We start from the raw sequence: 44,407 nt of genomic DNA, 5'->3' as shown, positions 1-44,407 counted from the left end.
ATCCGCCCGCTAAATATATATCCTTCATTTCTTTCTCCCAAATTTTGTAAAATCAGTCCTTCTATGGTTTCTTTCCTTAAAGGTCTTTAGCGAAGAAGAAAATGATGATGCAAGTAATACTCCAAAGGCTATGGCTGCTGCAATCCCAAGCGCCTTGTATAGGAAACCAATGGCAATATAGGTATTATTGGCAATAAAATTTGTCATTGACTTATAAATCGCTTCACCCGGGCAAAGATTTATGATGCCCGGAAGGATAAAAACACTAGCTGGATGGTGGTAGATTCTCGCCAAAATTTCTGCAGTTGCTGTCATAACTAAGGCAGAAATCAAAGAGCCCAAGTAAACTGAATTAGTATTGGCAAATACAACCTTGTAAATTACCCAACCAAAACCAGCAGCAAGACTTGAAATATATAAAGCTTTTTTTGGCAAATCAAATATCAAACCAAAACCAACTGCTGCAATGGTTGATATAATAAATTCCTTAATATAAAACATCCTACCCCCAAATTTTCATAATTGTAATAGGCGTACCAACTCCCATAGCGAGGGCTGTGGAAATTAAAATACCAATAACAGCTCCAGTTAAGCCTGATGTAGCATCTCCACTCATTAAATCCCTCATGGCATTTGTTATAGTAATACCCGGCAAAAGTGCCATCATGGATGAAACAATGATAACACCTGACTTAATATCTGGATAAAAACGGGCAAAAATCATTGTGAGGATAGAAACTATTACCCCATAAAGATAATTTACCACAAAATATCCCAAGCCATTTTGCTCCATAACATATGAAGCATAGTAGGAAAGCATACCAACAATTATGGAAATTGCCATCTCATTCTGGCCCCCACTTAAAAGAAGGGAAAAGGCTCCAGCCGCGATTGCTCCACCAAAAAATCTTTCAAAAAGTGGCCTGCCCTTACTTTGCTTGATTTCTTCAAGCTCGATTAAGGCCTCTTCAAGACTGAGCTTGCCTGCACAAAAATCTCTCGAAAACTGGTTAACCTTATCAACATAAAAAAGTTTATTAGACCTGCTTTTTACCCTCCTAACATTTGAATGAACCTCATTTTCATAAGTAAAAGAGAGGATAATCACATTAAAGGTAGAATAAACATCGACATCCTTAGCGTTTGTTTTACTCCTAATAATTCTTTCTATTGTATCTTCAACCCTATATATCTCTGCCCCATTCTCAAGCATGAGTGCACCTGCATTTGAGGCGACTTCCGATAATAAAACAGCTGATTTTTCATCTAAAATTACATCATGCATGGTCTATCCTATAAATAAGTATTTTTGTATTTTTTAATATTTTCTTCAGACAAAAACTCATAGGCATCGTTGATTTCTTGGAATTTTTCCTTGGCACCAGGCTCTTTATTCAAGTCTGGGTGATATTTTTTCGCAAGCTTCCTATAGGCAAGCTTAACCTCATAAATATCTGTATTTACTGGCACTCCGAGCTTGCCTGTAGCTCTTTCATACCTTTCCTTAAAACCAAGATCATTTACACCAGAAAAGCCCCCAAAATTTCCGTTGTTATAAGTGCCATCAAATCCACCGAAATTGCCCTGGTTAAAATCCCTTGCATCATAATAAGTGAAATTGCCAAAAAGGTCTTCAAAGTAATTATACATCTGCTCTTGGCGAGCTCTGGCCTCTTCTTCTGCCTGTCTTTGCCTTTCTCTTTCTTGATCAACCTTGTATTTTTCAGAATAATCTGAAATATTTTCAAAACCAACCCTCTGGCCTGTAATCAAATAATTTGCCCTATCATACATCCATTCTGTAAGAACGTAGTTTCCATACCTTAAGATAGAGATAAACTTAGGCCCAAGAACTGGAATAACAAGGATAATAAAAATCGCATACCAGACCTTGCTAGGTAAAAACAATAAAAGAGTTGGAAGGAAAATAAAAGTCGAACATCCAACCATGAAAACAAGCGCCAAAAGACTTCTAATCCCTTCAAAGGTCATTACTAATATATTCATAAAATTAATTAGAACTGTAAAAATAGTTCCTATTAAGCTTGCAAGTCCATGCAAGGCCTTGCCAAGTAGTTTTTTCATAAGCTATCCTTTCTGTCCTCATATATTATACATCTTTAACCTATTTTACCAACAAAAAACAGACCCCGGGGTCTGTTCTTTTTAGCCGAATAGGTCTGTGTTATTTGAATTGTATAGGTTATAGTAGACGCCTTTTTTGGCTAGGAGGTCCTTATGATTACCTCTTTCTACTATGCCATCGTAGGTTAGGACTATGATTTCATCGGCGTTTATGATGGTTGATAGCCTGTGGGCGATTGTTAGGGTGGTCCTGCCTATGGATAGTTTTTCTAAGGAAGCTTGGACTATGGCTTCGCTCTTGTTGTCTAGGGCGCTGGTTGCCTCGTCTAAAATCAGGATTGGTGGGTTTTTGAGGAAGACTCTGGCAATTGAGATTCTTTGCTTTTGTCCTCCTGATAATTTCACTCCTCGCTCTCCAATGTAGGTGTCAAGCCCATCTGGCAGGTCTTTTATAAATTCATCTGCCCCTGCAAGTCTAGCTGCTTCTTTGATTTCTTCTTCTGTCGCATCTTCCTTGCCGTAGGCTATATTTGCCCTTACTGTGCCTGAAAATAGATAAACATCTTGCTGGACAATCCCAATATTATTTCTTAAAGATTCAATGGATAGGTCCTTGATATTGGTATTGTCTATCCTGATTTCACCTTCATTTACATCGTAAAATCTTGGGATTAGTTTAGAAATAGTGGTCTTGCCGGCTCCTGATGGGCCAACAAGGGCTATGTTTTCGCCAACATTTATCTTAAATGACATATCTTTTAGGACGTAGGCTTCGCCGACTGGTGTATTTGGATATTTGAATGAAACCTTGTCAAATTCTATCTTGCCTTTCACATTGGTAAGAGTTTCAGGATTTTCCTTATCAAATATATCCCTATCAAGACTCATAATTTCAATAAATCTCTCGATGCCTGTGGTGCCTCTTTCGTAAGTGTCGGTGAAATTTATTAGTCTTTCAATGGTTGCAACTAACATATTTAGGTACATGGTAAAGGCGATTAAATCACCCGGTGTGATTTCTTTTTGGATTACCAAAAATCCACCAATTACGATTAAAGCCAAGTACATTATGCCAGAAAATGTGTCTTTAACCATGAAGTATTTTGCCATGTTGTAGTATTGGTCTGCCTTGATGTCGGCGAACTTGTCATTTTCCTTGGCAAATTTTGATTTTTCTATTGCCTCGTTCGCAAAGGATTTGACAACGCTGATGCCAAGTAGGGTGTCTTCCACGCCTGCATTAATTTCTCCAATTTGCTTCTTAGAATTTTTGGTCGCCCTCCTAAATTTCGCCCTAGACTGTCTAGATACTACATACATAAGTGGGATTAGGATATAGATAACTAGGGATAATTTCCAGTTGATTGTCAAAAGTACCACGAAAGATACAAATAGTTTGATAACTCCGACTAAAAATTCTTCTGGAACATGGTGAGCAAATTCTGTAATTTCAAATAGGTCCGATGTTAGCCTAGTCATAAGTTGGCCGACTTTAGATTCATTAAAAAATTCTGTATCCATCTCCATGAGGTGGTTAAATACGTCCTTTCTCATGTCTCTTTCGATCATGGCTCCCATGATATGGCCCATAGACTGCATGAAATATCTGGCAACAACTGATACTGCCTTTGTTATAACGTAAATTACTGCAACTTTCAATATCCTAGGAGCATCTAAGATTCCAATTTGAGCCCAATCTGTCAGGTAGGATAACAAAAGTGGCAAGATTAATTCAGAAATTGTTGTAAAGGCTGCTGCCAATAAATCTATGGTCAAAACCTTCTTGTAAGGTCCATAATAAGGTAAGAACCTTCTAAATAGGTAATTGTTTGTATATTTTCTCTTGTTTTTTTCCATAAGTCTCCCTTCTATAAATCTCTTAGTATGTCTATAATACTATTTATAATTAATATTTCACCTAGGGCTTAGTTCTAATTTTTATTTGTACCTATCTGAAGTATATTATAAGTATAGATAACTTTGTCAAAAGGAGGACTTATGGCAAGAATAATAGAAAAAACAAACTTAAATGATAGTACAATTAAGTTTGTTGTAGAAGCCAAGGATATTGCAAAAAAAGCTCTGCCTGGCCAATTTATTATCCTAAGGCTTGATGAAAAGGGCGAAAGAGTGCCTTTCACCATTTCAGGGACCGACGGAGAAAATGTAACAATTATCGTCCAAATAGTGGGTGGTACAACTATGAGAATGAACGGCCTTAAGGCTGGAGATGGATTTTTAGATTTTGTTGGCCCTCTTGGAAAGCCTACCGAATTAGATGATTTAAAAGGCAAAAATGTATGTGTAATCGGTGGTGGACTTGGAACTGCCATTGCCTACCCACAGGCCAAATACCTTCACCAAATAGGCGCCAATGTCGATGTCATCATGGGTTTTAAAAATAAAGACATAATTATTCTAGAAGATGAGCTTAAAGCTTGTTCAGATAACTTATACATAACAACCGATGACGGATCCTATGGTAGGCAGGGGTTTGTAACCCAAGTATTAGAAGACCTAATAAATGAAGGAAAATCTTACGACCACGTTCTTACAATTGGCCCTGCCATTATGATGAAAAATGTAGTTAACATTACCAAACCAAAAAATATTCCAACAACAGTTTCTATGAATTCAATTATGGTTGATGGCACAGGTATGTGTGGATGTTGCAGGCTTACAGTTGGTGGCGAGATGAAATTTGCCTGTGTTGATGGCCCAGATTTCGACGGATTTTTAATCGACTTTGATGAGGCCATGAACAGGTCGAGAAACTACGCTACAGAAGAAAGAGAACACATTTGTAACCTAACTGGGGAGGTAAGAAATGGCAAAATTTAATATGAGTCAAGAAAAAGTTAAGATGCCTGAACAAGACCCTAAGGTAAGAAATAAAAATTTCGAGGAAGTTGCGACAGGCTACACCCTAGAGATGGCTATGGAAGAAGCTAAAAGATGCGTCCATTGCAAGAACCAACCTTGCGTTTCTGGTTGTCCTGTTTCTGTTAAAATCCCTGAATTTATCCAATTTATTGTCGACGGCGACCTTGATGCTGCCTATGAAAAAATTGCTGAAACCAACAACCTTCCAGCCATTTGTGGCAGAGTTTGCCCGCAAGAAAACCAATGCGAGGGCGTTTGTACAAGAGGAAGAAAAGGCGAACCTGTTGGTATAGGCAGGCTTGAAAGATTTGTAGCAGACTATCATAACAACAAAAAATACAAAAAGCCAGTCGAAGTTTATGCCAATAGAGAAAAGGTAGCTGTTGTTGGAGCTGGACCATCAGGCCTAACTTGTGCAGCAGATTTAGCAAAACTTGGCTATAAGGTAACACTTTTCGATGCCTTTCACACTGCAGGTGGGGTTTTGATGTATGGAATTCCTGAATTTAGACTTCCAAAAAAACTTGTAAATACAGAACTTAAAAACGTAATCGGCCTTGGAGTCAAACTTAAAACCAACACCATAGTTGGCAGGACTCTTTCTATAGAAGATCTTTATGATCAAGGCTATGAGGCAATTTACATCGCATCTGGTGCTGGCCTTCCAAAATTTTTGGGCATTGCTGGTGAAAACCTAAACGGAGTTTATTCTGCCAATGAGTTTTTAACAAGGATGAACCTAATGAAAGCCTACAAGTTTCCTGAATATGACACACCAGTCCACGTTGGCAAAAAAGTCTGCGTAGTTGGGGGTGGAAATGTGGCCATGGATGCAGCAAGATCTGCTAAAAGACTTGGCGCAGATGTGACCGTTGTTTATCGTAGAAGTTTTGAAGAAATGCCTGCAAGGGCAGAAGAAAGCCACCACGCCATAGAAGAAGGCGTTAATTTTATGAACCTTCACAACCCAGTGGAAATTATCGGCGAAAATGGTTGGGTTAAGGCTGTGAAAGTTGAAAAAATGGAACTTGGTGAACCAGACGCCTCAGGTAGAAGACGTCCTGTTGCTACTGGCACATACGAAGAAGTCGAGTTTGACTCTGTTATAGTTTCAATCGGCCAATCACCAAACCCTCTTATCAAGCACACCAACCCAGATATAAAAACCGAATCTTGGGGTGGAATTATAATAGATGATACAACCATGACTAGCAAGGACGGAGTTTTTGCAGGAGGTGACGCTGTAAGTGGCGCTGCCACAGTAATCCTCGCCATGGGAGCCGGCAAAAAAGCCGCAGCCAATATTGATAAGTATATAAGAAATAAAAACGATAAGTAAAATAGTTGCCAAGATTTTGAACTGACTTAAGACTTAAACTCTGATTTATCTTAAGGAAGCAGTTCATTTTCCTGGCACTTTTGCTTTAATAGAAGTTTTTTGGGTATAAGTTATAAAAATAAGGGAGGAATATATGAAAATTGGAATCTTAGTAGGATCTCTTAGGAAAAATTCATGGAACAAAAAATTAGCAAAGGAAGTAGCTTCTCTAATTAAGGAAGAAACTTATTTTATAGACCTTGCTGATATGCCTTTTTATAACCAAGACCTAGACCTTGGGGAAGTTCACCCAGCCTACACCAGACTCAGAGAAGATGTCAAGGCTTGTGACGCTTTTATTTTTGTAACACCAGAATATAACAGGTCCCTTGCCCCAGTCCTTAAAAATGCCATAGATATTGCCTCTAGAGGCCCTGAAGGCAATCTTTGGAAGGGAAAGCCAGCAGCAGTTTTTAGCTCAACTATAGGCTCTATGGGTGGTGTTTCATCCAACCTTGCCCTAAAACAATCCTTCACCTGTGTTGGACTTATAGCTATGGCCCAGCCAGAAGTTTACTTATCAAAAATTAACGAGCTAATAGATAAGGATGGCAGGTTAGTCACTGATACCAGAGACTTTGTTCAAACTGCCTGCGATAGCTTTGTAGACTTTGCAGGAAAAATTATAGGCTAGATACAAACAGAGACTAAGAAAAATCTTAGTCTCTATTTTAATCTTCACTTATAAGTCTTAAATTTATATTTTGCAAACCGCATCCATGGCAAGTTCTAATGCGTAGGCAAAAGTGTCTCTGGCCCAGTTTCTTTGGTCATAATTTTCTATATCAGCTAAAGTATCCGCTGTAAATAAAATTTCACCCCAAATAACTTTTCTCATCTCCGCCACAGCTGCCAGGGCAGAACATTCCATTTCAACCACAGAACACCCTTCTTCCACCCTATATTTTACCAAATCCTTAGTTTCCCTATAAAATCCATCTGTAGTCCAGGTCATAACTTCCCTATATTTGAGTCTTCTTTCTTTAAATAAATCTTCTATTGCAGATATAGCTATCGGATTTATTCCTATATACCTGGAAGGTTTTACATAATGAAAGCTTGTCCCTTCCTGTCTTACGGCTCTTGTTGGGAGAAGGAAAGTTGACTCTGGCATATCTATCAAGCACCCACATGTACCAGTGGAAATTATTTCCCTTACCCCATAACCAATAAGCCAATCCATTAACTGGGCAGCAGGTGCTGAGCCTACCGGAGCTTGGACAAGACAAATTTCCTGACCCCTATGCTTTGTGAGGTAAACTGGGTAGGTCTTTGTTGCAGATTCAAATTCCGCGATTTTTTTAGCCTTGTTTTCCCTTGCATACTGGTCAATATGGTCTTCCAAAAATCCAAAAACACATTTTTTAGGTAATTTTATATCTAGCCATTCATGGGTTGGCATTATTACCGATTCATACGAATCATCAAATTCTAATATTGCAAGATCGTTTTTGTGGATCATTAACGATTTTCCCCTATCTTTTAAAATTAAAAAAATTATTGCAAAAGCACCCGGGCTGGGGTGCTTTTAAGTCAAAAATTTATTTTGCTGTTGGTACGATTTTATCTTTTCCACCCATATACATTTGTAGTGGTGCTGGGATTTTTACACTGCCGTCAGCTTGAAGTAGGTTTTCAAGGAAGGCTATTAGCATTCTTGGTGGAGCTACTACAGTGTTATTTAAGGTATGGGCAAAGTAGTTTCCATCTTCTCCTCTAAGTCTGATTCCAAGTCTTCTTGCTTGGGCATCGCCAAGGTTTGAACAAGATCCAACTTCGAAATATTTTTCTTGACGTGGGCTCCATGCCTCTACGTCACAAGATTTCACCTTAAGGTCTGCTAAGTCTCCTGAACAACATTCTAGGGTTCTTACTGGGATTTCAAGACTTCTAAAGAATTCTACAGTATTTTGCCATAGTTCGTTGTATAATTTTTTGCTATCTTCTGGTTTACAAATAATTACCATTTCTTGTTTTTCGAATTGGTGGATACGGTAAACTCCACGTTCCTCAATGCCATGAGCCCCAACTTCTTTTCTAAAACATGGAGAATATGATGTCATCTTAAGCGGCATTTTTTCTTCTTCGTTGATGGTGTTGATAAATTTACCAATCATAGAATGTTCAGAAGTACCGATTAGGTAGAGGTCTTCGCCCTCGATTTTATACATCATATCTTGCATTTCAGCAAAAGACATAACACCTGTTACTACTTCGGACCTAATCATAAATGGTGGAACAAAATATGTGTAACCCCTATCAATCATAAAGTCTCTCGCGTAGGAAAGAATAGCTGAGTGAAGTCTTGCTATGTCACCCTTTAGGTAATAGAATCCTGCACCTGAAGTATTTCTTGATGAATCAAGGTCGATACCATCAAAGCTTTCCATGATGTCGATGTGGTAAGGAACTTCGAAGTCTGGTACTACTGGTTCACCAAATCTTTCGATTTCTACATTTTCTGTATCATCCTTACCTAAAGGCACTGTTTCGTCTATGATTTGTGGGATGACTTGCATTCTTTTCTTAACTTCTTCGTTAAGTCTAGCAGTTTCCTCTTCGATGTGGACTAATTCGTCATTAATTTCTACTACATGGGCCTTAACCTTTTCAGCTTCTTCTTTTTTTCCTTGACCCATAAGAGCACCAATTTCTTTAGATGTCTTGTTTCTTTCACTTCTTAATCTATCGCCTTCAGTCTTGTAACTGCGAAGTTTTTCATCAAGTTCTAGGACTTCATCAACTAAAACTAATTTTTCATCTTGAAATTTTTTCTTAATATTTTCCTTAACAAAATCTGGATTTTCTCTTAATAATTTAATATCAATCATGTCTTCTCCTTAAAAATATGCATAAAAAAAGCCCTCCCCAATTGGGACGAAGGTCTCGTGGTGCCACCCAAATTATACAAGCTTAGCTTGCCTTAATTTCTTATTTGCTCAAAGACGGATTCACTGGCTCCAACAGAGAATTTCCACCAACCATTCCCTCTCTAAGTGTCTTTAACAGCTACTACTTCTTGTCATAGCAATATTTCATTTCTTATAATATACAACATATCGCAAAAAATGCAAATTTCTTTAGTTGCATTTGATAATCTTTATCCTAATTTAACACTGTGAACATTTTTATTTCATAATCTTTGGATAAAATAATTTTAAATCAGCTCTAGTAGAGTATAATGATTTTGTTATGGAGAGAAATGTGAAAAAATTAACTAAAAGAAAAGTGAGTTTCCGCTACTTAAATATCCTAAGAGGTCTTTGTCTCTTAGCAGTTTCAACCTACCACCTTTTTGGTCACGCCCTGCCAGGTGGATTTTTAGCTGTAATTGGATTTTTAGTAATGTCTGGCTTCCTGATGGAAAAAGCAAATTTCAACAGGGACCTAACCCCTATAGATATATTTGAAAGTCTTAAGAGAAAGGTTAAAAAAATCCTTCCTCCGATTGTCTTTATTATGTTTGTAAGTCTTGTGATTGCCCTGATTTTTGCAAGGGAAATCTTTGATGACTCTGCCAAATCAAGTTTGGCTGTAGTTTTTGGTTTTGAAAATATAAGACAAATCATTGCTGGGGCTTCATATTTTGATAGGAATGGTAATTTTAATATTTTTGTCCACCTCTGGTACATAGCTCTCTACCTTCAATTTATAGGAATTTTTTATATAGTTAAGTACTTAGGTGGGATGGTTAAATCTATCTCCTTAAAGATTTGGATGATTTTCATCTTGGCTATAGCTAGTGTAGCTATATCTTTTTACCTTGCCCTTACTGATAGTCCAATCATACGCATTTATTACGGAACAGATACAAGAATATATGCCTTTTTCTTCGGAATGGCCTTCTACCTCTTGTATTTAAAATACAGGGATAGGATAGAATTAAATCAAAATCACCTAAGGATTGCTATAGGCATCTTGGGCTTATGTATTTTCTTGCCAATGTTTTTTATAAACGGTGAAAATATTTGGATTTATAGGTCCTTCTTCCTTGTCTACACCCTAAGCTTTGCCTTATTGGTTGCAGTCCTTTATAAGTATGAAATAGAATATGGAGCTGGATTTTCTCGCACTATATTTGGTGGGATATTAGAATACTTAGGCAGGAGGAGCTTCTACCTATACATCCTCCAATATGTAGTCCAAGTATTCTTTGCATATTTCTTGATCAACCTCTTAGAAAATAAATTCTTATTCTATGGATTACAAGTAATATGGATAATATTCATGGGTGAAGTATGCCACATACTTTTTGACAGAAAGAGAATTAATAAATACTTAATTATAGTTCCACTTGTTGGTCTTGCTATCTTAAATGCTATTTCCCTTGCCATTGGCAACCAGAAAGAAAAGGATATGGCTGAGCTTAAGGCTAGGTTTGCACAGAGCGAAGAAGAAATCAAGAAAAATAACGAGTCTTTCAAAACTCATAATAAAGATGAAGAAGAAAAAGAAAAGCTAGATAAGGATAAAAAAGATTCTCCTAGCGATGACGACGAAGAAAAAGATAAAGAAGAAAAAGACAAAGATGAAGATAAAAAAGATGAGGTGAAAAAATCATCAAAGAACTTTAAGGAAAAAGCCTATGATGATTTTGATTTCACAGAAAATGAACTTTTCTATGTCAGAGACCTCCACATCACTGCTGTAGGCGATTCAGTCCTTATAAACATTGATAAGTACCTAAGAGCCTACGTACCAAACCTCTACCTTGACGGCAAGGTAGGCAGGGATATGCCAGCAGGGCCAGAAATTTTGCAAAATATTAAAAATAATGTTGGTCTCGGCGATATAATCCTTATATCACTTGGATCAAATGGATCTGCCAACCACAAAGACATGCAGGCTATAATGGATATTGCTGATGGAAGAGATGTATATTTTGTAAACACCTCCCACCTTCAATCCTACATGGACAAGGTTAATAAGGATATGAAAGACTTTGTCGATGATAATCCTAAAGCCCACCTAATTAACTGGCGTGAATATGTTAAGGATAGACCAGAGCTCTTAGCTGTTGACAGGACCCACCCAAATGTGGAAGGTAGTCAAGCTTACGCTGACTTGGTTATAAGAAAGATTTTGAATGTAAATAAAGTTGGAGAATAGAAAACCCCCTTGGACTTTGAAAGTAATAGCATTTTTACTTTTGCTAGGTCCGGGGGTTTTATTTTTAAAAATTTTTCCATGTAAAGATTTAAGGCAAATAAAAAAAGCAGGTTTATTCCTGCAAGTGGTGGGAAGTACTGGACTTGAACCAGCGACCTCCACGATGTCAACGTGATGCTCTTCCAGCTGAGCTAACTCCCCATTTGTTTAATCATATCAAGAAAATTATGACTTGTCAAATAAAAGAAAGTTAGAATAAAGGACTCCCACCTCGAGGAACGCAGCGACAAGAGGTCTCTATAGTTCTTTATGAATTGGGTTTGCACCTGCATCGGTATTTTTTGTTAATTATAAAGGCTTAAGATAATAACGATGCACATACGGAACCCTTGATATCCTGAATGATGGAGATCTCTCACTGCGTTCGAGATGGGTTTGTGGGTTTATATTGGTTCCTGGGAATTTATATTGCTGTTCATATAAAAATCACTCTCATATTTTGAAAAATAGTTCAAATAAAAGGCCCCCACCTCGAGGAGCACAGAGACTAGAGGTCTCTATAGTTTTTTCTGAATTGGTTTCGCACCTGCATCGGAATTTTTTATGGTGAATTATGAAGGATTAGTATAATAACGATGCACATACGGAACCCTTGATATCCTTAACGATGGAGGTCTCTCACTGCGTTCGAGATGGGTTTGTGGGTTTATATTGGTTCCTGTGAATTTATATTGCTTTTCATATATAAATCACTTTCATATTTTGAAAAATAGTTCAAATAAAAAGGCCCCCACCTCGAGGAGCACGGCGACGAGATGTCTATATAGTTTTTTCTGAATGGGAGTTCGCACTTGCATTGGGGTTTTTTATGGTGAATTATGAAGGATTAGTATAATAACGATGCACATACGGAACCTTTGATATCCTGAATGATGGAGGTCTCTCACTGCGTTCGAGATGGGTGTGTGGGTTTATATTGGTTCCTGGGAATTTATATTGCTTTTCATATAAAAATTACTCTCATATTTTAAAAAATAGTTCAAATAAAAGACTCCCACCTCGAGGAGCGCAGCGACAAGAGGTCTCTATAGTTCTTTATGAATTGGTTTCGCACCTGCATCGGGTTTTTTTTATTAATTATATGGGATTTAAATAATAAGGATACATATGAGGAAACTAATATTGTCCCAAGTATTTTTGTCTTAAAGCAAACTTAAGAGTAAAAATTATTTTACAAAAAAGGGACTGATTAATCAGTCCCTTGGTTTCTTGATTTTTTTCTTTTGCCCATAAATGATGAAAACAACCAGTAAAATTATGATGATAAATGGTAGGTAGAGGAAAAATCCTACTATTAATTGAGAGAAAAATCCTTTGAATATAGCTAAGGATTCTCCCATGGCTAGCTTAATCCTAGTTCCTAAGTCTGGGTTGTTTGCTCTTTGGTCAAAGGAAAAAACTTCCTTGAGGGTGATATTGTAGGTATCATAGGTCACCCTTGTTTTTAGGTCTGCCTTTGCCTTTTTTATAGCATCAATCTCACCCTGGGTTTCTATAATTTTTGCATTTATAACAAGGGTGTCATCAATATTAGTAGTTTTATCCAAGAGCTCATTGAATTTTTTTAGTTGTTTTTGCTTAATCTCTAGATCCTTATCCACATCCCTGAAAGCAGTTTGTAGGTTATTAGAATTTTTATTAATATCCATAGTCTTGCCTATACCTGCTAAGACTTGGTCAAATTTTTCCGACCTATCTCTTGGGATTTTTATGGTAAATTCGGTTGTTTTTAGATCATTTGACCTATCAGATGAGGAGAAAAAGGTCGCTTCATTTTCTATCAAACCTTTAAGAGTATTAACACTATTCTTTATAGTTTTTAAATCCTCATCATATTTCATGGTTTCAAGGTCTATATAGACAAACTTTTCTATATAATCGTCCGGATTTTCACTTAAATTCTCGCTTGCTTCACTAGGACCTGCTTCATCTTTTGTCATTTCCTCTCTTGCTTGGTCATGTTCGCTCGCATAGTCTAAGGCTTTATTTGCTTCTTCCTTTATAGAATAGGACCCAACCCCACAAGAAGTTAGGACAAATAGACTGAGTACTATGAGCAAAATTTTCTTTTTCATAAGAGCCTCCTCTTTTCTTTTATTATATCATCATGGTAAAGAATTGCAAAAAAATAAAAAAGACTCGTAGAAAGTCTTTCTTAATTTACTAACCCGTATAAAACAGAATCTATAGCCTTTTGTGGAATACCTATATCTTCTATTACGCACTTTTTCTTATAAGCTTCTCTTTCGTAGATACCTGCCTTCATTAGTTGGAGAGTGACAATTAAGTCTGCATCAACAACTTCACCAAGGTCCATGCCTGTTGAGGCATCAAGGCCAGAAGGAAGGTCGATTGAGACCTTATATTTCATCACATTATTTAATATTGAAATAACTGTTGCATAGATTCCTGTCACTGTTCTATTAAGTCCTGTACCAAAAAGAGCATCAACAATTAGGTTTACATTTGCCAACCTTTTTTCCATATTTTCCAAATCTTCAATGCTTTCAACATAAAAGATTTCCTCGCAGAGGGTCTCGCAAGAGGCAAGGTTTATCTTAAATTCTTCACTAGCCATTGCTACATCGCCCACAATATAAATTTCCACATCCTTGTATCTAGCAAGGAGGTTTCTGGCAAGGGCAAGACCATCGGCGCCGTTATTTCCGACTCCTGCCACTACTGCAAAGTAGCCAAACTTATTGAGGTTGATATGTTTAAGCACAGCAAGACTTGCTCTTTCAACCAAGCAAATGCTTGGAATTTTTAGAGTATTAATTGCATATCGGTCTATAGCACGCATCTGATCTCTATCAACTAAAATCATAATCTGTCCCCTTTAATCTTAGATCTTCACCAAATATTTCATAGGTCTTAGAATTATTACCCAAAATTCTAGAAAATACTCTAGATCCATAAATTTCTCCAATCATTGCCTCTTCTAAATTTGAAGATAAGATTATAGGTAGTCCCTTATTCATCCTCTCATTTACAACATCAAAAAGATTTGATTGGTCAGTTGACCTATGAGTCTCAGCTCCTAAATCATCTATTATTAATAAGTCACAATCAAAAATAATTTCGTACTGATTTTCTAAATTTTCACGCCTATCTTCAAAGGCCCAGTAATAATCGTTTAAAAATTTAAATAGCTTGGTAGATGTCATATAAACTACCGAATAATTTCTATCAAGTAGGTCTTTGGCAATAGAATTTATCAAAAAAGTCTTTCCCCTGCCAACATCTCCCCAAATATAAATATTTCCTGTTTGCTTATCAAAATTATCAATGAAGTGCTTGATATCATTTACTATATCAACAATATTTCTATATGGGCTTACTTGATAATTCATGTAGGGATTTTTTGAGAATAAATCATAGTTAAAAGTAGAGAAATTTTCCCTATTGATAGCAGCCCTAAGGCCTGATTTTTCATAATTGTCTTCTATGATCAACTTTAATCTACAGGAACAAGGCTTGGTGCCCACAAAACCTGTATCCTTGCAAAGGTCATGGTGGTATTTCAAATCCATGTAATCAGTCTTATATCCATTTAAAATAAGAAGTTTATTTTTTTCTTCCCTTAATTTTTTTATTTTTTCTTCGTAAGGCTCTGTATTAATTTTTGAGGCTGCAAGCTTTAAGCTATCAAAACCCGTTTGCTTTATAAGCTCGTCAATAGCCTTTACTTGTGGGATTTTTTTATAAATTTCCTCTTTGCGCTCTTCCTGCAAAACCTTATTCATTCTTCGTCTTTCTGCTAAGATTAGTGAGGCTTTTTCGTTAGCTTTCATACTAATTCTCCGTCTTATTCAATCTTTGAAGTCTCTTGCGTCTAGCTTTTTCTGTTATAGACATCCCATCGCTTGGCATTTGTGGGTCGGACTTTCTTCTATAGGTCCTCACTCCTGTCACCTTCTTAAGCTTATCTCTTTCTTCTTTCATCCTTAGGTCATTAAGACTTGTTATTCCCGTATCTCGCCAGCTTTTTAAATAGCCCATTACGTACTTAACATCGACATTACCGGCTTCCCTAGCCTGTCTAAAGGCTTCTGTAACTAGTTCAGGATCTTGGTCATATTCGCCAAGGGTTTCATGAATCCTTGTAATATCAGCTGGAGTTAAATTTCTAGCTATTATTCTTTCAATATTTTCAAACATCATCGACTTTCTTTGAGCCTTATCGAAATTAATTTCATTTGAAGGAGTTTGGTCACTTTCACCAAAATACATCTGTCTTAGGGATACAATTTCTATATAAGTTTTTCCATCAGCGTTCTTTTTTTCTCTAAAAATACCCATATTAATCCAAAAATTTACAGCATCTAAAAATCTTTGGTCATCAAAGTTAAGCTGACGTTTAATTTTGCCTTCATCTACTGTATTATTATTGTAAATTTCCTTATAGATTAATAGATAAACCTTGATAGCATCACCATCAGCCATTTGAAGATAGGTATTTAAAAACATATTTTCAAATGGAGTTGTACCCATATCTAATTTTAATTCTTGCATTTCAAAGTTCATTATAATCATCCTTTGTTAGTTTCATATTAATAATTTTCGAATAAATCATGCCATGGGAAATTTCAAAATCCTTATCATCTGCTTCTATATCTTGATTTTCAAATACTTCTCTGCTATAAGATGCAATTTTAAAACCACACTTTTTATATAGGTTAAGAGCCCTTTCATTAAAGGTATTTACATCCAAATTTAGAGTCCTGTAATTCATTTCCTTAAAAAACACCCTTAATATAGCAAGGACTGCCTCATAGCCATAGCCTTCCGATACAAAATTCGGATCGAAAACTATGCCTAACTTGGCTCTTTTAAAGAGAGGATTTATATTTTTTAGTCCAACAAAACCTATAAACCTGTCATCTAATACTCTTCTTACAGCAAAATATTTTTTATTTGGCATAGAAATAGTGCCTTGCCAGAGTTTGATTTCAAAGTCTGTAAGGTTGCCATAATTATAGCCAATAAGCCTTGGATCAGAGAAATTTGCCCACTTCTGAAGTTCAAAAGCCGCTTCGGTATCTATCTTTGCTAAATATATCCTAGACATTTTCTTCTCTTAGGGATAGGTCTGTGAAAGTTGTGCACTGCTTATTGAAGAACAAATCTACTGTTCCTGTTGCACCATTCCTATGCTTAGCAAAAATCACCTTGGCTTGGTTAGGTTCAACTTCCTCATCGTAATAGTCTTCCCTATATAAAAGCATTACCACGTCTGCATCCTGCTCGATTGCACCTGACTCTCTTAGGTCAGATAGGATTGGTCTATGATCTGCCCTCTTGTCAGCCTCTCTCGATAGCTGGGCAAGGGAAAGGATTGGACAATTTAATTCCTTGGATAGAGATTTAAGACCTCTAGAAATAGAGGCAATTTCATTTTGCCTATTTTCCTGTCTTCCATCTGCCTGCATCAATTGGAGGTAGTCGATTACAACTAAGTCTAGGCCCCTTTCTGCCTTTAACCTTTTTAGTTTGGACTTCATTTCTGATAATCTAATACCAGGTGTTTCGTCAACATATAGGTCAGTCTTAACTATCTTTTTTGTAGCATCAATTAGAAGGGTCCAATCGTCATCCCTTATAGACCCATTAATAATTGACTCAAGACTTACCAGGCTTACCATAGATAAAAGTCTTTGGTTTAGCTGGTAGGTAGACATCTCGAGGGAGAAAAATGCAACAGACTTTCCAACCTTGGCTGCATTCCATGCCATAGTCAAACCTAGGGCAGTCTTACCCATAGCAGGTCTGGCTGCAAGTAGGATAAGTTGAGAATTTTGTAGACCTGAAAGTTTATTATCAACTACATCAAGACCTGTTGCCACTCCAGTGATTTTCCCATCAGCAAGGGTGAGTTCATTTATTTGCTTAAGGGTCTCATCCATTGTTTCAGAAACTCTTACAAGACCTTGGCTATGACTGTCTTGTGATATTTCAAATATTCTATTTTCTGCGATCGCAAGGATATCGCTTACATCATCTGTTTGCTTATATGATGAATCGATTATGTCCTCACTTGCCCCAATAAGACTTCTTAGGAGCGACTTTTCCTTGACTGTTTTACAATAAGTTTCAATATTTGGAGTATAAAATGAGGAGAGGGTAATCTCAGTGATAAACTCCTCCCCTCCAACTTCTTGTAATATATTTTCACTCGATAATTGGCTTACAAGCGATACATAATCAACTTTAATGTCTTTTTCAAACATTGTGACTATGGACTTGTATATCCTCTGGGTTCTCGAGTCGTAAAAGTCTACAGGTTTTATAATTTGGTTTGCACTATCGAAGGTCGAATTTTTACTTAAAATACAACCTATGATAGCCTGTTCTGATAAGAAGTCATAAGGTAGTGGCCTTAAGCCATCTGTCATTATTCTACCTCAGCAACTACATTAACTTTAAGCTCTGCGTTAACTCCTTCGTATAGTCTAGCATTGATAACAAATTCACCAAGTCCGTCGATTTTTTCAACTTCTTCGATTCTCTTTCTATCAAGTTCAATTCCTTGGTTTGCTAGAGCTTCAGCTATATCTTTGTTTGTTACAGAACCAAATAGTTTTCCATCTTCGCCAACTCTTACCTTTTGTTCTACAGTTAGACCTTCAATTTTTTCCTTAAGAGCTTCAGCTGCTTTTCTATTTTCAGCTTCTTCTTTCTTAAGTTGGTCTCTCATTTTTTCAAGTTCTTCCATGTTTTCTTTTGTTGCTTTAACAGCAAGTCCTTGTGGATCTAGATAATTTCTAAAGTATCCTGACTTTACATCTACAAGGTCTCCCTTAACTCCAACTCTTACAATATTATCTGTTAGTATTACTTTCATTTTCTTCTTCCTCTCTTATATATTCAATAATAGCTTTTCTTAACATTTTTTCAGCATTTTCCATGCTCATATCTAATTGGGTGGCTGCGGCTGTTAAGTGTCCGCCACCTCCAATGCGCTCTAATATTAATTGTACCGATATATCGCCTAAGCTTCTACCTGAAATATGAATTTTATTATTAGCCCTTGTTAAGACAAAGCTTGCAAGAACTCCTTTTATATTTAAAAGGTCATCTGCAGCCTGACTTGCAATCAAGGTTGACCCATCTTTTCCCTATTAAAATGAGCTACAGCAATAAAATCATTCACTATGAACGAATCTGCTATTACCTCTGATTTGTATTTTACAATCTCAAAGTCATCCTTAAACATCCTTTTGATGTAAACTGAATCAGCACCCCATCTTTTAAGAACAGATGCTGCCTCAAAGGTCCTAACTCCAGTCTGGTAGACAAAATTTTTGGTATCAACTGTTATACCAGCCAATAGCGATTCTGCAACAGCAGTTCTTGCCTTAAAATCTTCTTCCAAATAGGATAAAATTTCTGTAACAAGCTCCGAAGCGGATGAAGCGTAAGGCTCGATATAGGAAATAGTCGCTTTTTTGATATAGTCCTTGCCCCTCCTATGGTGGTCAATGATAAAGATATTGTCAGTCTTATCTAATAGACCTGGCCCTTCGGTGGAATTTTTCCTATGATTGTCTGTTACTATTACCAAAGAAGCTTGACTTATCTTCTTAAGCGCCTCTTCTTCGGTAAGGATATGATTTTTTAATTCTTCTAATTCTTCAGTGGCCCTTGCATACATATTCTCAATTGGTTTTGTTACTTCATTTAGGATGATGTAAGCTTCTTTATCAAGTGTCCTTGCCCCTTCATAGACTCCTAGGGATGAGCCGAATGAATCCATATCAGGGTTATTGTGGCCCATGATATAAATATCAGAGCTTGTTTGCATCATTCTTTTTAGGGCTTGGGAAATTACTCTTGATCTTACCTTAGAAGTTTTTTCTATAGCCTTGGTTTTTCCACCAAAGTACTCATAATTATCTTCAAGTTTAACAACAGTTTGGTCCCCACCACGTGAAAGAGCAATGTTAATTGCATCTCTTGAATCAGAATAAATTTCTGAAGGCTTAGCTCCTGCTATACCAACGCCTATAGATAAGGTTGGTGGCAAAGCATTGCCCTCGTTAATATCCCTCACCTTATCGAGAATTGAAAATTTATCATCGTGAATTTCAACATAGTCCTGGTATTCACTTAGGATCATAAACCTGTCGTTTTCATATTTTCTGACAAGACAGCTGTATTTTTTGAAATACTCATTTATTACCCTATCAATCTCTCCTAAAATTTTAGGTCTGTTTTCGGAGCTAGCAGAGTTTCTTATATCCTCATAGTTATCTATAAATACAGAATAAAATACCAGCCTCTTATCCTTAAAAAGTTTTTTGATTGACTCATCGTAAGTATTGTCTATCCCATATAAGAAGGTAAGACCTTTGCTATTATCATCTTCAAAAATTGTAGAGTAATAAAACTGGATTACCTTATCGGAAATATTTACATTCTTAGATGTCCTAATCTCTTCATTGTCAAATTCAAGTGCACCTAAGTCTGGAATTAGCGTATCTATTTCTTCTCCTATTAGGGTTCTATCTGGAAATAAGTCCCTGAAAAATGAATTGTGCCACTTAATCTTCCTATCGTCTTCTACGATAGCGATTGGAAATGGCATTTCAAATACTACATTTTTAGTAATAGAATCAAAAGAATATGACACTTCATCAACATACCTTTGTAATTCCTTAGCCTTGGTTGTGTTTATACTTTTCAAAAACAAAAATAATAATAATGAAACAAACAGCCCTAAGGCTCCAAGTGTAGGATTATAATAAAATACTACTATCGAAGCAAGTAAGGGAAATGCCATTATTAAGACAATATTAGGTGTGCTAATAAATTTTTCATTGTTCTTCATTTTTCCTCCTTGCTCTAAAATCTAAAAATATATCTGCTATCCCAAAGATTATCAAAGGGATAATTAAAATCTGGATGAGTATCAGCATGAAAAACCACTGGAAAGCCCTCGTTAGAGGCAAGTTTGAGTTCTTTAACATAAAATCAAAAAGACTTAAACCATTAATTGCAAAAAACATCAGGCTTAGTAAAATTAAATTTCCTAAAATATATATTTTCCCGATAGAAAAAAATCTACCTACGAAATAGAAAGCTAGACCAATAATCAAAAGAATAAGTAAGTCTCTAGGTCTTAGCCTTAGTTCATCAAGCTGGGTTATATCTGTATAAGTCTCATCTACAACTGACAAATAATTTCTAATTATTTTTACCGACAAGATTGCATAAAACATTGATATCCAAGCTAGTATGGCCGGATAAAGACTTGTAGTAAGCCTATAAACATCAAAGTCCAGCCTATATGGATAAGAACTTTCAAAGCTTGTCTTTAAATTTATAGCTAACTTATCCATACTTATATTATTAACTAGCATCTTGTATTTGTATAAAAAAATAAAAGTTAAACTAGTTATGATAAAAGCTGTAAGAATCTGAACCCTAGCAGTAAATCTAAGGCTTATTAGAACGATTAGCCCAAGGCTAATAACCAATAAGGGAACAAAACTTGTAAAAATATCTTCCCTATCAGTAAAAATCATTCCTAAAATATATGTTCCACCAGCGCTAATTAAAAAGCTTAATATCCCCTCGTTAAAGTAAAATATTGTAAATAATATAGGAATTATTCCTATAAAAATCAGGCTAGTTTGAGCAAAATATAAGCAAAGTAGACTTAGGGCTATAACAAAAATAGGCTCCATAATCTTGTTTATATTTTTTGTTAAAATCATAAAATCTCCATGTAAAAATTCAATAATTTTTATCTATATTATTTTACTTTAAAAAGGAATTTAAACAATCTACCAAGGTCTAGTAAAATTTTTTAATCCTTAAAACTATGGGTCTTATTGTCCAATAATTTCCTTGACTCAAATAGTCTTATAGTAAGTTTTCCTATATAGTAGGCAACAAAATATAAGATAAGTGAAGTGATGAAAACAAAAAAAATATTACCCATAACAAAGGTAGAATTTTCGATAAAAAGACTTACCAAAAAATATGAAGTCCATATCGAATAAAAACTATGAAAGGCTAGGGTCTTATTAATTGACTTATAGTCTGTGTAAGATTTTATTAAAATCAAGCTAGTAAGGTCTGTTAAAATCCCTGTAAGGCCTACAGCTATGGCCCCAAAAAGCGTTAGCCTCAACAAAATCAGGGCCAAAAGGCCCATGACTATGGATATGGTTCCAATTTTTTTAGTTTTTAAAACTGCTGCTGTTAAAATAAAAGTAAAAAGTGGTGTGGTAAATATGACTCGGGAGCCTGGAATCGGAAAAAACCTACTCATCAAGTACAAAACCTTGCCAAAGACATACATCAAGGCTATGGATATAGCCATGAAAGTAAGGTCTTTTATCTTAAATTTTTTCATATTTTCCTCTTATGCATAGGAGTGAAGTGATGGTAATAAGGTATTTACGCCAATATAGGTGAAGACGACGCAAATAAAACCTAAGATTGCAAATATAGCCGCTCTTTTTCCTTCCCAACCCCTAGACCTTCTTAGGTGAAGGTAGATTGAATAGATTATCCAAGTGATAAAGGACCAAGTTTCCTTTGGATCCCATGCCCAATACCTGCCCCAGGCAGACTCTGCCCAGATAGCACCTGTTATCATTACTAGGGATAAGAAAATATATCCAAAGGCTATAATCCTATAGGCGATTAGGTCAAGCTGTTCTTTATCTGCCATAGACTTTGATAAAAATGAATCACTACTAAACTTATCTCTCATAAGGAACATGGCAGAAATGCCTGCTGCTACTGCAAAGGCCCCATAGGATAGGATAGCAAGGGAAACATGGACTGCTAGCCATTTACTATCAAGAGCTGGCATCAAAGGTCTTACTGTCCTATCACGCATAGCAGCGTAGCCTATTATTAAAAATAATATTGGGGTAACAAATGTGCCCATAGCTAGGAGCTTATATTTTCTTTCAAAAATCAAATAGCAAAGAGCTATGCCCCAAGCAAAGGCAGTGGCAAATTCATATTGGTTTGAAAGTGGAATCCTTCCTGCATTTACCCACCTAACACCCAAGGCTAGGGTGTGGGCTAGGAAGGCTGCTGTTAAAACATTTCTGCCCCTTATCCCCCACTTTTCTGTCTTATTTACAAAAAGTGCTATGAATAGCAACATAGATATTAAATAGCCAAAAAGACTTATATAAAATAATATATTTTCTACTTTTACTAAGTTCATTATAATTTAATCTCTCCAATTATTTTTTCATATTTTTTGCTGTGAAGCTTATCGTGTTTGGCTTGCCTAATGTGAAGGTAATCAAAACCATCGTCCCTAACTACAATGACCTCCCTAGGATTTATATAGAAGGCTAAAAATAGACCTATCATTAGGAGGATGGCTCCCAAAAGTGCTATAGGTGTTGCTGGGTCATTTGCCACCTGCAAGAGGGTAAACATCTGTGGATCCCTAATCACAAATGTGTAGCCTTCCCATTCTATGGGTTCTCCCGGATGGTTAAGTCCCATATCCACCCTAAATCCATCATAGAATATAGCATATAAAGTTACGGGATGTTTTAAAAATGGCGACTTGGTTCTTGGTTTCATCATAGACTTTTCATCAAAGTCTGGATAAAAATCTACAAATTGCAAGGCAATTTTTTTATTATCTGCCACAAAGACATCACCCTTATACATGAGCTTATCTTCTAATAACTTTTTATCCTTAAATAGTAAGGCGTGGTAGGCCCAACCTGTAGAATTTTGATATACATTAAAGTCCTTAAACCTAAAAGGCTTGTTTACCATAGCAAGGCCCTTGTCAACTTCCTTGTCATTTTTATCAAGGATACTCAGGCTTGTGATGTATTGGTCAACTGTGTAGTCTTTCCTGAACATTACATCATATTGGTCTACTTTAATCTTATAAGAAGAATTTTCAAGCTCCATTACAGTTCCTGGCACTCCATGAACAAACTCTTCAAATCCCCTGTACCTACCATAGGCAAAGGCTAGGATAATTATAATTAAGGATAGGTGGGTAAGCCAGGATCCCATGTATCCAATTTTGCCATCAAACTTATAAAAAACTTCCTTCCCGTCTACTTCTGTTTTCTTATAAGCTCTAATATTTAGCTTTTTAAAAATAGATAATTCATCATCTTTTACCCTGGTCCATGTTTGATATTCCTTCAGTTTGGGCGAAATTTCAGGATCCTTAAATGATTTTTCAAAAATTACCTTAAAGCGGTTTACACTACACAAAAATAAATTTATCAAAAGTAGGATTGTAATTAAGATGTACCACCATGCGGAAAACACCTTATCAAAATCACAAAGAAGGATAAGTTTTGCCCAAGTATTGCTGTAGGATTGAAGATAAAATTCTTCTTGGTTACCTTGGGGAATCACTGTTCCTATTACCGATAAAAGTGCAATTACCACTAGCAAAATTATCCCAGTTTTCATCGAATAAAAACTTTTAAATATTTTTTTTATTTGTTTTTTCATAATTTTCCTTAAAGCAAAAGGACTCCTTGGGAGTCCATTTTAGCTTTTTTTATTCATACTTCTTCAAGATTTCTAGGCCTTGTTTCACTAATTCTTCAGCTTCGTCTAGGTTTTGGTGGGCCTTCTTTGAATTGTGGAAGCCTTCACCATTTTCTACCCACACAAAGTCCCATTTGAATTGAGCATGTCTGTGAATTTTTTGAAGCTCTGCCTTATCCTTATCTGATAAGTCACCAGCTTTAACATGTTTAGCTAAAAGGTCTACAAATTTCTTAAGTTCATCACTTACTTCGTTTGTCCTATCATATACGCCTTTTTGGACTTCTTCAACCCAAGCAATCATTTCATCTTCGCTCTTACCAGCGTGGCAAGATAAGCAAGAATTTTTGATATTTTCCTTTGACTTAAGTGGGCTTGTCCAATGGTGAGACCTGAATTTCTCACCCTTCTCATTTTCAAAAACAGGCATGTGGCAATCTATACAAGAAAGTCCTGCTGAATCGTGAACAGAACCCATCATAGTTTCATACTCTGGGTGTTGGGCCTTAAGGAGCTTGGCACCTGTTTGTGGGTGTTCCCAATCCGCAAAATCAATTTCATCGTAATATTTTAGCATATCATCGGTTTCAAAACCATACTTATATGGTAAACCTACTTCTTTTGTTTCTGGGTCTAGGTAATATTCAACGTGGCATTGTGCACAAGTAAGGCTGTCAGCCTTTGTATTGTTGCCATTTACATTGCCTTGGTCGATTTGTTTCTTGAAGTGATCTCTAGTAACTTGAATCTTACCAGGAGTGTCCAAGTGGCAGTCAGCACATGAGATTGTCTGCATTTTTGGATGGTCTTTTACAAATTGATCAAAGTCCATACTATTTACATCAATTCCGTCTTTTTCGAGTGCTTTTACAAAGTCAATAGTCTTACAAGCAAGACATGATGCACCTGGTTTTGGTCTTTTTGTATTAATAGCATCTTCAAGGGCGTAAACGTGACCCCTAGCCCTATCATATTGTTTAGCGAAACAATAACCATCGTAGTAGGTTCTCAAATTTGGATGAGCTTCAAGATAATCTACTTGAACTGAGCCACCAAATTTTGTTTCGCTCATATCTTCATTAGCTTTATATGTCGCATAAACGTCTGGATATGTATCTTTGTAATCTTCTGCAGTTTTGATTTCTGAATCATTGCTACAAGAGCTAAGAGATACGGCTAAAACAAAGGCAGATAAGGTCGCTACAATCTTCTTATTCATCTTCTCCTCCTATATAATTTAAAATACAAATGAGCATACAGAAAACCCATATTATACTATATCTTATTATATATTATAAACTATTATAAGATTTTTGGCAAACATAGTAATACCTCTAAAGCTTCCCATATAAAATTTTTATAAAAAAGGTATAATATAGTTAACAAATTTACGAGGAAATTATGGATACTAATGTTAAGAAAACTTTCGATATGTCAATCATTTCAGACCCCCACGTCCTTTGCGAATCACTGATTGCCAACACAGAGAGTTTAAGAAAAGAGTTAAAAGTAGAAAGAAAACTAGTCGTAGAAAGTGAGAATCTTTTTAAAAAAGCCCTAAGTCTTGTTGATGAAGTTCAGAGTAAATTTTTAATAATTTCTGGTGATATAAGCAAGGAAGGTGAGCTGATAAGCCACAAAAAGGCTGCTTCTCTCCTTAAAGCTTGGCAAGATAAAGCTCCTGATAGAAAAATTTTTCTAATACCTGGCAACCACGATATAAATTCAAAAAAAGCCTACGATTATAAAAATGACAAAAAAACTCAACCAACAAGCCCTGAAGATTTTTATGCAATTTATGATTTTATCTACCAAGATTCTTCTATTTTAGAATTTTATAAGGATAGCGAAATCTTTAAAGCCTACATTGACGAAGTAAATAAAAAATATAAGAGGGAGCAAAAATATTCCTCCTATGCCAACGGCTATTTTTCTTATGTTGCAAGGATTAAAAAAGAAGATCATTATGACAACGGCCTAAGCATAATCATGATTGATTCTTCTATTTATGCAGCAGACATGGAACAAGGCCATAGGGACGGGATGAATAATGTAATTGGATCTGTATCAACAGAACAACTAAGGTGGATAGCTGATAAAATTGACGAAGCCAAGGCTCGTAACGACATGGTTATTGCTGTCTCTCACCACGCCTTCATCCCAAATTTTAGGAACCAAGAATTAGTCTTTTCACCATTTATAATCAAGGAATACAAGGACAAAATAAAAGACTCTGACCCTAGACTTAATAACAAAACCCCTATAGAAGTCTTAGCTGATAATGGAGTTAGGTTTATTTTCACTGGCCACCTTCATGAAAATGGGACAGCTAAATTTATCTCAGAAGATGGCAATGAAATCTACGATATCCAAACCGGGTCAACCATCACCTATCCTCTCCCTATCAGACACTTAAATATAAAAAATAAGTCAAGAACTATAAATGGTTTTGAAATAGAAATTAAAACAGAACTTATAAAAGAATTCACCTATATAGATGAAAACAAAAACTCAATCCACATTGAAAACGCATCGATGCACACGCTAGAAAACCAACTTTCTCTCAGGGAAGTTATATCCAATTATATCAGAATTCAAGCTAACAACCCTAGGTTGGAAAATATAAACATTAAAAAAGAAATTATTGATCAGGTGAATGCTAATCTTAAAATCAACGCGCCTTACCAGGGCTATATGGATAGGATTGTTTTTCCTCTGGTTAAAGATAAATTTCCAATCAACCGAACCATCATTGGTAGCATTAACCTTATTGAAGAAATGGAATCCTACCATATTCAAATAAAGACTATTGGCAATAGGTTAAGTATTTATTCTAATGATATTGAAGAGGCCTTAGATGTGATTTTCAAACAAATTGAAAAAGATATTCTCTACCCACCTCTTATGATTTACTTTTTCGAAAAAATCCTTAACAAGATTTTCAAAATGCCAATCGATAAGGAAGGTCACAATTTTTATGACTTTGCTAACTTCATCTACCAGTATAGGTCTAACGATATTGAAAAACCTGCCTACATTACATCAATGATAGATAGGCTAAATGATAAGTCTTATAATATAATAAATGACCTTATTGACTATGCTGGTGATGAAATAAATGAAGCTTTTGACTATGTTACGACCAACATTATCTTTATAAAATATGGTTCTAAAAATAGGTTTTATGACGACCTAATCAAAACCCATGGTTTAACAGCAAACCTAACCTACAAGTATATGAGGTCAAAGGTTAACAACCTAAGAGACTTATTAAATCTCCTATCTAAGTTTATTATAAAAAAATCTCAGATAAGTGGTGTAGACCTTGCTAAAGAAATAGCTCATTCAAAACTAGTTAGGAAGTTTAAGATGGATATGTCAGATAAGATGTTTGGTCAAAAATCGCTTAGAAAATTTATCACAGACATGATAGGCGAGATGAATAAGGACATGGCAGAGACCTACCAAAATGATACAGATAATGACGTAGACTATTATTTCAATTATATAGAATTTGATGATAGTGACAATTAAAAAAACAAGCCTTGTAAATATTTTACAAAAGGCTTGTTTTATTTTACCTATAATTATCTTGAGAAAATTCAGGATCTTGAGTGAAGTTTAAGCCAAGTTTTCTTAGCATTGACTTTTGTGAATCATTTAAGATAACTGTTGAATGTGCATCTAATCCCTTTAATTTTCCAAGTTGCTTAATCGCCATATGGGTTAGAGGATTGGTTGTAGCTGAAATTGAAAGAGCTATCAACATTTCGTTTACCGATAAGCTAGTTTCATTTCCACCAAGTCCCTTGGTCTTAAGGTCTGAAACAGGCTCTATTATATGAGGAGAAATTAGTAAAATCTCATCATCAAGCTTGCCAAGTTTTTTTAGAACATTTAGAATACAAGCTGAAGGTGCACTTAGGAGGTCGCTCTTCTTGCCTGTAATTATTTCCCCACTATCAAGTTCGATGGCGAATGCTTCTGTGCCTGAAGATTTTTCCCTATCTCTTGCAGCAAGAGCAACTAGCCTATCATCAGCAGATATTTCTAGCTGGCTCATAAGAATTTCGATTTTTTCTAGAGTGTGGAGATTTTCCTTAGCCATCCTATAATCAACTAAGGTATTGTAATATCTTCTGATAATCTCTGCCTTGGACGCATCTGCTGCTGCCTTATCATCTACTATACAAAAACCTGACATGTTTACACCCATGTCTGTAGGTGACATATAAGGAGATTTGCCCATAATTTTTTCAAACATCTTCTTTAAAATTGGGAAGGCCTCTACATCCCTATTATAGGATACAGCTGACTTACCATAGGCTTCAAGGTGGTAAGGGTCGATCATATTCACATCATCAAGGTCAGCTGTCGCTGCTTCATAAGCTATATTTACAGGATGTTTAAGTGGTATACTCCAAATTGGGAAGGTTTCAAACTTAGCATAGCCTGCATTAACTCCATTTTCGTGATCAAGGTACATTTGAGAAAGACAGGTTGCCATCTTTCCTGAACCAGGTCCTGGACCAGTTACAACGACTAGTGGTCTAGTAGTTTTTACGTGGTCATTCTTACCAAAACCCTCATCAGAAATAATTGTCGCTAAGTTATTTGGGTAGCCTACAATATCGTAAGTTTTGTAATTTTTTATACCAAGGTTATCCAAGTATTGGCAATACTTAAGAACTTTTTCCTGGTAATTAAATTGGGTAATTACGATAGCAGAAACCAAAAATCCAAAATCTTCTAGGGCTGACTTAAGTCTTATGGCTTCTGTATCGTAAGAAATTCCATTATCTCCCCTGATTTTTGTCTTTTCAATGTCTTTAGCATTTATAGTTATAATTATTTCGGTTTTATCCTTTATGTTTAGAAGCATCCTCAATTTAGAATCTGGTAAAAATCCTGGCAAGACTCTAGACGCGTGTGCATCATCAAAAAGTTTGCCACCAAATTCAAGGTACAATTTATCAAAGTGACTGATTCTTTCAACAATCTTTGCCGATTGTTCTTTTATATATTTGTCATTATCAAAAGCTATTTTCATAATTACCTCCTATTATACCTTTTAATTATACCAAGAATTTTCCAAAAAAAAATAGGACGTAAAAATTTACGCCTATTTTGTAATTATTGTCATTGCTGTCTTTAAAAGTATTGATATATCAGTCTTTATTGACAGATTTTCTATATATTTTAACTTAAGATCAATCTTTATTGGAAGAATTTTTTCAAGGTAAATTTTCTCACTATCTTCAATCGAATTATAATATTCTGATTCATTTCTGAATTCTATTGAAGCATAATCAGTAATACCTGGTCTTACGGCAAAGATTACATCATAGTAATTTGGATATAAATTTACCATCTTTGGTGTCTCTGGCCTTGGTCCTACTAAAGACATATCTCCCTTTAGTACATTTATAAATTGTGGGAGCTCGTCAATCTTCCATTTTCTTAAGAAGGCACCAGTTTTGGTTATCCTTGGATCGTTTTTGACTGTTAGGTTGTCAAGATTCTTATCGGCTCCTACCCTCATTGTCCTAAATTTAATAATATAAAATGGCCTTTTACCCTTGGCTAGTCTTTCTTGTTTATAAAAAACTGGCCCTTTAGAATCAAGCTTGATTGCTATTGCAACTATTATCATAGGAATAGCAATTATAATTAGGACGATAAGTGATACTAGTATATCAAAAAACCTCTTAAAAAATAAGCTGACTTTTTTATTATTTAATTTTTCATAAATTAAATCTTCATTTACCTTGTTCACTTCTAACCTCAGTTTTATCTAATCTTAAACTATTAAACTACATTTTTTTTAATAGTCTAGTAAAACTATTCTACTTCTGGCCAACCTTCTGTTTTATAGGACTTATAATTTTCATCAATCCACAAAACTTCAGCCCCAACCTTTTTCGCAAACTCACGACCTTCTTCTAGGTCAATGATGAATAGGTAGGTTGAAATGGTATCTGCCTTTGCTATATCATCTAAAATTACGGATACTGACCTCCACCTTGTTGATGGATACATAGTAGCTGGGTCAATGATGTGGTGGTACCTCTTGCCATTAACCATAAAATATCTCTGATAATCACCACTTGTTACTACAGAAGTATTTTTAAGACTTACTATTGATGAATATGGATTTTCCTTATCATCTAGGTTTGGATTTTGTATGCCTATCTTGTAATATGAATTTTCGCTGGCCGGGTTGTCTCCGATTAGAACATCGTCGCCACCAACAGATAAGATTCCATGCTTAAGTCCTTCTTTTTGTAAAATATTTGCAATTATCTTTGTAGCATAACCCTTACCAATAGCCCCAATATCAATTTGTACATCTGGGTCTTTTATGAAAACTGTGCCAGCTTTTTCGTCAACAACTATTGAGTCTATATCTTTGTGCTTACTTGCCTTAACTAGCATACTTTCTTCTGGTATAGCAGCCTTGTCCGGATTATCCAAAGACATCTCCCTGTACTCATGCCATAAACCAAGGAGAGAGCCCATAGCTATATTTATTTTACCATTTGTAAGCTTATACATTTTCTTAGAATATTCGACAAGTTCAATAACCTTTGGGTCCACCTTAACAGGCTCCTTGCCGGCGTTTTCGTTTATAGTCCTAAAGTTATTAACCCCATCAAAAGCATCATAGGAATTGTATAATTCGTGGTAAATTTTAAGTTCATCCTTTAAGACCTTTACATAATGATCAAATTCTTCCTGATCTTTTGTATAGGCTATAAAGTTTGTAATAGTATCAAAGTATTCATAGATATTTTCTGTGTGTTTTTCTAATTCGCCACTGTTATTGACTTCTTCGCCCGAATCAGTATTTTTTCCTTCTTCTTGGGAAGAATCTTCCTTAACTGCTTCTACTTTTGGTTTTTCAACACTTTCCTTGGTATTGGCACAAGCAGTTAGACTTGTTGCAAGCGCCAAAATCATAAGTAATTTTTTCATATTTTGTTTATATTTATAGTCTCCATATCCTTGTTGACAGGAAGACCCTCATCTTCTGCCCAACTTAGTAACATTCCCGCTGCGACCTTATCCCTAAAGTCATTCCACCTGCCTTCTAGACCCAATTCATAAACTGTATCTAAAAATTCTGCACTTGGTGATATAAATTCCGCATTTTCTATAAAGTAGTCCCTTTCGCGCCTATCAAGGCTAGAGATAAATGCATCTCTTATATCGCTATTATCTATCTCGCTTGTTCCAGGCATTAGGATATATTTTTCAACATCTTGATCTATATCTATATAGGATGCTTCTATATCTTCATTAGTTTGAATCTCTTTATTAATTCTAATAAAATCAAGAGATTCTGTATTTAACCACATATTTTTTAAATATGTATCCTCGTCTATCAAGGTCCATTTTTCTACTAACCATGATAGGTTGATTGGTTTTCTTTCTTTCATAACTTCTTTATCTTAAAGATTACAGCTTCGTATTGCCAAAGCTCTAACCCGAGATTATTTCCTTTCTTAACTTCTATTCTTCTCTTATTATTCCTATATTCGCCGTATTTTTCATCTAGTGAATTAAAAACTTCTTCAAAGACTAGGTCTTCATCATAATAAATTTCATAGTATGGTTGGTAGACGTTGGCCATATTTAAAATAACCAAATACCTGTCCTCATCTGCCTTTCTCTCATAGGCAAAGACAGAATTAGTATTGTCATCAACCACCCTCCACTGAAAACCAGCCATGTCATAATCATACTTGTAAAAGGCCTTTTCGTCCTTATAAAGTTTGTTTAAATCTTTTATAAAACAGTTGTAGGAGTCATGGATTGGATAAGCTAGATAATCCCACCTTATCCCAACATTTTCGTTCCACTCTTCAAAAGTTGCAATTTCATTGCCCATAAAATTCAAAATCTTACCAGGATGAGTCATTTGATAGGTCATAAGGACTTTCAATTGCTTGAACTTATCTTCATAAGACCCGTTCATCTTATCTAGCATAGATTTTTTAAGATGGACAACCTCATCATGACTTAATGGCAAGATAAATCTCTCATTGTAAAAATAAAACATGGAGAAATTAATCTTTGATTGGTAGTCCCTACGGTTAAAAGAATCGACCTTAAAGTATCTTAAAGTGTCATTCATCCAACCCATATCCCATTTATAATCAAAGCCAAGTCCACCTTCACATACAGGGTGGGTAACCTTTGGATAATCAGATGAATCTTCTGCTATCCTCATCACATCTGGGTGTAATTTTTCTAGGGTTTCATTAAGGTTTTTGATGAAGAATATATTATCTTCATGCACTCCCCTATTTTTATTGCCATTATAAAATACCATATATGATACTGCATCAATCCTGATTCCATCTAGGTGAAATTCTTCAATCAAATATGCCATAGAAGACTTCATAAAACTTCTCACATGGCCCTTTGAATAATCAAAATTGTTTGAGCCCCATTCAGAATATTTTAGGTCCATGTATTGAGATTCATACATGGCTGTCCCATCAAAATGATCAAGACCATAGTAATCAGAAGCATAGTGGACTGCCACCACATCAAGGATAACTCCGATACCATTTTGATGAAGAAGATCAACAAATTTTTTAAAGTCTCTTACAGTTCCATATCTGTGGCTAATGGCAAAAAATCCTGTAGATTGGTAACCCCAAGAAGGATAAAAAGGATATTCTGTAACTGGCATGATTTCAACATGGGTGTAGCCCATTTCTTTGATATGATTAATTAGATTATCAACTATATCCAAGAAATTTACATTGCCAGAAAATCTCATAAAAGATCCTATGTGTAGTTCATAAATATTTAGAGGCTTATCGTAATTCTTGCCCCTGGTTTTTATAAACTCATCATCATTAAAAACATAGTCATCTTCTGCTGTGATTTTGGCTGCAAAGTCACCCTCCCCGTCCATAGCATGAGCAAAGGGATCCGTTTTTTCCATCCAATTACCATTTTTAACAACAATATATTTATAGTAATCATTTACTTTAGCCTTATAAAAGCCATAAAAATATCCAAACTCATCATTTTTAATGAGCCTTTCGTTTTGCCAATTAGTAAAATCTCCCTTGATGTAAACTTCATCAGCATTTGGCGCATAAACCCTAAAAATATAACCATCTTCATAAGGGATTGCTCCCCATATCTTATGGCCAATAGTTGAGTTGCCTTCTATATAATCTTTTATTTCTTTATAGTTTGTAGGTATTATATTAACTTTCATTAGTATTTCCTATTATATTTTCTATATGTTTAGACAAAATCTCTATACCCTTTATATTTTTAGCTCCCCTTGGAATAATGATATCCGCGTATTTCTTGCTTGGTTCCACGTACTTTTCGTGCATAGGTTTTACCTGTTCAATATACTGGGTCAGACAAGATTCCAAAGACCTGCCTCTTTCTACTGTATCCCTAAGGATTCTTCTTTTTAATCGAATGTCACTATCTGCATCTACAAAAACCTTAGTATCAGTAAGCTCTCTGATTTTTTTATCATACAACACCAAGATTCCCTCAATAAGGATGATTTTTTTCGCCCTTACTTTTACTGTATCCTTGCTCCTAGTATGGATTTTATAATCATAAAGAGGCATGTCAATCTCAAGGCCAGCTAATAATTTTTTTAAATCCTCACAAAAAAGGTCAGTATCAAAGGCTTGAGGGTGGTCATAATTTAAAAGTTTTCTTTCTTCAAAGTCGATATCATCATGGGCCCTATAGTAATTATCATGGCCCACAACTACCAAATCATCCTTGAATTTTTCTGCAATTATTTTTACAATCGTAGACTTGCCAGAGGCTGAGCCTCCAGCAATAGCAACGATTTTTGGTTCTATCATAGGCTTATCTCGTTTTTTATTTCCCCTTTTAGATAGGAGTAAAGATTGTCAAATACAATGTCTGCTCTAATTTGCATTGCTTCTTCTGTGTAAAAAGCGACATGGTTAGTTAAAATAACATTTTTAGCATTTCTAAGTGGATAGTCTTCTGGAAGTGGTGGTTCCATATCAAAAACATCTATACCAGCCCTTAACTTATCCTCATTCAAAAGTTTTGCTAGATAGTCATTATCCACAACAGCACCTCTCGCACAGTTGATTAAAACTGCTCCTTCTTTCATAAGGTCAAGTTGGTCTTTTCCTAGGAAGTGCTTGGTTTCCTTATTGTTTGGGATGTGAAGAGATACGATGTCGGATTCCTTAAGTAAGGTGTTAAGGTCAACATATTCTACACCTAAGGCCTTAATATCGTCTTTTTCAGTCCTAGAGAAAGCTATAATCTTGCATCCAAAAACTTGGAGAAGTTCTATGAGTTTTTTTCCTATATGACCTGTGCCTATCACACCAAAAGTTTTGCCCTTAATTAGGGAGCCTAAAAGATAATTATTTTGTCTTTCAAAAATATTTTCCCTATTTTGGTTAAACTTTCTTAAAACTCCAATGGTAAGACCAATTACAAGTTCAGCAACAGAGTCATCTGAATATCCTGAAGCATTTAAAACTTTTATTCCCTTTTCCTTAGAAGCTTCAAGATCAACATGGTCAACTCCTGTGAAGGCAACATCTATTAGTTTAAGATTGGTATTTTCTATTACCTTTCTAGATATAGGTTTATTTGTAATCATAGCTATGTCAGCATCTTTTAGCCTAGCAATTTTTTCTTCACAGTCCTTGGCACTTTCCTTATAATAGGTGAACTCATGACCAAGTTTTTCCAATTTTTCTTTTTGTTCTAAAATATAAGATTCTTTAACTTCTAGAGGATCTATAAGACTAATTTTCATCTATCTACTCCTTTATCTAAAACTTCTTTTAAATATTATACTCTAAATGTCGGAATTGTAATCTTTCATAGTTTTTTCATGTAGAAAAATTTGAAATTAAAAAGCCAAGATAAACTTGAAACCTTCGAAGTTCATCCTAGCTTTTCTTTTTTTCTCTTAGGGCCCTAAAAAAACTTTGAAGTTCCTTTAGAGATTCTTCTTCCATAAGACCATAAGAAATCTCTGGCACATTTAGGTGGGGACTGTCCTTATCTATGAAGGATGTGGAAAAGCCACCTCTTTTTGGGTCTTTGCATGCTATCACAAGCCTTTTTACCCTAGAATGCATAATGGCACCTGCACACATCAGACAAGGCTCAAGTGTTACATACATAGTACATTCCTCTAGCCTAAAGTCTCCAATATTCTTTCCGGCCTCTTTTAGGGCATAGATTTCGGCATGATTCAGAGCAGACTTACCCTTATAAGTAAAATTGTGTCCCCTGCCAACTATTCTGTCCCCACAAACAACAACGGCCCCTATCGGGACCTCGTCAATTGATTTTGCAAGTTTGGCTTCATTTATAGCTTCTGTCATAAAAAACTTATCAGCTTTTGTAAATAAATCTTGCATAATATTTCCTTTTGGTGTACCGAAGAGGATTCGAACCTCCGACACCTGCCTTAGGAGGGCAGTGCTCTATCCAGCTGAGCTACCGATACATATAAGGCAAAAAATTTGCCTTTATCTTGCTATTATAGTCTTTAATAAAAAGTCACAAGTATCTTTTACAGTCCTTACAACTCTTGAGAAAAGACTCGCTCTATCAAGGGCCTTTTTTGAAAACAAGCCGACAGTGTGGCTTTCATCCTTATAGGATACCTCCACCTCACCCAAATCTTCATTTTCTTTTATAGGCGCTTTTATATCATCTTTTATATTATACTTTATTGTAGGATTTTCGCCTTCTTTTATTATCATTTTTATATCTTCTTTTGGATAAAGGTCTATATATCCCTGTTTAACAGTTATATCTTTTAAAGATTTTATAGGCACATTAGTGTCTAAGACCACCCTAGTAGAAAAATATTTTGAAACGTAATAAATAAGGTCACTCATAACTTTATTTCTGGTATCTTTTTGGTCTGCACCCATTACTACACCGATAGATCTAAAGTCATCATTGCTATCAAGCTTACTCATATCTACAGTTGTTACCAAGCAATATCCCGCCTCATCTGTAGTACCAGTCTTAAGTCCATCTACGCCCTTTATTTCATCCATGAGGGGAATAGTTGATTTTTTATCTATGTCGCGACCTGGGTCTTTAATTTCCCTAATAGCTGCATAGTCTAAGATTTCCGGATAAGTTTTTAGGATATATTGACTTAGCTTGAATAAATCTCTGGCAGAAGAAGTATTTTGGTAACCATCTTCTGTTTGTACTCCACTAGAATTATAATACACTTGGCTTTTTAGGTCAAGCTCTTTTGCTTTTTCATTCATCTCTCTTGCAAAAGCTGGTTCTGAAACTGAAACAGTATTGGCTAAAAGGTAGGCACAGTCATTGCCTGAAACAGCTATTAGTCCCTTTAGAAGCTCATCAACAGTATAGGTTTCCCCTTCCTTAACTCCCAAGGAAGAATATTCCCAGCTTGTTAATTTTTCTGCTTCCTTGTCAGCCTTGACCTTGGTGTCAAGTTTAAGAGCTCCACTATGGATAGCATCCATTGTTACGAGAAAAGTCATAAGTTTACTTAAGGATGCCATAGCCCTTGGCTCGTCAGCATTTTTTTCGTAATAAACTTCTCCATTTTCTTCGTTGGCTATTATGTAGGCTTTTACATTTTCATCTAGACCTACTATTTTATTTTGCCCAGCCGCAAGGCTTATTGGCATAAGAAAGATAAAAGCCGCCATAATTAGACTTGCTAGCTTGTATTTGTATTTCATATTTGCTCCTAGTTTAAAAAGGACTCAAGCTTTTTGTAATTATTTCTCAAAAGCTTTAGAGTGTTCACATCAGTTTGCTTATCATAATCAAAACCTAATTCTTCTGCTTCAGCCATACCGACCTTTCTAAAAAGTATTGTGGCCTTAAAGAGAGAATTATAAATGTTAAGTGGATTAATATCATGGAAGGTATCTTCAAGATCATCCTTGTATTCCTTGCTAAGAGTGTGGGCAAAGTTTCTTCCATCCCTACCAACATCCATTCCACCCTTGTATTTGTTAACAACATGGATTCTGAGCATTTTTATAAGCTCATCTCTCAGATTTTCCATCCTAATAGCTGCAGCCAGGGTATTATTTTGATTTAGGTAAAGTGAAATCTCTATTGCATAGGCAAAAAAGTTTTTCACCGTTTGGCTAAACTCGTATTCCTTTACAGGATTATAGGTAAATTCCTTATTTGGTAAGAGAGCCTCACTACCAGCCTTATTATACAAAAACTCAATGTCAGTTGGTAATGTTTTTATAAAATCTTTAGCAATATCACTACTTATGATTGATTCAGAAACTTTGATATTATCCATTTTATAAAGGTCGATTGTTGTAAAAGAGAACTTGTTTTTATCTAGTTCTGCTTTTTCTTTTACCCTATTTACAAAGATTACATCATCAAAAAGACCCTTAAATTCTTCCTCAAGCTTAGCTATGATTATTTCATTAGCTACTGTATATACGCTGTAAAATTCATCATTATTTAGCCTTTTTACATAAAAAATAGATTCAATTGCTGGATTTGTTTTTGCATATTCTTTTATTTTTTGCGAAATATCATTTCTCATTATTACTCCAACTTTCTATAAAGTTTTTTAGCATTTTTGCAGTCAAGCCCCAAATCACCGGCTTGGTATCATAGAAAAACATTTCATTATAACCGGTTTGAAACTTATAATCCTTGCCGTTAGGAATCTTATCAAAGGGAAAATCTTTAGGAAAGTCCATTCTATAAGGTGCCATGTATGAAATTGGTGGATTATTTTTAAAAAAGTCAATGTCAACCGTAAAAATTGACTCCACTTCATTATTATACTTTATTTCCTGCAAATTTTTATTAATTCTACCATAAAAACTTTTAATGTGCCTATAAGACGATGTAAGGATCATTGAAGAATATCCTAAATAGTCGATATCAGATTCTTTTAACCCGAGCTCTTCTATTGTCTCTCTTATAGCAGCCTCGCTAAAATCTTCGCCACCTTCAAGTCTCCCACCTGGGAAAGATACTTCTCCAGGTTGACTTACGCTTTCGCTTCTTACCTCAAATAAGATATGGTCCTTGCCATCTACTTCTATTAGGGGAATGAAAACCGCATATGATTTTAGTTTGTCCAAAAATTCTTGGTCGACTTGTAAATATTTCATAGAAACCTCTAATAGAATCATATATAAATAAGCTGATAAAGTCAAGCTTTATGGTATAATAATCGTGTATTAAGAATAAAAACTTATTACAGAAAGGATTTTTAATGCTTAAAGAATTTAAAGAATTTATTACCCGTGGCAATGTATTGGATATGGCTATAGGTATTATAATGGGATCAGCCTTTACAGCTATTGTAACTAGCGTAGTTGAAGACCTTTTGATGCCAATAATTGCAGGTCTCACTTCAGGAATTAATTACGAAGATTTGGTAATTAATATTGCCGGAGCCCAACTTAAACTAGGCTCTTTCATCAATTCAGTTATTACATTTTTAATTATAGCCTTCGTTCTATTTTTGATGATAAAATCAATTAATCTTTTTCACAAAAAGAAAGAAGAACCAAAGGTTGAAAACGAAAAAGATTGCCCATACTGCAAGAGTAAAATTGACATTGATGCAACCAGATGCCCAAATTGCACATCTAAATTAGAAAACTATTCAAACTCAAACGAATAAATTAAAATAGGGACCTAGCCTTGGCTAGAGTCCCTTTTTTTATCTCTTTTTTACTTTTACATAATCACAAGCTGAACACCTAATTTCATCTGTGTTCCTATTTTTTTTGTGGATTAAGAGGTTGCCACACTCTGGGCATGTTTCGCCTGTTGGTGGGTCCCATAAGGCGTAGTCGCACTTTGGATAATTGTCGCAACCATAAAATCTCTTGCCCCTCTTGGAAACTTTTTCTATAATTTCCCCGTCCTTGCACTTTGGACACTTAACTCCAGTTGTTTTTATGATAGATTTTGTAAAGTCACACTCAGGAAAACCAGTGCAACCAATAAACTTTCCATTTCTACCATGTTTTACTGCAAGAGCCTTGCCACATTTTGGACATTTTTCATCCAATACCTTATCCTTGACCTTGTAATCTGTTGTATCTTTTTTTACAGCGTCCATGTCTTTTCTGAAGTCCTTGTAAAAGGCGTTTAATACATCTTTCCAATTAACGCCATCTTCAGCGATTTTATCAAGCTGGTTTTCCATGTCTGCAGTAAATTCTACGTTAATTACATCATCAAAATTTTCTTGTAAAAATTCATTTACAGTCTTGCCAAGCTTGGTTGGGTAAATTGATCTGCCATCAAGTTCAACATAGTTTCTAGATATTATTTGGTTTATAGTCGCAGAATAAGTTGAAGGTCTGCCTATGCCAAACTCCTCTAGGGTTTTTACTAAAGAAGCCTCTGTATATCTGGCTGGTGGGTTGGTAAAGTGTTGGTCCTTTTCGATTTTTTCAGCACTTATGACCTCGCCTTCCTTAAGGTCTGGCAAAATATTTTCATTATCTAGGCTTCCTGAAAGTTTATTAAAACCATCAAATATAGTGATTTTTCCATTTGACCTAAAGATTATACCGTTGTTGTCATAATTAATTTGAGTTGATAAATATTCATAATCAGCCATTTGACTTGCTACTACCCTTGACCAGATTAGCTTATAAAGCTTGTATTGTTGGTCTGTTAGGTAGGTTTTGATGGAGATTGGGTCTCTAAATATTGAAGTAGGTCTGATTGCCTCGTGGGCATCTTGGCTGCCCTTTTTCTTGCCAGAATAGGTGTTTCCCTTGCCAGCGTATTCTGCTCCGTATTTTTCCTTGATATATTTTAAGGATTCACCAACAATTTCCTTTGATATCCTAGTCGCATCTGTTCTCATGTAGGAAATTAGACCTACTGTTCCATCCTTACCAATGTCTATTCCTTCGTAGAGTTGTTGGGCAAGTTGCATGGTAAATTTAGTTGAAAAACCAAGTCTATTTGATGCATCTTGTTGGAGGGTTGAGGTTGTGTATGGAGCATAAGGTCGTCTTTTTCTCTTGGTTTTAGAAATTGATTCGACTTTAAAATTGTCCTTATCAATTTTTTCTAATACTTTTTTGGCACCAGCTTCATTTGCAACCTTCATTTTTTTTGTTTTTGTGCCATAAAATTCAGATTCGAAGGATATATCCCCATACTTATGTTTGGCAGTTATGGTCCAATATTCTTCTGGTATAAATTCATCAATTTCTTTTTGCCTATCGACAATTAGTTTAAGGGCTACTGATTGAACACGACCTGCAGAAAGTCCTGATTTTACCCTCTTCCACAAGATTGGGCTTATCTCATAACCTACTATCCTATCCATGACCCTTCTTGCCTGTTGGGCATCTACTAAATTTTTGTCAATCTTTCTTGGTTTTTTCATGGCAGCTAGGACATTATTTTTGGTGATTTCGTGAAATTCCACCCTATTATTTTCATTTGGATCAAGGTCTAAAAGATATTCTAAGTGCCAAGAAATAGCTTCACCTTCCCTATCAGGGTCGGTAGCCAAATAAACCTTGTCAGCAGTTTTCGCTTCTTTTTTTAGCTCATTAATAGTTTTTGCCCTACCTCTGACCTTTATGTATTCAGGCTCAAAGTTATTTTCTATATCAACTCCAAACTTGCTTTTTGGTAGGTCTCTAAGGTGGCCAACTGTTGCCTTTACCTTGTAGTTTCTGCCTAGCATTTTTGAAATCGACCTAGCCTTTGTAGGCGACTCTACTATTACTAGATTTTTAGCCAAAGTCTCACTCCTTTATTGTAAACTCATTGTTTCCGATATTCTCAATTATATTCTTAAGTTCTAAACTTGTTAAAATAAAATTTATTACATCTATTTCAAAATCCAAGTTAAGTGCCAAGTCATCAGCACTTGCATTTGGATTATTCTCAATATATCTTACTACACTAGCTTCGTCTTTATCAAGTGCAGTATAATCAATTGTCTTTTTTTGAACCTTCTTATCAAGCAGATAATCAAGTTCTTCTAAGATGTCTTCGGCGCACAAGATTAATTTTGACCCGTCCTGGATAAGCTTGTTGGTCCCCTTGGAGTAAATTGAATTAATATTTCCAGGCACAGCAAAGACTTCCTTGCCCTGCTCTAGAGCACACCTTGTTGTAATCATAGTTCCTGATTTTTCCTTGGCTTCTATAACCACTGTTGCCAGAGAAATCCCAGAAATAATCCTATTTCTCCTTGGAAAATTATAGCCAATTGGTGGGGTCTCTAGGGGAAATTCTGATAAAATCAACCCATCTTCTTCAATTTTTTCATACAAAAACTTATTAGCTGTTGGATAAACTTGGTCAATCCCACAACCTATTACTCCTATCGTCCTACCCCCAACATCAAGTGTCGCCTTATGGCACATAGCATCAATTCCATAAGCAAGGCCAGAAACAGTTGCAAGCCCTGCTCCAGCAATAGACCCTGCCAAATTTTTGCAAGCCCACTTCCCGTAATCTGTGCACTTTCTTGCACCAACAAAGGCTATGGACTGGCTGTCTCGACTATGGTCAAGCCTTCCCTTATAGTACAAAACTGCCGGTCTATCATCAATGTATTTTAAATTTTCGGGATAGGCTTCATCAAGAATTGTAACAAAGTCCACACCAAGCCTAGCGACTTTTTCCCTATAAGCTTTAAAATCCTTAAGACTTTTGGGACTAAAAATCCTTTCATAGTTTGCATCATTAAGGAAAGAATAATCAACTCTTGTCAGCTCAAAAAAATTATCAAGGCCTGTATGCTCAAAAATTTCTAAGATAATCCTGTTGTTTATATTTATGTAATTTAAGTATAATAAAATTTCTCTCTTATCCATATCAAAAAGCATTTTCTATATAATTTATTTTTCTTGTATCAAGGTAAATTTCGCTAACATCAAAGCTCATCAAAAAATCAGTCATATCATTTTCCACTAGATAGGCCTGGCTTGCCCTTCTTATCCTCTGCTGCTTATAAAAATCTACCGACTCTGCCGCATAGGCAAAATCATCTGAATTACGTGTCTTGACTTCAACAAAGGCTATCAAGTCGTCTTTAATGGCTATTACATCTATCTCTCCAAAAGGTTTGGAATAATTTCTATCTAAAATCCTATAACCTTTTTTCTCTAGGTACGAGGCTGTGAACTCTTCACCAAAATCCCCAATTTCTCTTTTTCTTGTCATATAAATGATAACTGCCTTTCGTGAAATTTTCTTAAAAAACTTTGTCTGTGGATAGGAGTTTCTCCATGCTGTTCCAGTCCTTGGTAATGAGCCTTAGTCCCATAACCAAAATTTGTTTCAAAACCATAGCCTGGATAAATTTTTGAAAAATTAATCATTATATCATCTCGTCTAACTTTTGCTAAAATCGATGCGCAAGAAATAGCATATTCATTTAGGTCACCCTTCACAATATTTAATTGAGGAAGGTCTGTGTCAATCCTTTCTGCATCTATTAAAACTATATCTGGACGGATTTCAAGATGGTCAAGAGCATCTTTCATAGCTTGTAGGGTTGCCTGTCTAATATTGATTTGGTCAATCTTTCTGGAATTTGCAAAACCATAGGAAACTGCTAGGGCATCTGCCAAAATTTTTTCCTTCAAAACCAGCATCTTCTTACGGCTTAGTTTTTTAGAATCAGTCACTCCCTCAATATGGGAATTTTTTTTCATAATTACAGCACAAGTTACAACAGGTCCTGCCAGAGGACCTCTGCCAACTTCATCAATTCCCGCTATGAGATCGTAGGTCTCGTATATTTCTTTTTTTATTTCGTCATTATATAAGGAATATTTCATAGTTTCTCAAGAGTGATTCTTCCAAGTTTACCTGTTCTAAAATCGTTAAGGATAATGCTTGCGGTCCTTGTATAGTCAAAATCGCCACCAGCAATAATCGCCCCACGCTTTTTGGCAATAGCTTCGTAGATATCAATAGCTTCCGCACTTGGGTCTACCCCATATCTTTCCTTTAGGTTTTCTGGATATTCCTTTGCTATTTCCTTTAAAAAATAAAGGGTAAGATCTTCTATATTTAGGATTTCATCCTTGATAGCATTAGTAAAAGATAGGTGAAGGCCAGTCCTATCATCAAATTTTGGCCAAAGCACACCAGGTGTATCTAATAATTGCAAATTAGAATTAGTTTTAATCCACTGTTTGGTTTGAGTGACACCCGGACGGTTACCAACTCTCGCACCCTTCCTTTGGGCAACATTATTTATAAAAGTAGACTTACCAGAATTTGGCACACCAACAATCATCATCCTGATAATAGGATTATCAATTTCTTTTTCTTCGTGTTTTTTAAACTTATCAGCCAAAATTTCCCTTGCTATGTCATAAATTTTGCCCACATTGATTCTCTCTTTAGAATTCATAGGCAAAGCCACAATTCCATCACTTTTAAACTTCTTAATCCACTTTTGATTTTCTTTATTATCTGCAAGATCAGACTTATTCATTATAATCATCCTAGGCTTATCTTTTAAAATATCATCAAGCATGGGATTTCTAGAAGACTCAGGAATCCTCGCATCTATAATCTCCAAAACTATGTCAACTAGCCTAAGGTTTTTTTCTATATCCTCCTTGGTCTTTTTCATATGACCAGGATACCAATTTATATTTAGTGCCATAATTTACCTCTTTTCTATAATATTATATCAAACTTAATATAAATTAAAAAATTTAAATGAAAAGACCACAGTTCTAAGCATTAATTTGCCCTTAACTGTAGTCTTATTTTACATTTTATTTACCGAAATTTCCTCTGTCTTTTTATCTTTAATCTCGATAATTTTTCCGTAATACTTGCTATAATCAATGTCTCTCCTGTGGGAAATGGAAATTAGGGTCTTGTCAAGACTTGCAAAAATCTCTTCAATATCCCTTGCCATTTTAAGGTCGAGTGCAGAAGTAGCTTCATCTATTAGTATAATTTGACAATCCTTATAAAGGGCCCTGGCGATTTCTATTCTCTGCATTTCCCCACCAGATAAATTAGATCCGGCATCTTTGATTATGGTATTGTAGCCTTCCTTTAGGTTGTCTATCAAAGAAGAAAGGCCAGACCTTTTTATAGCATCATTTAGTTTTTCAAAATCAATTTCAGATTCATCTTCAAAAAGTACAATATTTGCCAAAATGGAATCCCTAAAAATCATTGGTTTTTGAGCTACAATTGAGATTTTTTCATAAATATCCACTCGGCTTTGGTCTTTGATATTTTTACCTAAAATAAAAATATTTCCATCATTTGGCCTAAGTTCTTTAGTAATTAATTTGAAAATAGTCGACTTGCCCTACAATGTCAAGCAATTGTTACATAAAATTAGACGATATTTCTATCGCCTAATTG

The 44,407-nt window shown here is 35.4% G+C and carries 41 protein-coding genes, 2 tRNA genes and 1 pseudogene; 6 read left to right on the top strand and 38 right to left on the bottom strand.

Annotated elements, in window-relative coordinates:
* Nucleotides 1–24 precede the first annotated feature (24 nt).
* The 4 genes from HMPREF0072_RS06825 to HMPREF0072_RS06810 all read right to left on the bottom strand — a co-directional run bounded on the left by HMPREF0072_RS06825 (nucleotide 25) and on the right by HMPREF0072_RS06810 (nucleotide 3,942).
* Nucleotides 25–501 carry a threonine/serine exporter family protein gene (locus HMPREF0072_RS06825; RefSeq protein WP_004828668.1) on the bottom strand — a complete coding sequence of 159 codons (477 nt, stop codon included), beginning with the start codon at nucleotides 499–501 and terminating at the stop codon, nucleotides 25–27.
* A 1-nt stretch (nucleotide 502) separates the two neighbouring features.
* The gene (locus HMPREF0072_RS06820; protein ID WP_004828667.1) at nucleotides 503–1,285 is read right to left on the bottom strand and encodes a threonine/serine exporter family protein; all 783 of its coding nucleotides are present in this window, start codon (nucleotides 1,283–1,285) and stop codon (nucleotides 503–505) included.
* 8 nt (nucleotides 1,286–1,293) lie between these two features.
* A complete protein-coding gene (locus HMPREF0072_RS12595; RefSeq protein ID WP_004828665.1) occupies nucleotides 1,294–2,085 on the bottom strand; it encodes a DnaJ domain-containing protein in 792 nt (263 codons plus the stop codon).
* 81 nt (nucleotides 2,086–2,166) lie between these two features.
* Nucleotides 2,167–3,942, bottom strand: a complete 1,776-nt coding sequence (locus HMPREF0072_RS06810) for an ABC transporter ATP-binding protein (RefSeq protein WP_004828663.1) — start codon at nucleotides 3,940–3,942, stop codon at nucleotides 2,167–2,169.
* A gap of 141 nt (nucleotides 3,943–4,083) precedes the next feature.
* On the opposite strand from HMPREF0072_RS06810, the gene HMPREF0072_RS06805 reads away from it, so the two are divergent.
* From HMPREF0072_RS06805 to HMPREF0072_RS06795, 3 genes are all read left to right on the top strand, one after another.
* Nucleotides 4,084–4,926, top strand: coding sequence for a sulfide/dihydroorotate dehydrogenase-like FAD/NAD-binding protein (locus tag HMPREF0072_RS06805; protein ID WP_004828662.1), 843 nt, complete (start codon nucleotides 4,084–4,086; stop codon nucleotides 4,924–4,926).
* Nucleotides 4,913–6,307 (top strand): NADPH-dependent glutamate synthase, encoded by a 1,395-nt coding sequence (gltA, locus tag HMPREF0072_RS06800; RefSeq protein ID WP_004828660.1) that lies wholly within the window; start codon nucleotides 4,913–4,915, stop codon nucleotides 6,305–6,307. Before HMPREF0072_RS06805 ends, gltA begins: the two co-directional genes overlap by 14 nt.
* 133 nt (nucleotides 6,308–6,440) lie before the next feature.
* Nucleotides 6,441–6,980, top strand: coding sequence for an NADPH-dependent FMN reductase (locus tag HMPREF0072_RS06795; protein WP_004828658.1), 540 nt, complete (start codon nucleotides 6,441–6,443; stop codon nucleotides 6,978–6,980).
* A gap of 63 nt (nucleotides 6,981–7,043) precedes the next feature.
* Here HMPREF0072_RS06795 and HMPREF0072_RS06790 read toward each other — a convergent pair whose 3' ends face one another.
* A complete protein-coding gene (locus tag HMPREF0072_RS06790) occupies nucleotides 7,044–7,808 on the bottom strand; it encodes a nucleoside phosphorylase (protein ID WP_004828656.1) in 765 nt (254 codons plus the stop codon).
* Between the two features lie 79 nt (nucleotides 7,809–7,887).
* Nucleotides 7,888–9,177 (bottom strand): serine--tRNA ligase, encoded by a 1,290-nt coding sequence (serS, locus tag HMPREF0072_RS06785; RefSeq protein ID WP_004828654.1) that lies wholly within the window; start codon nucleotides 9,175–9,177, stop codon nucleotides 7,888–7,890.
* 373 nt (nucleotides 9,178–9,550) lie between these two features.
* On the opposite strand from serS, the gene HMPREF0072_RS06780 reads away from it, so the two are divergent.
* A complete protein-coding gene (locus HMPREF0072_RS06780) occupies nucleotides 9,551–11,455 on the top strand; it encodes an acyltransferase family protein (RefSeq protein WP_248601175.1) in 1,905 nt (634 codons plus the stop codon).
* A 125-nt stretch (nucleotides 11,456–11,580) separates the two neighbouring features.
* On the opposite strand, the gene HMPREF0072_RS06775 is transcribed toward HMPREF0072_RS06780, so the two are convergent.
* The 14 genes and pseudogenes from HMPREF0072_RS06775 to HMPREF0072_RS06715 form a co-directional block, all read right to left on the bottom strand.
* Nucleotides 11,581–11,656 (bottom strand) — tRNA-Val (locus tag HMPREF0072_RS06775).
* 1,052 nt (nucleotides 11,657–12,708) lie between these two features.
* A complete protein-coding gene (locus HMPREF0072_RS11100; protein WP_004828650.1) occupies nucleotides 12,709–13,590 on the bottom strand; it encodes a DUF4349 domain-containing protein in 882 nt (293 codons plus the stop codon).
* An 80-nt stretch (nucleotides 13,591–13,670) separates the two neighbouring features.
* Nucleotides 13,671–14,342, bottom strand: coding sequence for an NAD(P)H-hydrate epimerase (locus tag HMPREF0072_RS06770; RefSeq protein WP_004828648.1), 672 nt, complete (start codon nucleotides 14,340–14,342; stop codon nucleotides 13,671–13,673).
* Nucleotides 14,329–15,309, bottom strand: a complete 981-nt coding sequence (locus HMPREF0072_RS06765; protein ID WP_004828646.1) for an ATP-binding protein — start codon at nucleotides 15,307–15,309, stop codon at nucleotides 14,329–14,331. The genes HMPREF0072_RS06770 and HMPREF0072_RS06765 overlap by 14 nt, the downstream gene beginning before the upstream one ends.
* A gap of 1 nt (nucleotide 15,310) precedes the next feature.
* Nucleotides 15,311–16,051, bottom strand: coding sequence for a DnaD domain-containing protein (locus tag HMPREF0072_RS06760; protein ID WP_004828644.1), 741 nt, complete (start codon nucleotides 16,049–16,051; stop codon nucleotides 15,311–15,313).
* Nucleotides 16,032–16,586 carry a GNAT family N-acetyltransferase gene (locus tag HMPREF0072_RS06755; protein WP_004828642.1) on the bottom strand — a complete coding sequence of 185 codons (555 nt, stop codon included), beginning with the start codon at nucleotides 16,584–16,586 and terminating at the stop codon, nucleotides 16,032–16,034. Before HMPREF0072_RS06755 ends, HMPREF0072_RS06760 begins: the two co-directional genes overlap by 20 nt.
* Nucleotides 16,579–17,910, bottom strand: a complete 1,332-nt coding sequence (gene dnaB / locus HMPREF0072_RS06750) for a replicative DNA helicase (RefSeq protein WP_004828638.1) — start codon at nucleotides 17,908–17,910, stop codon at nucleotides 16,579–16,581. Before dnaB ends, HMPREF0072_RS06755 begins: the two co-directional genes overlap by 8 nt.
* Nucleotides 17,910–18,359, bottom strand: a complete 450-nt coding sequence (rplI, locus tag HMPREF0072_RS06745) for a 50S ribosomal protein L9 (protein ID WP_004828636.1) — start codon at nucleotides 18,357–18,359, stop codon at nucleotides 17,910–17,912. Before rplI ends, dnaB begins: the two co-directional genes overlap by 1 nt.
* A pseudogene (locus HMPREF0072_RS06740) lies at nucleotides 18,337–20,345 on the bottom strand (DHH family phosphoesterase). Before HMPREF0072_RS06740 ends, rplI begins: the two are co-directional and overlap by 23 nt.
* A complete protein-coding gene (locus HMPREF0072_RS06735; protein ID WP_004828627.1) occupies nucleotides 20,332–21,234 on the bottom strand; it encodes a DUF2232 domain-containing protein in 903 nt (300 codons plus the stop codon). The pseudogene HMPREF0072_RS06740 and the gene HMPREF0072_RS06735 overlap by 14 nt, the downstream one beginning before the upstream one ends.
* Before the next feature lie 92 nt (nucleotides 21,235–21,326).
* On the bottom strand, nucleotides 21,327–21,878 hold the full coding sequence (locus HMPREF0072_RS06730; RefSeq protein WP_004828625.1) for a hypothetical protein: 552 nt from the start codon (nucleotides 21,876–21,878) through the stop codon (nucleotides 21,327–21,329).
* Nucleotides 21,879–21,887: 9 nt separating this feature from the next.
* On the bottom strand, nucleotides 21,888–22,709 hold the full coding sequence (ccsB, locus tag HMPREF0072_RS06725) for a c-type cytochrome biogenesis protein CcsB (RefSeq protein ID WP_004828624.1): 822 nt from the start codon (nucleotides 22,707–22,709) through the stop codon (nucleotides 21,888–21,890).
* On the bottom strand, nucleotides 22,709–23,983 hold the full coding sequence (locus tag HMPREF0072_RS06720; protein WP_004828621.1) for a cytochrome c biogenesis ResB family protein: 1,275 nt from the start codon (nucleotides 23,981–23,983) through the stop codon (nucleotides 22,709–22,711). The genes ccsB and HMPREF0072_RS06720 overlap by 1 nt, the downstream gene beginning before the upstream one ends.
* Nucleotides 23,984–24,032: 49 nt before the next feature.
* Nucleotides 24,033–25,241, bottom strand: a complete 1,209-nt coding sequence (locus tag HMPREF0072_RS06715; RefSeq protein ID WP_004828619.1) for an ammonia-forming cytochrome c nitrite reductase subunit c552 — start codon at nucleotides 25,239–25,241, stop codon at nucleotides 24,033–24,035.
* Between the two features lie 182 nt (nucleotides 25,242–25,423).
* Between HMPREF0072_RS06715 and HMPREF0072_RS06710 the strand changes: the two genes are divergently transcribed.
* Nucleotides 25,424–27,556 carry a metallophosphoesterase family protein gene (locus tag HMPREF0072_RS06710; RefSeq protein WP_004828617.1) on the top strand — a complete coding sequence of 711 codons (2,133 nt, stop codon included), beginning with the start codon at nucleotides 25,424–25,426 and terminating at the stop codon, nucleotides 27,554–27,556.
* Between the two features lie 43 nt (nucleotides 27,557–27,599).
* Here HMPREF0072_RS06710 and HMPREF0072_RS06705 read toward each other — a convergent pair whose 3' ends face one another.
* The 12 genes from HMPREF0072_RS06705 to HMPREF0072_RS06650 all read right to left on the bottom strand — a co-directional run bounded on the left by HMPREF0072_RS06705 (nucleotide 27,600) and on the right by HMPREF0072_RS06650 (nucleotide 38,178).
* Nucleotides 27,600–29,072: a DUF1846 domain-containing protein gene (locus HMPREF0072_RS06705; protein ID WP_004828613.1), complete on the bottom strand. Its 1,473-nt coding sequence runs from the start codon at nucleotides 29,070–29,072 to the stop codon at nucleotides 27,600–27,602.
* A 72-nt stretch (nucleotides 29,073–29,144) separates the two neighbouring features.
* Nucleotides 29,145–29,798 (bottom strand): sugar transferase, encoded by a 654-nt coding sequence (locus tag HMPREF0072_RS06700; RefSeq protein ID WP_004828612.1) that lies wholly within the window; start codon nucleotides 29,796–29,798, stop codon nucleotides 29,145–29,147.
* 65 nt (nucleotides 29,799–29,863) lie between these two features.
* The gene (locus HMPREF0072_RS06695; RefSeq protein WP_004828609.1) at nucleotides 29,864–30,997 is read right to left on the bottom strand and encodes an FAD:protein FMN transferase; all 1,134 of its coding nucleotides are present in this window, start codon (nucleotides 30,995–30,997) and stop codon (nucleotides 29,864–29,866) included.
* Nucleotides 30,994–31,461, bottom strand: a complete 468-nt coding sequence (locus tag HMPREF0072_RS06690) for a hypothetical protein (protein ID WP_004828607.1) — start codon at nucleotides 31,459–31,461, stop codon at nucleotides 30,994–30,996. The genes HMPREF0072_RS06695 and HMPREF0072_RS06690 overlap by 4 nt, the downstream gene beginning before the upstream one ends.
* Nucleotides 31,458–33,263, bottom strand: coding sequence for a 1,4-alpha-glucan branching protein GlgB (glgB, locus tag HMPREF0072_RS06685; protein WP_004828605.1), 1,806 nt, complete (start codon nucleotides 33,261–33,263; stop codon nucleotides 31,458–31,460). Before glgB ends, HMPREF0072_RS06690 begins: the two co-directional genes overlap by 4 nt.
* The gene (udk, locus tag HMPREF0072_RS06680; RefSeq protein ID WP_004828603.1) at nucleotides 33,253–33,882 is read right to left on the bottom strand and encodes a uridine kinase; all 630 of its coding nucleotides are present in this window, start codon (nucleotides 33,880–33,882) and stop codon (nucleotides 33,253–33,255) included. The genes glgB and udk overlap by 11 nt, the downstream gene beginning before the upstream one ends.
* Nucleotides 33,879–34,826, bottom strand: a complete 948-nt coding sequence (locus HMPREF0072_RS06675) for an NAD(P)-dependent oxidoreductase (RefSeq protein WP_004828602.1) — start codon at nucleotides 34,824–34,826, stop codon at nucleotides 33,879–33,881. Before HMPREF0072_RS06675 ends, udk begins: the two co-directional genes overlap by 4 nt.
* A 136-nt stretch (nucleotides 34,827–34,962) precedes the next feature.
* Nucleotides 34,963–35,439, bottom strand: a complete 477-nt coding sequence (locus tag HMPREF0072_RS06670; protein WP_004828600.1) for a nucleoside deaminase — start codon at nucleotides 35,437–35,439, stop codon at nucleotides 34,963–34,965.
* A gap of 12 nt (nucleotides 35,440–35,451) precedes the next feature.
* Nucleotides 35,452–35,528 (bottom strand) — tRNA-Arg (locus HMPREF0072_RS06665).
* 22 nt (nucleotides 35,529–35,550) lie between these two features.
* Nucleotides 35,551–36,759, bottom strand: coding sequence for a D-alanyl-D-alanine carboxypeptidase family protein (locus HMPREF0072_RS06660; RefSeq protein ID WP_004828598.1), 1,209 nt, complete (start codon nucleotides 36,757–36,759; stop codon nucleotides 35,551–35,553).
* A gap of 8 nt (nucleotides 36,760–36,767) precedes the next feature.
* Nucleotides 36,768–37,598 (bottom strand): aminoglycoside 6-adenylyltransferase, encoded by an 831-nt coding sequence (locus tag HMPREF0072_RS06655; protein ID WP_004828596.1) that lies wholly within the window; start codon nucleotides 37,596–37,598, stop codon nucleotides 36,768–36,770.
* The gene (locus HMPREF0072_RS06650; RefSeq protein ID WP_037326606.1) at nucleotides 37,588–38,178 is read right to left on the bottom strand and encodes an NUDIX hydrolase; all 591 of its coding nucleotides are present in this window, start codon (nucleotides 38,176–38,178) and stop codon (nucleotides 37,588–37,590) included. The genes HMPREF0072_RS06655 and HMPREF0072_RS06650 overlap by 11 nt, the downstream gene beginning before the upstream one ends.
* Before the next feature lie 104 nt (nucleotides 38,179–38,282).
* Between HMPREF0072_RS06650 and mscL the strand changes: the two genes are divergently transcribed.
* Complete coding sequence (gene mscL / locus HMPREF0072_RS06645; RefSeq protein WP_004828591.1) at nucleotides 38,283–38,696, top strand: large conductance mechanosensitive channel protein MscL; 414 nt, start codon at nucleotides 38,283–38,285, stop codon at nucleotides 38,694–38,696.
* Between the two features lie 39 nt (nucleotides 38,697–38,735).
* On the opposite strand, the gene topA is transcribed toward mscL, so the two are convergent.
* From topA to HMPREF0072_RS06615, 6 genes are all read right to left on the bottom strand, one after another.
* Complete coding sequence (topA, locus tag HMPREF0072_RS06640; RefSeq protein WP_004828589.1) at nucleotides 38,736–40,793, bottom strand: type I DNA topoisomerase; 2,058 nt, start codon at nucleotides 40,791–40,793, stop codon at nucleotides 38,736–38,738.
* Nucleotides 40,794–40,797: 4 nt separating this feature from the next.
* Nucleotides 40,798–41,877 carry a DNA-processing protein DprA gene (dprA, locus tag HMPREF0072_RS06635; RefSeq protein WP_039931246.1) on the bottom strand — a complete coding sequence of 360 codons (1,080 nt, stop codon included), beginning with the start codon at nucleotides 41,875–41,877 and terminating at the stop codon, nucleotides 40,798–40,800.
* 1 nt (nucleotide 41,878) lies between these two features.
* The gene (locus HMPREF0072_RS06630; RefSeq protein ID WP_004828584.1) at nucleotides 41,879–42,226 is read right to left on the bottom strand and encodes a YraN family protein; all 348 of its coding nucleotides are present in this window, start codon (nucleotides 42,224–42,226) and stop codon (nucleotides 41,879–41,881) included.
* Nucleotides 42,223–42,846, bottom strand: coding sequence for a ribonuclease HII (rnhB, locus tag HMPREF0072_RS06625; RefSeq protein ID WP_004828582.1), 624 nt, complete (start codon nucleotides 42,844–42,846; stop codon nucleotides 42,223–42,225). Before rnhB ends, HMPREF0072_RS06630 begins: the two co-directional genes overlap by 4 nt.
* Complete coding sequence (ylqF, locus tag HMPREF0072_RS06620; RefSeq protein WP_004828581.1) at nucleotides 42,843–43,685, bottom strand: ribosome biogenesis GTPase YlqF; 843 nt, start codon at nucleotides 43,683–43,685, stop codon at nucleotides 42,843–42,845. Before ylqF ends, rnhB begins: the two co-directional genes overlap by 4 nt.
* A 108-nt stretch (nucleotides 43,686–43,793) precedes the next feature.
* Nucleotides 43,794–44,339: an ATP-binding cassette domain-containing protein gene (locus HMPREF0072_RS06615; RefSeq protein ID WP_081447035.1), complete on the bottom strand. Its 546-nt coding sequence runs from the start codon at nucleotides 44,337–44,339 to the stop codon at nucleotides 43,794–43,796.
* Nucleotides 44,340–44,407: the final 68 nt, after the last annotated feature.

The organism is Anaerococcus lactolyticus ATCC 51172, assembly GCF_000156575.1.
Taxonomy (GTDB): Bacteria; Bacillota; Clostridia; order Tissierellales; family Peptoniphilaceae; genus Anaerococcus; species Anaerococcus lactolyticus.
This window is presented reverse-complemented; position numbering and strand designations above follow the sequence as displayed.

What these genes read in the sequence shown, in the direction of transcription:
- HMPREF0072_RS12595 (WP_004828665.1), bottom strand. Translation starts at nt 2,085, where the DNA reads ATGAAAAAACTACTTGGCAAGGCCTTGCATGGACTTGCAAGCTTAATA.
- HMPREF0072_RS06720 (WP_004828621.1), bottom strand. Translation starts at nt 23,983, where the DNA reads ATGAAAAAACAAATAAAAAAAATATTTAAAAGTTTTTATTCGATGAAA.
- ccsB (WP_004828624.1), bottom strand. Translation starts at nt 22,709, where the DNA reads ATGAACTTAGTAAAAGTAGAAAATATATTATTTTATATAAGTCTTTTT.
- HMPREF0072_RS06660 (WP_004828598.1), bottom strand. Translation starts at nt 36,759, where the DNA reads ATGAAATACAAATACAAGCTAGCAAGTCTAATTATGGCGGCTTTTATC.
- HMPREF0072_RS06670 (WP_004828600.1), bottom strand. Translation starts at nt 35,439, where the DNA reads ATGCAAGATTTATTTACAAAAGCTGATAAGTTTTTTATGACAGAAGCT.
- HMPREF0072_RS06795 (WP_004828658.1), top strand. Translation starts at nt 6,441, where the DNA reads ATGAAAATTGGAATCTTAGTAGGATCTCTTAGGAAAAATTCATGGAAC.
- HMPREF0072_RS06695 (WP_004828609.1), bottom strand. Translation starts at nt 30,997, where the DNA reads ATGAAAAAATTACTTATGATTTTGGCGCTTGCAACAAGTCTAACTGCT.
- HMPREF0072_RS06675 (WP_004828602.1), bottom strand. Translation starts at nt 34,826, where the DNA reads ATGAAAATTAGTCTTATAGATCCTCTAGAAGTTAAAGAATCTTATATT.
- rplI (WP_004828636.1), bottom strand. Translation starts at nt 18,359, where the DNA reads ATGAAAGTAATACTAACAGATAATATTGTAAGAGTTGGAGTTAAGGGA.
- HMPREF0072_RS06755 (WP_004828642.1), bottom strand. Translation starts at nt 16,586, where the DNA reads ATGTCTAGGATATATTTAGCAAAGATAGATACCGAAGCGGCTTTTGAA.
- HMPREF0072_RS06655 (WP_004828596.1), bottom strand. Translation starts at nt 37,598, where the DNA reads ATGAGAAATGATATTTCGCAAAAAATAAAAGAATATGCAAAAACAAAT.
- HMPREF0072_RS06705 (WP_004828613.1), bottom strand. Translation starts at nt 29,072, where the DNA reads ATGAAAATAGCTTTTGATAATGACAAATATATAAAAGAACAATCGGCA.
- HMPREF0072_RS06770 (WP_004828648.1), bottom strand. Translation starts at nt 14,342, where the DNA reads ATGATTTTAGTTGATAGAGATCAGATGCGTGCTATAGACCGATATGCA.
- ylqF (WP_004828581.1), bottom strand. Translation starts at nt 43,685, where the DNA reads ATGGCACTAAATATAAATTGGTATCCTGGTCATATGAAAAAGACCAAG.
- serS (WP_004828654.1), bottom strand. Translation starts at nt 9,177, where the DNA reads ATGATTGATATTAAATTATTAAGAGAAAATCCAGATTTTGTTAAGGAA.
- HMPREF0072_RS06715 (WP_004828619.1), bottom strand. Translation starts at nt 25,241, where the DNA reads ATGAATAAGAAGATTGTAGCGACCTTATCTGCCTTTGTTTTAGCCGTA.
- HMPREF0072_RS06760 (WP_004828644.1), bottom strand. Translation starts at nt 16,051, where the DNA reads ATGATTATAATGAACTTTGAAATGCAAGAATTAAAATTAGATATGGGT.
- HMPREF0072_RS11100 (WP_004828650.1), bottom strand. Translation starts at nt 13,590, where the DNA reads ATGAAAAAGAAAATTTTGCTCATAGTACTCAGTCTATTTGTCCTAACT.
- HMPREF0072_RS06690 (WP_004828607.1), bottom strand. Translation starts at nt 31,461, where the DNA reads ATGAAAGAAAGAAAACCAATCAACCTATCATGGTTAGTAGAAAAATGG.
- HMPREF0072_RS06650 (WP_037326606.1), bottom strand. Translation starts at nt 38,178, where the DNA reads ATGAAATATTTACAAGTCGACCAAGAATTTTTGGACAAACTAAAATCA.
- HMPREF0072_RS06820 (WP_004828667.1), bottom strand. Translation starts at nt 1,285, where the DNA reads ATGCATGATGTAATTTTAGATGAAAAATCAGCTGTTTTATTATCGGAA.
- mscL (WP_004828591.1), top strand. Translation starts at nt 38,283, where the DNA reads ATGCTTAAAGAATTTAAAGAATTTATTACCCGTGGCAATGTATTGGAT.
- glgB (WP_004828605.1), bottom strand. Translation starts at nt 33,263, where the DNA reads ATGAAAGTTAATATAATACCTACAAACTATAAAGAAATAAAAGATTAT.
- HMPREF0072_RS06735 (WP_004828627.1), bottom strand. Translation starts at nt 21,234, where the DNA reads ATGATTTTAACAAAAAATATAAACAAGATTATGGAGCCTATTTTTGTT.
- HMPREF0072_RS06630 (WP_004828584.1), bottom strand. Translation starts at nt 42,226, where the DNA reads ATGACAAGAAAAAGAGAAATTGGGGATTTTGGTGAAGAGTTCACAGCC.
- dnaB (WP_004828638.1), bottom strand. Translation starts at nt 17,910, where the DNA reads ATGACAGATGGCTTAAGGCCACTACCTTATGACTTCTTATCAGAACAG.
- HMPREF0072_RS06805 (WP_004828662.1), top strand. Translation starts at nt 4,084, where the DNA reads ATGGCAAGAATAATAGAAAAAACAAACTTAAATGATAGTACAATTAAG.
- HMPREF0072_RS06730 (WP_004828625.1), bottom strand. Translation starts at nt 21,878, where the DNA reads ATGAAAAAATTTAAGATAAAAGACCTTACTTTCATGGCTATATCCATA.
- dprA (WP_039931246.1), bottom strand. Translation starts at nt 41,877, where the DNA reads ATGGATAAGAGAGAAATTTTATTATACTTAAATTACATAAATATAAAC.
- rnhB (WP_004828582.1), bottom strand. Translation starts at nt 42,846, where the DNA reads ATGAAATATTCCTTATATAATGACGAAATAAAAAAAGAAATATACGAG.
- udk (WP_004828603.1), bottom strand. Translation starts at nt 33,882, where the DNA reads ATGATAGAACCAAAAATCGTTGCTATTGCTGGAGGCTCAGCCTCTGGC.
- HMPREF0072_RS06825 (WP_004828668.1), bottom strand. Translation starts at nt 501, where the DNA reads ATGTTTTATATTAAGGAATTTATTATATCAACCATTGCAGCAGTTGGT.
- HMPREF0072_RS06790 (WP_004828656.1), bottom strand. Translation starts at nt 7,808, where the DNA reads ATGATCCACAAAAACGATCTTGCAATATTAGAATTTGATGATTCGTAT.
- HMPREF0072_RS06810 (WP_004828663.1), bottom strand. Translation starts at nt 3,942, where the DNA reads ATGGAAAAAAACAAGAGAAAATATACAAACAATTACCTATTTAGAAGG.
- HMPREF0072_RS06710 (WP_004828617.1), top strand. Translation starts at nt 25,424, where the DNA reads ATGGATACTAATGTTAAGAAAACTTTCGATATGTCAATCATTTCAGAC.
- gltA (WP_004828660.1), top strand. Translation starts at nt 4,913, where the DNA reads ATGGCAAAATTTAATATGAGTCAAGAAAAAGTTAAGATGCCTGAACAA.
- HMPREF0072_RS06765 (WP_004828646.1), bottom strand. Translation starts at nt 15,309, where the DNA reads ATGAAAGCTAACGAAAAAGCCTCACTAATCTTAGCAGAAAGACGAAGA.